Raw genomic sequence first — 57122 nt, 5'->3', positions numbered from 1 at the left:
GCGCAGAACTGGGCGCAGTACCCGAAGGCCGGCGACGGGGTCTCGCTGCCCCCCGTCGTCCCCGACGCCCTGGAACTCCTCAAGGCCCGCATCAACTTCGACCTCACCGGCAAGAACGCCGAGAAGCGGATGGTGTACGCGGGGATCGGTCTCAGTGTCGGGTGCGCCGTCCTCGGGGTACGCGCGGGCGGTGACTCCGTCGCTTTCACGGTTGCGGGCGTCCTGTGGGCCGCGATGATGGTCGTCCTCGGCGTCGGTCTCGTCGTCACGCGCAAGCGGAACGCCAAGTTCGCGGCGTTGCTGGGGGCGGCCGGGTTCGCGCCCGTGACGGAGGAGGGCGGGCGGGTGCGGTATCTGCCGCCGACGGCGGGGTACGCCGGCCGGCCCACCGGCCCGTACGGCCCCTACTCCCCGCACGCCGGTCAAGCTCCGCAGGCCCCGTTCCCGGGTCAGGCCCCGTACCCGGGTCAGGCGCCGTACGCGGGCCAGGTGCCGTATGGCGGTCAGGTTCCACAGGCCGCCCAGCAGCCCCCGTACGCCGGTCAGGCTCCCCAGGCCCCGCACGCGGGTCAGGCCCCCTACCCGGCTCAGGCTCCGCAGGCCCCGCACGCGGGCCAGGCCCCCTACCCGGCTCAGGCTCCGCAGGCCCCGTTCCCGGGTCAGGCCCTCTACGGCGGTCAGCCCCCGCAGGCCCCCGGCCCCTACGCTCAGCAGCCTCCGGTCCCCGCCCCGGGCGGGCCCGCCAACCCGTACGCCGCCCAGCCCGGACCCGTACCACCACAGTCGCAGCCGCAACCACCCCAGTAGGCCTCGGCCCAGCCCCGACGCGGCTGTCCCTCCCACACCTCCGCCAGCCCGAACGCCGCGAAGACCGTGGGGAGTCGGAAGGCCACCGTGTGACTCACCGCGCCGTGGTCCGCCGTGAAGACCTGGAGGGTGTGCAGGCGGTGGGTGTCGTCGCCGGGGGCGCGGACGTAGGCCGCCAGGGCGGGCTGGCCGTTCGCCGTGGTGGGGCGCAGGCGCCAGTCCGTGCCGCGCATCGCGAAGACGCGGGCGCCAGTCCGTGCCGGGCGACCTGGGTGCTCGTCCGCGATCCCGCCGACGCGACCTGGGCCGTCACCTCGTACCACAACGCGGCCGTCTGACGGACCCGGACGAGGGCGCCGTACGTCCTACGAGCCCGCCGTACGCCCTCATCCGTCCGGCGGGCGAGCACGCCGCACGAACCCGTCCGGCGGGCAGGCACGCCCTGCGGCCTCACCCGGTCCCCGGCCCGTCCTCACCGCCGGGTCCGGGGCCGGGTGAGAGCAACGTTCCCTTCAGGTCACTCACAGCCACAGCGCGGAAACGAGCCCTCCCTACCTTCGGGAAACAGCAGGCCAGTAAGCCCGGAGAACCAATGGAGGCGTGACATGACTGCCCCAGCCACGAGTACGGCCCCCGCGCGGGGCGGTCGCTGGATCGAGGAGTGGGACCCGGAGGACGAGGTCTTCTGGGCGGAGAAGGGCGAGAAGGTCGCCCGGCGCAACCTGCTCTTCTCCGTACTGTCCGAGCACATCGGGTTCTCCGTCTGGACCATGTGGTCGGTGCTGGTCCTGTTCATGGGACCCGAGTACGGGCTCACCCCGGCCGACAAGTTCCTGCTCACCTCGATGGTGACGCTGGTCGGCGCGGTGGTGCGGGTCCCCTACACCTTCGCCGTCGCGCTCTTCGGTGGCCGGAACTGGACGATCGTGTCCGCGGCTCTGCTGCTCGTGCCGACCGTCGCCGCGTTCGTGGTGATGGAGCCGGGCACCTCGTTCGACACGTTCCTCGTGGTGGGTCTGCTGGCCGGTGTCGGCGGCGGCAACTTCGCCTCCAGCATGACCAACATCAACGCCTTCTTCCCGCTGCGGAAGAAGGGCTGGGCGCTCGGCCTCAACGCGGGCGGCGGCAACATCGGCGTCCCCGTCATCCAGCTCGTGGCGCTCGCCATCATCGGGGCGAGCGGCGGGCCCCGGCTGCTCCTCGGGATCTACATCCCGCTCATCGTCGTGGCCGCCGTCCTCGCCGGCCTCTTCATGGACAACATCGCCTCCGTGAAGAACGACACCGGCGCCGCCCTGGACGCCGCGAAGGACGCGCACACCTGGATCATGTCGTTCCTCTACATCGGCACCTTCGGGTCGTTCATCGGCTACGCCTTCGCGTTCGGGCAGGTGCTCCAGGTCCAGTTCGGGCGTACCCCGCTCCAGGCCGCCTACCTCACCTTCATCGGCCCGCTGCTCGGTTCGCTGATCCGTCCCGTCGGCGGCCGGCTCGCCGACCGCTACGGCGGCGCCAGGATCACGCTCTGGAACTTCGTCGCCATGGCCGCGGCGACCGGCGTCCTGGTCTACGCCAGCAGTGAGAAGTCGCTGCCGCTCTTCGTCTCGGTCTTCGTGGTGCTCTTCGTGCTCAGCGGGCTCGGCAACGGGTCGACGTACAAGATGATCCCCGGCATCTTCCAGAGGAAGGCCCTGGAAGCGGGGCTCGAAGGGGAAGAGGCCGCCCGCCACGGACGGCGCCTGTCCGGCGCGGCCATGGGGCTCATCGGTGCCGTGGGCGCGCTCGGCGGTGTCGGCATCAACCTCGCCTTCCGCCAGTCGTTCCTCGACTCCGGATCCGGCACCGGCGCCTTCGTCACGTTCCTCGTCTTCTACGCGGCGGCCTTCGCGGTCACCTGGGTCGTATACCTTCGCCGCCCGGCCGCCCCGGCCCGGGCGAGCGCCACCGCCGAGGCGAAGGCCCAGCTCAGCTACGCCGAGGTGTGACGTAACACGCCCGACATCACCTTGATCCGAGCCTGTCACGGTCCGTTGACAGGCTCGGATCCGCCACGACGTACGACACAGCATTGACCCGTACGACGACTCGACGAGCGCGAGACGAGACCGCATGCACGACGAACAGCAGCGACCCGAGCACGGTCCACTCTCCGGATTCACCGTGGGGGTGACCGCCGCGCGCCGGGCCGACGAACTGGGCGCGCTGCTCCAGCGGCGCGGGGCCACCGTCGTGCACGCGCCGGCCCTGCGGATCGTGCCCCTCGCCGACGACGGCGAACTGCTCACCGCGACGAAGGAGTTGGTCGACAACGCGCCGGACGTGGTGGTGGCCACCACCGCCATCGGATTCCGCGGCTGGGTCGAGGCCGCCGACGGCTGGGGTCTGGGCGAGGAACTGCTGGAGCGGCTGCAGAGCGTGGAACTGCTCGCCCGTGGGCCCAAGGTCAAGGGCGCGGTCCGGGCCCAGGGGCTGACCGAGGAGTGGTCGCCGTCCTCCGAGTCGATGGCCGAGGTGCTCGACCGGCTGCTCGAGGAAGGGGTGGACGGCCGCCGTATCGCCGTACAGCTGCACGGGGAACCGCTGCCCGGATTCGTCGAGTCGCTGCGGGCCGCCGGTGCCGAGGTCGTCCTCGTGCCCGTGTACCGGTGGATGCCGCCGGAGGACATCGGCCCGGTCGACCGGCTGCTCGACGCGGCTCTCACCCGCGGCCTGGACGCGATCACCTTCACCAGTGCCCCCGCCGCGGCCTCCCTGCTGTCCAGGGCCGAGGAGCGGGGCCTGCGCGCGGAGTTCCTCGCCACGCTGCACCACGACGTCCTGCCCGCCTGCGTCGGCCCGGTCACCGCGCTGCCGTTGCAGGCCCTCGGCATCGACACCGTTCAGCCCGAACGCTTCCGGCTCGGGCCCCTCGTACAGCTCCTCTGCCAGGAACTGCCCGGCCGGGCGCGGGTGTTGCCCGTCGCCGGGCGCCAGGTGGAGATCCGGGGGCACGCCGTGCTGGTGGACGGGTCGCTGCGGCCCGTCCCGCCCGCCGGGATGTCGCTGCTGCGGGCCCTCGCGCGGCGGCCGGGCTGGGTGGTGGCGCGGGCCGAACTGCTGCGCGCGCTGCCGGGATCCGGCCGCGACGAGCACGCCGTGGAGACGGCGATGGCCCGGCTGCGTACGGCACTCGGCGCGCCCAAGCTGATCCAGACGGTCGTCAAGCGGGGCTACCGCCTCGCGCTCGACCCGGCCGCGGACGCCAAGTACGCCGACGCCTGAGGCCGCCGGTGCGGCGGCAGAGCGCGGGCGGGACGGGCGAGCGCGGGCTTCGACGGCAGCGGCGCCGTACGCGGGCGTCCACGGCGCGCTCCGGACCGCGCCCGGTGCGCTTCCGGTACGCATCCGGTACGGGACCGGTGCCGAGTCTTCCGGCGGGGCGCCGGGGGATGCACTGTAGGGGTACCACGGCAGGTGACCCCAAGGCGGTGACAGGCGCATGGCATCGGGCATGGCCACAGCCTCGTACGAGCTGCGGTTCGACTCCGGGCGGATCTGCCTGGACCTGACGGCGACCACCCATCCCGACGAACGCCTCGACTCGGCCGCCCGGTTGAGCGCCTGGGTCGTCGCCTCCGGGCTGGTACCCGCCGGCACCGCGCTGGCCGCCGTGGACGCCTCATGGCTGCTCGGCTTCCAGGAACTGCGCGGACATATCGCCCAGTTGGTACGCGGAGAGCTGGACGGGCGGCCCGCGGACGGCGCGCTAGCCCGCGTCAACGCCGTTGCCCTCGCGGCTCCGCCCGCCCCCTGGGCCGTCCGCGCGGCCGACGGATCACTGTGCCGGGGGCTGAATGCCCCGCCCCGCTGTGGTGAACTTCTTTCCCTGGTGGCCAGGGACGCCCTCGATCTGCTCACCGACCCGGACGCGCGTGCGAGTCTGAGACAGTGTGAGGGTGACAACTGCCCGATCGTCTATCTGGACACCTCGCGCGGCCGACGCCGCCGTTGGTGCTCCAGTGAGGTGTGCGGCAATCGGGAGCGAGTGGCCCGGCACCGGCGCCGGGCGGCTCTGGCGCGCGCCTGATCACATCCGTCGGTGATCTTCCAGTGACGTTAGGTGATCGGTATGCATTCTTTTCGCTGTCTACACATCTTCACCAGAAAAAATCCTGAACACTTTGAACACTCGCGTACCGGCACACGTACCCGGTGATGAGCGACCGACTGGGGGAACCCCCGGACACCGGAGGTAGGCGTGCGCAAGGATTCAGCCGTGGCTGATGAACACAGGCCAAGGGCCCGACATCGCATGTCTCAGCAGTCCTCGTCGACCGAACCCGACGAGGAGCTGATGCGTGCGTTGTACCGGGAACACGCGGGGCCCCTGCTGGCCTACGTGCTGCGCCTGGTTGCCGGAGACCGGCAACGCGCCGAGGACGTCGTGCAGGAAACACTCATCCGTGCCTGGAAGAACGCCGGCCAGCTCAATCGAGCGACCGGTTCGGTACGCCCCTGGCTGGTGACGGTTGCCCGACGCATCGTCATCGACGGCCACCGCAGTCGGCAGGCCCGGCCGCAGGAGGTCGACCCGTCGCCGCTGGAGGTCATCCCCGCGGAGGACGAGATCGACAAGGCGTTGTGGCTGATGACACTGTCGGACGCGCTGGACGACCTGACCCCTGCTCACAGGGAAGTACTGGTCGAAACATACTTCAAAGGGCGTACCGTCAATGAGGCGGCCGAAACGCTCGGCATTCCCAGCGGCACTGTGCGCTCACGGGTTTTCTACGCCCTGCGGTCGATGAAGCTTGCGCTTGAGGAGCGGGGGGTGACGGCATGAACACGTACGGGGGTTACGGAACAGGTGGTCCGGGAGCCATGCAAGGTCCACGAGGACAGCAAGGGTCCGGGGACAACATTCACGAGACTGTCGGCGCCTACGCGCTCGGCATCCTCGACGACGCCGAGGCGACGGCCTTCGAGGAGCACCTCGCCTCCTGCGAGTGGTGCGCCCAGCAGCTCGACGAGCTCGCCGGCATGGAACCGATGCTCGCGGCACTCGCCGACCTGCCCGCCTCGCAGGGCAGCCCGGCCATCGCGGAGTCCCTCTCGGCCCGCCCGAGCCCACGGCTCGCGGAGCGGCTGGTGGACGAGGTCTCGGCACGCCGTGCCCAGAAGCGCCGGCGCGGCATGTACCTGGTGGCGGCCGCGGCCGCGCTGATCATCGGCGGCCCGCTGACCGTCATGGCGGTCAACGGCGGCAACGGCACCGGAACGAACGTGCCGCAGGCGCACGCGACCAGCCCGGCCAAGGCCGCCTTCCAGATCATCACCGACAAGTCGTCGGCCACGGACCCGAAGACCAAGGTCAACGCCGTCGTCGCGATCGAGCCGAAGGACTGGGGCACCCACGCGGTCCTCCAGCTCAAGAACGTCACGGGCCCGGAGAAGTGCTCCCTGATCGCCGTCGGCAAGAACGGCGAGCGCGAGACGGTGACCTCCTGGTCGGTCCCGGAGTGGGGTTACGGCACTCCCAACGCCAAGACCGAGGAGGCCAAGCAGCCCCTCTACGTCCACGGCGGCGCGGCCTTCGAGCCGAACCAGATCGACCACTTCGAGGTCATGACCTTCAGTGGGAAGCGTCTCGTCGAGGTGAAGGCGTGAGTGGACTCCGGGCGCGGACGTAGCCCGGCGGGCCTCCCTTCGCGTACGGTTGACGGCTGCCCAGCACGTCAGAAGGGGGCGCCCGGTGGCCGCTCAGGCTCAGCAGGAAACCGCGCTCGGCTCGGTCCGTACATCCGTACAGAATGACTCCGTCAAGGACGACTCCGTACGGGACCAAGAGATCGCTGTCGAACAGGAACATCTGGACCGGGTCTACCGGCGCCTCGAGGAGAAGATCCACGAGGCCGAGTTCCTCATGCACGACGCCGCCCAGCGCGGTCACGTCGGCACACCGGGGGCGCTCGCCGAGCGAGACGCCCAGGTGTTCCGCGCGGGAATCCATCTCAACCGTCTCAACAACGAGTTCGAGGACTTCCTCTTCGGACGGATCGACCTGCTCCGCGGGAAGGACGGCGTGAAGGGGCCCGACGGTGCCTACACCGCCGTGGAACCCGCCGACGGCGCGGTCCGCGAGGACAACACCGCCGACATCGCGGAGACGCTCCACATCGGCCGTATCGGCGTCCTGGACGCCGAGTACGCGCCGCTGGTGATCGACTGGCGGGCGCCCGCCGCGGCCCCGTTCTACCGCTCCACCCCGGTCGACCCCGGCCGGGTCGTACGCCGCCGGGTCATCCGCTCCAAGGGCCGCAGGGTCCTCGGGGTCGAGGACGACCTGATGCGCCCGCAGGTGAAGGCCTCCCTCGACGGCCGTGAGCTGCCCGTCATCGGCGACGGCGCGCTCATGGCCGCGCTCGGGCAGGCCCGCAGCCACACCATGCGCGACATCGTGGCGTCCATCCAGGCCGAGCAGGACATGGTGATCCGCGCGCCCGCCGCGTCCGTGACCTATGTCGAGGGCGGCCCCGGCACCGGCAAGACCGCGGTGGCCCTGCACCGGGCCGCCTATCTCCTCTACCAGGACCGCCGCCGGTACGCGGGCGGCATCCTGATCGTCTCGCCGACCCCGCTGCTCGTCGCCTACACCGAGGGCGTCCTGCCCTCGCTCGGCGAGGAGGGGCAGGTCGCGATCCGCGCGATCGGCTCGCTCGTCGACGGCGTGGCCGCCACGCTGTACGACTCCCCGGCGGTGGCCCGTGCCAAGGGCTCGTACCGGATGCTGAGGGTGCTGCGGAAGGCGGCGCGCGGGGCGCTGGAGGCACCGGTCGGCGTCTCCAGGGGGAATTCCGGCCAGCTCGCCCTCGGGGAGCCGGACGAGGCCCCCGCGGGTCCCCCCACCCGGCTGCGGGTCGTCGCCTTCGGGCGCCGTATCGAGCTGGAGTCCGCCGAGCTGGACCGCATCAAGAACAACGCGCTCGGCGGGACCGCGCCGGTCAACCTGCTGCGGCCGCGTGCCCGCAGACTGCTGCTCGACGCGCTGTGGGCGCGGTCGGGTGCCGGGACCCGGCACTCGGACCCGGCGCTGTCCGCCGAGCTGCGGTCCTCGTTCGACGAGGACGTCACCTCCGAGGACAGTTTCCTGGCGTTCCTGGACGCCTGGTGGCCGGAGCTGACCCCGCGCGGGGTGCTGGCCGCCATGGCCGACGAACGGCGCCTCGGGCGCTGGGCGCGCCGGATCCTCAACCCCGGTGAGGTCCGCCGGGTGGCCCGCTCGCTCAAGCGGGACGGGTTCTCCGTGCACGACGTGGCGATGCTCGACGAGCTGGAGGCGATCGTCGGGGCACCCGCCCGGCCCAGGAAGCGCCGCGATCCGGACCCGCTGGACCACCTCACCGGTCTCGAGGAGCTCATGCCCCACCGCGAGGAGACGCAGCGCGAGCGCGCCGAGCGGCTGGCCCTGGAGCGGACCGAGTACGCGCACGTCATCGTCGACGAGGCACAGGACCTCACGCCCATGCAGTGGCGGATGGTCGGCCGGCGCGGCCGCCACGCCACCTGGACGGTCGTGGGCGACCCCGCCCAGTCCTCGTGGTCCGACCCCGACGAGGCGGCGGAGGCCCGTGACGAGGCGCTCGGCACCCGCCCCCGGCGCCGCTTCACGCTCACCGTCAACTACCGCAACCCGGCCGAGATCGCCGAGCTGGCCGCCAAGGTCCTCGCCCTCGCCATGCCGGGCTCCGAGTCGCCGTCCGCCGTACGGTCCACGGGCGTCGAGCCCCGGTTCGCCGTCGTACGGGACTCCCTCGCGCAGACCGTGCGCGCCGAGGCCGCCCATCTCCTCGACCGGGTCGACGGCACCGTGGGCGTCGTCGTCGCCATGAACCGGCGCGAGGAGGCCGCCCGCTGGCTCGCCGGGCTCGGGGACCGCGTGGTGGCCCTGGGAAGCCTGGAGGCCAAGGGCCTGGAGTACGACGCGACGGTGGTCGTGTCGCCCGCCGAGATCGCCGACGAGTCGCCCGCCGGACTGCGTGTCCTGTACGTCGCCCTGACCCGGGCCACGCAGCAGCTCACCGTCGTCTCCAGCGACCGCGACGTACCCGACGCGAACGGGGTCCCCGACCTCCTGCGGGACTGACGTGCTCCGCGTCACCCGCCCGGAGCACGGGCACCCGCCCCCGTCGGCCCCGCTTCCCGTCCCGGCCGAAAAGAACTCCCGGGACGGGAATTGCTCTACGGGAATCCTTTGTTACCTTTGACGTGACACCGGCCCGATCCAAGCCCCCGGGCCCAACCTTCGTCGCTACGAGCGACCACTTGCCGCGAGGCGAGCATGGCGGGTCGGTGTCATTGACCGTCGTCCTTCACCGAAGGACCTGAAGAGGCCCACGTCACCCCGTGACGTGGGCCTCTTTCGTCACCCGGACCGCTCTCACCGGGCGGACCCCATCTCTCGTAGAGTGGAATCGGCTTTCCGGAGATGCGACCTCTGGTGAACAAAACGTCCGCAATCCGGGGCGACTACCGCGTACTCAGGGGTAGGTGCGACGATCGGACGGCACAAGCAGTGACTCGGTGAAAGCAGAGGAAGTCGGCCATGGCAACGGCGCCCAGCGTCTCCTACTCGATGACGGTCCGGCTGGAGGTGCCCGCGAGCGGAACCGCGGTCTCCCAGCTCACCACGGCCGTGGAGTCCCACGGAGGCTCGGTGACCGGCCTCGACGTGACCGCCTCCGGCCACGAGAAGCTCCGGATCGACGTCACCATCGCGGCGACCTCCACCTCGCACGCCGACGAGATCGTCGAGCAGCTCCGGCACATCGAGGGCGTGACCCTCGGCAAGGTCTCCGACCGTACGTTCCTCATGCACCTCGGCGGCAAGATCGAGATGCAGTCCAAGCACCCGATCCGCAACCGTGACGACCTCTCCATGATCTACACCCCGGGTGTGGCCCGGGTGTGCATGGCGATCGCCGAGAACCCCGAGGACGCCCGCCGCCTCACCATCAAGCGCAATTCCGTTGCGGTCGTGACGGACGGCTCCGCGGTGCTGGGCCTCGGCAACATCGGCCCGATGGCCGCGCTGCCCGTCATGGAGGGCAAGGCGGCCCTCTTCAAGCGCTTCGCCGGTATCGACGCCTGGCCGCTGTGCCTGGACACCCAGGACACCGACGCGATCGTCGAGATCGTCAAGGCGATCGCCCCCGGCTTCGCGGGCATCAACCTGGAGGACATCTCCGCGCCGCGCTGTTTCGAGATCGAGGCCCGGCTGCGCGAGGCCCTCGACATCCCCGTCTTCCACGACGACCAGCACGGCACGGCCATCGTCGTCCTCGCCGCCCTGACCAACGCACTTCGCGTCGCGGGCAAGGCGATCGGCGACATCCGGGTCGTCATGTCGGGTGCGGGAGCGGCCGGTACGGCCATCCTCAAGCTGCTGATCGCCGCGGGTGTGAAGCACGCCGTCGTCGCCGACATCCACGGTGTCGTGCACGCGGACCGCGCCGACCTCGTCGACGCCGCCGCGGACTCGCCGCTGCGCTGGATCGCCGACAACACCAACCTCGAAGGCCTCACGGGCACGTTGAAGGAGGCCGTGCGCGACGCCGACGTGTTCATCGGTGTCTCGGCCCCGAACGTGATCGACGGCGCCGACGTGGCCTCGATGGCGGAGAACGCCATCGTGTTCGCGCTCGCGAACCCCGACCCCGAGGTCGACCCGGCAATCGCCCGTCAGACGGCGGCAGTTGTGGCCACGGGCCGCTCCGACTTCCCCAACCAGATCAACAACGTGCTGGTGTTCCCGGGCGTCTTCCGTGGCCTCCTGGACGCCCAGTCGCGTACCGTCAACACGGACATGATGCTGGCCGCCGCGGCCGCGCTCGCGAGCGTGGTGACCGAGGACGAGCTCAACCCGAACTACATCATCCCCAGCGTCTTCAACGACAAGGTCGCGGGCGCGGTCGCCGGAGCGGTGCGTGACGCGGCGAAGGCGGCGGGGGCGGCCGACGCGGCCAACACGAGCGTGTAGCACGGGCCGAGTCGGGCCGCGCGCCCGTGTCGTACACGGCGATGTCCCGTCTGTGACGGGCGCCACGACCGCCCGGTACCCGGCGCGTCGCGGAACGCGGGGCCCGTGGCCGCCTCTAGGGTGGCGGCCAGGTTCAGGCCTCGCAGGGGCCTCTTCGTGTGACCCCCAAGGGTGTTCGTGTGACTCCCAGGGGTGCCGGATTGGCTTTCCCGCCGCAGGTGGGGGCAGGATGCGTCTTCGGGCGCGACGGTCTGGCCACGGACCCGGGTCCGGGAGCCGACCGAGGACCCTGGCAGCATCGGCTTCACTGTGCCCGATATGCGGCTCCGCCGCCTGGCACGCCTCAACAGCAAGAAGAACACGGGAGTAACAACATGAACCGCAGTGAGCTGGTGGCCGCGCTGGCCGACCGCGCCGAGGTGACCCGCAAGGACGCCGACGCCGTTCTGGCCGCTTTCGCCGAGACCGTCGGCGAGATCGTCGCCAAGGGCGACGAGAAGGTGACCATCCCCGGCTTCCTGACCTTCGAGCGCACCCACCGTGCCGCTCGCACCGCGCGCAACCCGCAGACCGGCGACCCGATCCAGATCCCGGCCGGCTTCAGCGTGAAGGTCTCCGCGGGCAGCAAGCTCAAGGAAGCCGCCAAGGGCAACTAGTCCTGGCGCCGGTACGTTCCCCGCGGACGCGGGACGCGGGACGCGTACAAGGCCGGCAACGTCAATGGGGCGGCCCCTTTCAGGGGGGCCGCCCCATCGTCGTAGGCGGATCGGTCCGCCGCGTCCTAGCCCAGCGCCTTGCCCGGCAGTTCGACCTTCGCGCCGAGCTCGACGAGCTTCTCCATGAAGTTCTCGTAGCCGCGGTTGATGAGCTCGATGCCGTGGACGCGGGACGTGCCCTGCGCCGCCAGCGCCGCGATCAGGTACGAGAAGCCGCCGCGCAGGTCGGGGATGACCAGGTCGGCGCCCTGGAGCTTCGTCGGGCCCGAAACGACCGCGGAGTGCAGGAAGTTGCGCTGGCCGAAGCGGCAGACGGAGCCGCCGAGGCACTCGCGGTAGAGCTGGATGTGCGCGCCCATCTGGTTCAGCGCGGACGTGAAGCCCAGCCGGGACTCGTACACCGTCTCGTGGATGATCGACAGGCCGGTGGCCTGCGTCAGGGCCACGACCAGCGGCTGCTGCCAGTCGGTCTGGAAGCCGGGGTGGACGTCCGTCTCCAGGGCGATGGACTTGAGCTGCGAGCCCGGGTGCCAGAAGCGGATGCCCTCGTCGTCGATCTCGAAGGCACCGCCCACCTTGCGGTAGGTGTTCAGGAACGTCATCATCGACCGCTGCTGGGCGCCGCGGACGTAGATGTTGCCCTCGGTCGCCAGCGCCGCGGAAGCCCAGGAGGCGGCCTCCAGGCGGTCCGGGAGCGCCGCGTGGGTGTAACCGCCGAGCGAGTCCACACCGGTGATGCGGATCGTCCGGTCGGTGTCCATCGCGATGATGGCGCCCATCTTCTGAAGGACGCAGATCAGGTCCTCGATCTCCGGCTCCACGGCCGCGTTCGAGAGCTCCGTGACACCCTCCGCGAGGACCGCGGTCAGCAGCACCTGCTCGGTCGCGCCCACGGACGGGTACGGAAGCTGGATCTTGGTGCCGCGCAGCCGCTGCGGGGCCTCCAGGTACTGGCCGTCCTCCCGCTTCTCGATCTTCGCGCCGAACTGCCGCAGCACCTCGAAGTGGAAGTCGATCGGCCGGCCGCCGATGTCGCAGCCGCCGAGGCCCGGGATGAACGCGTGGCCCAGCCGGTGCAGCAGCGGGCCGCAGAAGAGGATCGGGATGCGCGACGAGCCCGCGTGGGCGTCGATGTCGGCGACGTTCGCGCTCTCGACGTGCGAGGGATCGAGGATCAGCTCACCGGGCTCCTCACCCGGGCGGACGGTCACACCGTGCAACTGCAGCAGCCCGCGTACGACACGGACGTCGCGGATGTCGGGGACATTGCGCAGCCGGCTCGGCCCGCTGCCCAGCAGGGCGGCGACCATGGCCTTCGGCACGAGGTTCTTCGCACCGCGGACACGGATCTCGCCCTCAAGCGGGGTTCCGCCATGGACAAGCAGGACATCGTCGTTGACGGTCATGTATCTCGCGTTCCGATGAGTTGGGCAGGTGTGGGTCGTCGGCAGGCCGGTCGTACGGGAGCCGAACAGCAAGGGTAATGGCCGCCCGCCCCGGCGTAGTAAGCCCGAGGAGGACTCAGCTCGGTCATAGCTTGGCCACAACACGAGCCGTTCCGCGCCGGGCACACGGGGTCACCGTCGCGGGTGTGCGCGGGCAACGCTTCGTTGCGCCCTGAGCTGCATTCACTCCCGTACGCGCATTGGCTCCCCACATGAAGGGAATGTGCGGGATCATGTCTGGCATGACCGAGGTGTCCTCGCTCACAGGGCGGCTGCTCGTGGCCACGCCCGCCCTGGCGGACCCGAACTTCGACCGCGCGGTGGTGCTGCTCCTCGACCACGACGAGGAGGGCTCCCTCGGTGTCGTCCTCAACCGCCCGACCCCGGTGGGTGTCGGCGACATCCTGGAGAACTGGGCCGGTCTGGCCGGGGAACCGGGTGTCGTCTTCCAGGGCGGCCCCGTCTCGCTGGACTCCGCGCTGGGGGTGGCGGTCATCCCGGGCGGCATGGCGGGGGAGCGCGCGCCCCTCGGCTGGCGGCGGGTGCACGGCGCGATCGGTCTGGTCGACCTGGAGGCCCCGCCCGAGCTTCTGGCCTCGGCCCTCGGCTCCCTGCGCATCTTCGCCGGGTACGCGGGCTGGGGACCGGGCCAGCTGGAGAACGAACTGGTCGACGGCGCCTGGTACGTCGTCGAGTCCGAGCCCGGGGACGTCTCCTCCCCGTCGCCGGAGCGCCTGTGGCGCGAGGTCCTGCGCCGTCAGCGCAGCGAACTGGCGATGGTCGCGACCTACCCCGACGACCCCTCCCTCAACTGACCGGCGCACCGGCCCCGAGCCGTGCGCCCAAGGCGCGCGACCCTTCTCTCAACTGATGGGTGCGAGCCCCAGTACCCTTGGCTTCATGAGCACTCTTGAGCCTGAGACCCAGCCCCAGCGAGGCACGGGGACGGGGACCCTCGTAGAGCCGACGCCGCAGGTGTCGCACGGTGACGGGGACCACGAGCGCTTCGCCCATTACGTCCAGAAGGACAAGATCATGGCGAGCGCGCTGGACGGCACGCCCGTGGTGGCGCTGTGCGGCAAGGTGTGGGTGCCGGGCCGCGACCCGAAGAAGTACCCCGTGTGTCCCATGTGCAAGGAGATCTTCGAGTCCATGGGCGCCGGCGGCGACCAGGGCAAGGGCGGCGACAAGAAGTAGCGCCGGGACTCCGCCCCCGGCGCGGTACACGCCGCGCAGACCGACCACGGCCGCGACGCCCCCGGCGAGGGGCGCCGCGGCCGTGTCGTGTCCGGCTCCGGCTCCGGGTTCCGGGAATGTGCCGCGGGTGGGGGCGGCCGTGCCGTGTCCGGGGTGGGGCTGCGTCGTGTCCGGGCGGGCGGTTTTTCACAGTGTCCCGTGATCACAGAGTGGTGTAGACCTCTTGTGAGCGGGGCCCCGAACTCCTTAGCCTCCGGAGTGTTGTGCGATGCGAAACCGTCATTGCGCGCACTGCAACGCGCTCCGGAGGACACCGATGAAGTCCAGTGCCCCCTCACCGTCGTGGCCGGGACGGTGACCACCTTCCCGTCCGCCGGCCCGCGCCGCCCTCCCGCGGGCCGGCGGCGCGGGGTCCGCCGCGTCCCCGCCCCGGAGACCGCGGCCCCGCGGGTCTTTCCCGCGTGCCACGCGTCACGGCGTCACGGGGTGGCGGGAATTCGCCCGCCAGTTCTTCGGACGGCTTCTCGCTGCGGCCTGCGTCGCGTTCGGCCCCGCGCTCGGCGGATTCATTCCGGCGGCCGTGCGGGAATCATTCCGCCGCCGATTTCGGGCCACCTCGCCGATCATGTTCCCGGCTGCCCGGACGAGGTCCGCCGAGGTTCCGGCGGACCTGGCTTCCGCTTCCCGCGGGACTTCGGCCGGCCGAACGCGACGAGTTCGAGGACCCTGCCGTGCGCGGCCCGCCCGCGGCCCTTCGCGACCCCGATGCCACGCGGTTTCACCGAGGCCGTCGCGGATGCGCGGAAGGCGGCCGTGAACCCGGCGGAGCGCGCCGCACACGATTTCCCCGGCGGCTCCCTTTCGTGGCCGCCTTCCCCTGTCTCACGGCCGCCGGGACGTTTTCCGGCGCACGCCGGCGGCGAAGGGTTCGCCTTCCCCGGTCCCTTCTCCCCGGCGCCGTCGCGCGCGGCCCGAGGGGATGCCCTCACCCGCCGGGCGCGAGCCGGAGAGCCCGACCGGACGGTATGGCGGCCGTCTCCGATCTTCTTCGTGCGCGAACCCCGGAGACCCGTCTCCGGCCCCTGTGGCGGAAATGGACTGAAGGACGGATGGACATGATGGATACGGGCCTGATTCCCGCGCCCCTCGTCGTCGACGGCGCCGCGCACGGGCGGTTCGCACTGGACGCGGACACCGTCCTGTGGGCCGCGCCCGGCACGGACAGCACCGGACGCTGGCTCGGCTCGACGCTCGGCGCCGCACTCGCACTGCCCCTGCGACCTGGGCCGCAGGACGCCCCGCGCGCCGTACGCCTCCTCCTCGACAGCACCCTGGGGCCGGAGGCGTACCGGCTCGCCGTCGGCGGCGACGGTGTCGAGATCCGCGGCGGCGACGCGGCCGGGGTCTTCTGGGGCGCCCAGACACTGCGTCAGCTGCTCGGTCCCGACGCTTTCCGCCGGGCCCCGGTCCATCCGCGGACGGCGTACGAAATCGAGCACGGCACCATCGAGGACGCGCCCCGATTCCGCTGGCGCGGTCTGATGCTCGACGTCGCCCGGCACTTCATGCCCAAGGAAGGCGTCCTGCGCTACCTCGATCTGCTGGCCGCGCACAAACTCAACGTCTTCCACTTCCATCTCACCGACGATCAAGGGTGGCGTGTTCAGATCAATCGCTACCCGAAGCTGACGGAGATCGGTTCCTGGCGGGCCCGCACCAAATTCGGCCACCGGGCCTCGCCGTTGTGGGAGGAGAAGCCGCACGGAGGCTTCTACACCCAGGACGACATCCGGGAGATCGTCGCGTACGCGGCCGAGCGGCATATCGCCGTCGTCCCCGAAATCGACATCCCCGGCCACTCGCAGGCGGCCATCGCCGCGTATCCGGAACTGGGCAACACCGACGTCATCGACACGACCTCCCTGACCGTCTGGGACGACTGGGGCGTCTCCAAAAACGTACTCGCTCCCACCGACAACACCCTGCGCTTCTACGAGGGGGTCTTCGAGGAACTCCTCGACCTGTTCCCGGCGGACCCCGCCCGCTTCCCGGAGTTCTCCGGTTTCTTCCACATCGGGGGCGACGAGTGCGCCAAGGACCAGTGGAAGCAGTCGCCCACGGCACAGGCGCGCATCGGGGAACTCGGGCTCGCCGACGAGGACGGGCTGCAGGCCTGGTTCATCCGGCACTTCGACAACTGGCTGTCCGCGCGAGGACGTCGGCTGATCGGCTGGGACGAGATCCTGGAGGGCGGTCTCGCGCCGGGCGCCGCGGTGTCGTCGTGGCGCGGCTACCAGGGCGGCGTCACGGCCGCGCGCGCGGGCCACGACGTGGTCATGTGCCCCGAGCAGCACGTCTACCTGGACTACCGTCAGGCCGCGGGCGAGGACGAACCGGTGCCGATCGCCTATGTGCGCACCCTGGAGGACGTCTACCGCTTCGAGCCCGTTCCGCCGCAGCTCACCGAGGCGGAGTCGCGGCACGTGCTGGGCACGCAGGCCAACCTGTGGACCGAGGTGATGGAGGACCGCACGCGCGTGGACTACCAGGCGTTCCCGAGGCTCGCCGCCTTCGCCGAGGTCGCCTGGAGCCGTCTGCCGGCCCCCGCGGAACGGGACTTCGCCGCCTTCGAGCGGCGGATGAACGCCCACTACGGGCGGCTCGACGCCCTCGGCGTGGCCTACCGCGCACCCTCGGGTCCGCGGCCGTGGCAGCGGCGGCCGGGGGTGCTCGGACGCCCGATCGAGGGTCCGCCCCCGAAGGTGTGAGACCGCTCACGGTCGCCCGGCTCCCTCCGCGGTGCCCCGGAGCCTTTGCACCGCAAGGAAAAAAGGCCCCCAAGGGCCACCGAAGAGTGATAATCGGCTCCCACCGGTGATGCCGTGCGAAAACAGGCCACATCCCTGGTGAGACGGGCGAATGCCTCCTAGCGGACCCCTGCGTCGAGGGCCCGGGAAGATGTGCCAGAGTTGCCACGTCCGCCCTGTCAGCACGTACCGTACGGCAGCACAGGTGGGACCAGGTGGGGCAGCGGGAAGGGGCAATCGGTTTGACCACGCACGCACCGCGGACGGCGCAGGCCGTGACGCTGCCCGTCTCGCTGGACGAGGCGGTGGCGGCACTGTCCGCCATGCCCACGGCCGTTCCGGTCGCGGGCGGCACGGACCTCATGGCCGCGGTCAACTCCGGGCAGCTCAGGCCGGCCGCGCTCGTCGGCCTCGGCCGGATCACCGAGATCCGCGGCTGGCAGTACCAGGACGGCCACGCGCTGCTCGGCGCGGGTCTCACGCACGCCCGCATGGGCCGCCCCGACTTCGCCGCGCTGATCCCGGCGCTCGCGGCCGCCGCGCGGGCGGCCGGACCGCCGCAGATCCGCAACGCGGGCACCCTCGGCGGCAACATCGCCACGGCCGCGCCCACGGGCGACGCCCTGCCCGTACTGGCCGCCCTCGAGGCCACGCTGATCATCGCGGGGCCGGGCGGAGCCCGCCGCGAGATCCCCGTGTCGCACCTGCTCGCCGGCGTGGACATGCTCCGCGGCGGAGAACTCATCGGCTATGTGCGCGTGCCGCTGCTGCACGCCCCCCAGGTCTTCCTGAAGGCCACCGGCCGCACCGGACCCGGGCGCGCCATCGCCTCCGTGGCGGTCGTCCTCGACCCGGCCCGGCGCGGCGTCCGCTGCGCCGTCGGCGCCATAGCGCCCATGCCGCTGCGACCGCTGGACGCCGAGGCCTGGGTGGCCCAGCTCATCGACTGGGACAACAACCGCGCGATCGTCCCGGAGGCGCTGACCGCGTTCGGCGAGTACGTGGCCGCGGCCTGCATCCCGGACCCCGTCCCCGCCGAGGACGGAACCTTCACACCGCTTCCGCCCGCCGTACTGCACCTGCGGCGCACCGTTGCCGCGCTGGCCCGACGAGCACTTGGAAGGGCACTGTCGTGACCGACGACCAGCACGAAGAGGGCGCGTCGCGCGGCCGGAGCCGCTGGGACCCGCTGCCCCAGGGCGATTACGACGACGGGGCCACCGCCTTCGTCAAACTCCCCGAGGGGGGCATCGAGGCCCTCCTCGCCGCCCGGGAACCGCTCGCCGCGCCCGGACACGGCTATGTGCCCCCGCAGATCAACGTGACCCCCGCCCCGCCCGCGGCGGCGGACCCGGACACCGGCGGAACCTGGGCCGGCCAGGGCCGCGACACGCAGTGGCCGGATCCCGACGCCGCGCAGCCGCGGGGCGGCGCCCACGACGACCGGTTCACGTACCACCCCGGGTCCACCGGGCAGTGGCAGTTCGACGACGGCGCGGGACAGGGCCTGCCGCAGGGCCCCGGACACGACGTGACCGGGCAGTGGTCCATCCCCCTGGCCGCAGGCGACCTCCCGGACGAATCGGGCGAGTTCACCACGTCGGCGCTCGTCGAGCAGTGGGGCGGCACACCGCCCCCCACGCTCCCCGGCGGCGCGGCCGCGCCCTGGGCCGGCGAGATCGGGCAGCCCTGGACCGCCGACCCGCGCGAAGCGGCCGCTGAGGCCCTCGCCGGGCCCGCGGGGCAGTCGGGGGCCGAATCGCCCGCGCGGGCCGCCCAGGGGCCCGCACAGTCCGCCCATGAGGCCACCGAGTTCGCCGCCGGCCCCGGTCCGGTGACCGCGGGGACACACGGGGTGGCCGAGCCGGATCCGGCGCACGAGGCCGCCGTGACGGACGACGAGACACCGGACGAGGACCTCCCGGCCCCGGCCGGACACGACGATCACCCCCTCGCCTCCTACGTCCTGCGCGTCAACGGCGCCGACCGGCCGGTCACGGACGCCTGGGTCGGCGAGTCGCTGCTCTACGTACTGCGCGAGCGGCTCGGCCTCGCGGGCGCCAAGGACGGCTGCTCGCAGGGCGAGTGCGGCGCCTGCAACGTCCAGGTGGACGGCCGGCTCGTGGCGTCCTGCCTGGTGCCCGGAGTCACCGCCGCCGGCAGCGAGGTGCGCACCGTCGAGGGCCTGGCCGCCGACGGACAGTCCTCCGACGTCCAGCGGGCGCTGGCCAAGTGCGGTGCCGTGCAGTGCGGCTTCTGCGTCCCGGGCATGGCGATGACCCTGCACGACCTGCTGGAGGGCAACCCCGCGCCGACCGAGCTGGAGACCCGCCAGGCCCTGTGCGGCAACCTGTGCCGCTGCTCCGGCTACCGCGGTGTCCTGGACGCCGTGCGCGAGGTCGTCGCCGAACGCGAGGCGCACTCCGCCGCCGCGGCCGAGGCCGCCCCCGAGACGGACGCGGCCCGCATCCCGCACCAGGCCGGACCCGGTGCCGGCGGCATCCACCCGTCCGCGTACGAGGACGGCGCCGCCTACGGTTCACCGGCACAGCACGAACAGCCGTACGGCCAGGACGGAGGCCAGGCGTGACCAACCAAGCCGCGACCGCGACACCGGCGGCGCCCGAGACGGGCCCCGAGCCCCTGCCGCACGGGCTGGGCGTCTCGCTGCCCGCCGCCGACGACCGCGCCAAGACCGAGGGCACGTTCCCCTACGCCGCCGACCTGTGGGCCGAGGGCCTGCTGTGGGCCGCCGTGCTCCGCTCGCCGCACCCGCACGCCCGCATCGTGTCCATCGACACCAGCCACGCGCGCGAGATGCCCGGCGTACGCGCCGTCATCACCCACGAGGACGTGCCCGGCACCCCGCTGCACGGCCGCGGCAGAGCCGACCGTCCGGTGTTCGCCTCCGACGTCGTACGCCACCACGGTGAGCCCATCGCGGCCGTCGCCGCCGACCACCCGGACACCGCGCGGATGGCCGCCGCCGCCGTCATCGTCGAGTACGAGGTCCTCGACCCGGTCACCGACCCGGAGTACGCCTTCGAGGCCGAACCGCTGCACCCCGACGGCAACCTGATCCGGCACATCCCGCTGCGCCACGGCGACCCGGACGCCGTCGGCGAGGTCGTCGTCGAGGGCCAGTACCGCATCGGCCGCCAGGACCCCGCCCCCATCGGCGCCGAGGCCGGACTCGCCGTGCCCCGCCCCGACGGCGGCGTCGAGCTCTACATCGCCTCCACCGACCCGCACAGCGACCGCGACGCGGCCGCCGCCTGCTACGGCCTCGAACCCGCGCGCGTGAAGGTCGTCGTCACGGGTGTCCCCGGAGCCACCGCCGACCGCGAGGACCAGGGCTTCCAGCTCGCGCTCGGCCTGCTCGCCCTGGCAACCGGCTGCCCGGTGAAACTCACCGCCACGCGCGAGGAGTCCTTCCTCGGCCACTCCCACCGGCACCCGACCCTGCTGCGCTACCGGCACCACGCCGACGCCGAGGGCAACCTGGTCAAGGTCGAGGCGCAGATCCTGCTCGACGCGGGCGCCTACGCCGACACCTCCGGCGAGTCGCTGGCCGCCGCGGTCTCCTTCGCCTGCGGCCCGTACGTCGTCCCGAACGCCTTCATCGAGGGCTGGGCCGTCCGCACCAACAACCCGCCCTCGGGCCATGTGCGCGGCGAGGGCGCCCTCCAGGTCTGCGCCGCCTACGAGGCCCAGATGGACAAGCTGGCGAAGAAGCTCGGCGTCGACCCCGCCGAACTGCGCCTGCGCAACGCCATGGCCACCGGCGACGTCCTGCCGACCGGCCAGACGGTGACCTGCCCGGCGCCCGTCGCCGAACTGCTCCAGGCCGTACGCGACTACCCGCTGCCGGCCCTCCCCAAGGACACGCCCGAGGACGAGTGGCTGCTGCCCGGCGGCCCCGAGGGCGCGGGCGAACCCGGTGCCGTGCGCCGCGGTGTCGGCTACGGACTCGGCATGGTGCACATGCTCGGCGCCGAGGGCGCCGACGAGGTCTCGACGGCCACCGTGAAGGTCCACGACGGCGTCGCCACCGTGCTCTGCGCGGCCGTGGAGACCGGCCAGGGCTTCACCACACTGGCCCGCCAGATCGTCCAGGAGACCCTCGGCATCGACGAGGTGCACGTGGCCCCGGTCGACACCGACCAGCCGCCGGCCGGTCCGAGCTGCCGGGGCCGGCACACCTGGGTGTCCGGCGGAGCGGTGGAGCGCGCGGCCAAGATGGTCCGCACGCAGTTGCTCCAGCCCCTGGCGCACAAGTTCGGCATGTCCACCGAACTGCTCCAGATCACCGACGGCAAGATCACGTCGTACGACGGGGTCCTGTCGACCACGGTCACCGAGGCGATGGACGGCAAGGAGCTGTGGGCGACCGCGCAGTGCCGCCCGCATCCGACCGAACCGCTGGACGAGGCCGGCCAGGGCGACGCCTTCGTGGGCCTCGCCTTCTGCGCCATCCGCGCGGTGGTCGACGTCGACATCGAGCTGGGCTCGGTACGGGTCGTGGAGCTGGCGCTCGCCCAGGACGTCGGCCGGATCCTCAACCCGGCACAGCTCAGGGCCCGCATCGAGGCGGGCGTCACCCAGGGTGTGGGCGCCGCGCTGACCGAGAACCTGCGGACCAACCGCGGCCTGGTCCGCCACCCCGACCTCACCGGCTACGCCCTGCCGACCGCTCTGGACACGCCCGAGATCCGCATCGTCAAGCTGGTCGAGGAGCGCGACGTCGTCGCCCCCTTCGGCGCCAAGGCGGTCAGCGCGGTGCCGGTCGTGACCTCGCCGGCGGCCATCGCCTCCGCCGTACGGGCGGCCACCGGCCGGCCCGTCAACCGTCTGCCGATCCGCCCGCAGGCGGCCGTGGTGACGGCCTCGTGACCGAGCGGGAGGAGCCGTCCGGCGAACCCTCGCCGGACGGCTCCGCCCCGCCGCTCCTCCCCGGCGCCGAGACCGGGCAGCCGCGGTACGAACCCCCGCCCAGCGTGGGGAAACTGCTGGTCTGGGTGCTGCTGTTCGTGCTGGCGGCCGTGGTCGTCGTCCTGGGCGGCGTCTACCTCACCTGACGCCCGCCGGCACCTGAGCGGACGGTTCCGCATCCGCGCACGGCCCCTTCCGGCGCGTCCCTGGCGTTGTCAGTGGGGCGGCGTATCGTTCTGGCTCGATGGGGAACTGCCGTGGAACCACCGGCCGTTCCCTCCCGGGGGAAGCACGGAGCGTTCACATGCGCGGGGGAGCCATGAGTACGACTGACACCGAGGTCGGCGGCGCGATCACGCTGACCGGCGACGAGCTGGATCCGTTCGTCACGCACCCGGGCACCCGGGACCGGCTCACCGGTCCCGGACTGCCCCCGGGCGGCGCGCTGCTCGCCTTCGGCGCCCTGCGCGAGCACGGCCTGCGCACGGTCGCCGACCTGGCGGGCGACGCCGACAAGCTCGCCGGGGAACTGCGCGACCAGCTCGTCATCGGGGCGCTGCGCAGCCTCGACCGGGACCTGGAGTCGATCGTGCTGGACGGGACGACGGGCGAGGTCTCCTCGGCGTACGTCCGGCCGAACCCCGTCCACCTGGACCTCTCGCCCCTGGCTCCCTCCCTGGACGCCCTGCTGCGCTTCGCGGCGGCCACCGAGGAACTGACCCTGTCCCGCGGCCGCTCCGGCCCGTTCGGCCCGAAGGCGGTCGCGCAGGTGTCGGACCGGCTGAGCGCCGTCTTCGAGAGCACCACCGGTGAGGACGTGCCGCCGTACTGGCGGATGGCCGCCCTGATCCGCCCGCTCGCCCGGATCGCCGGACCCGGTGACGGGCTCGTCCTCGGCCTGCCGAAACGGCTGCTGGACGAGGAGTTCGGCGCGGGCGTGATCATGCGCTTCGAGGACGTCGACTTCCCGCCCGCCCTGACGCACGAGCCGACCCGCCGCTTCCTGCGGGAGTCGGGCCTGCCCGAGGACGGATTCCTCTTCCAGCTCGACACCGAGATGCCGCTTCCGGCCCTCACCGAGTACTACGCGGACGAGCGCCCCGAGGAGTTCCCGGCCGGCCTGCTCCCGGCCGCCGCCGACCGCCTGATACGCCTCGGCCGCCTCCTGGAGGACACGAGCCTGGTGGTGGACGGCGCCACGGGCGCCGTGCTCGCCTGGAGCGAGCCGGACCTGACCCTGCGCCCGCTGAACGCGGACATCTCCACGCTGGCCTTCACCCTCTGGCTCCTGCACCGCGAGAGGTCCGTGGACGCGGCCCACCACCTCAGCGACTCCTACGAGCAGCTCGCCGCCACCCTGACCCAGACGCTCGCCACCGTCGATCCCGGCGCCTGCGACCGCACACCGGCCCACCCGGGCGACGACGGCCGCCGCCACTGGCCGGAGATATTCGAGGACCGGTCGGTCGGCATGCTGTACGCGTAGCGGCCCCGGCGGGCCCGACCGCTGACGGAAACGGCCGCACCGAAGCAGAAACGGCCGCCCCGGAACGGGACGGCCGACCTCTGCATGGAGACCGTGGCGGGATTCGAACCCACGTAACTCGAGTTGCAGTCGAGCCCCTGAACCACTCGGGCACACGGTCGTTCTCAGGTGCGGCACGGCTCACTCGTTCCGAACCTGATGGGAAGACCGTAGGCGGGGTGCCGGAAGGGGCTCAAGGGTTCCGGGGTGGCTGCAACGCGACTGCCACACGCCGTTCACGAACGCGGCGCGAGCCGCCGGGAACAGGCCGCGGGACGGCCCGGGGGAGTGGTCCTAGGTCCAAAGGACTGCTTGATCACCGCCCACCGACAGGAGTCAAGGACAGGTGCGCACCTTACGCTGACCGGCATGACAGCAGTGGAAGTGAGCGAGGTCGCGACGGTTTCGCCCGACGGCGACGGCGACGGCGGGGTCGGCGGGGTGCTCAGCCGGGCCCACCGGGCGCTCACCGTCGGGATCGTGTCCGTGGTGCTGGTCATCGCGTTCGAGGCGACGGCCGTGGGCACGGCGATGCCCGTCGCCGCGCGGGACCTCGACGGGGTCGCCCTGTACGCGTTCGCGTTCTCGGGCTACTTCACGACGAGCCTGTTCGGGATGGTGTTCGCCGGGCAGCTGTCCGACCGCGACGGGCCGCTGACCTCGCTGGCCTCGGGCATCGGCGCGTTCGCGGCGGGACTGCTGCTGTCCGGGACGGCCGGCGGGATGTGGATGTTCATCCTCGGGCGGGCCGTCCAGGGACTGGGCGGCGGTCTCGTCATCGTCGCGCTGTACGTCGTGGTCGGGCGGGCCTACCCGCAGCGGCTGCGGCCCGCGATCATGGCCGCGTTCGCGGCGGCCTGGGTGGTGCCGTCCGTGGTCGGACCGCTCGCCGCGGGCGCGGTCACCGAGCACCTCGGCTGGCGCTGGGTGTTCATCGGGATCCCGGCGCTGGTCGGTGTTCCGCTCGCGCTCGCGCTGCCGCAGATACGGCGGCGGGCGTCAGGGCCCGCCCGGGCGGGCGACCGCGCGCCGCTGGACCGGCGGCGCATCCGGCTGGCGTTCGGGATCGCGCTGGGCGCGGGGCTGCTCCAGTACGCGGCCCAGGATCTGCGCCCGCTCTCCCTCGTACCCGCCGCGGCCGGTGCCGCGCTGCTCGTCCCGGCCGTGCGCGGGCTGCTGCCCCGCGGCACCTGCCGGGCGGCCCGCGGGCTGCCCTCCGTGGTGCTGCTGCGCGGGGTCTCCGCCGGTGGCTTCATCGCCGCCGAGTCCTTCGTGCCGCTGATGCTGGTCACCCAGAGGGGACTGTCGCCGACGCTCGCCGGGCTCTCGCTCGCGGCCGGCGGCGGGACCTGGGCGCTGGGTTCCTGGGTGCAGGCGCGGCCGCGCGTGGAGCCGTACCGGGACCGGCTGATGTTTCTCGGCATGCTGCTGGTGGCCGCGGCCGTCGCCGCCGCGCCGAGCGTGCTGATCCCCGCCGTGCCGGTGTGGACCGTCGCCGTCGCCTGGGGGTTCGGCTGCTTCGGCATGGGCCTGGTGCTCGCCTCGACCAGCGTGCTGCTGCTCCAGCTCTCGGCCCCCGAGGAGGCCGGCGCCAACTCGGCCGCCCTTCAGATCTCCGACGCCCTGTCCAACGTGCTGCTGCTCGCCCTCGGCGGAGCCGCCTTCGCGGCCCTGGGCGGCGGCGCGGTCGCCGACGCGGCCGGCGTCGCGGCATCCGGCGCCCACCCCTCCCACCCGGCCGCCTTCGCCGTGGTGTTCCTGCCGATGGCAGGGGTGGCGCTGCTGGGGGCATGGGTGACGACCCGGCTGCGGGAACGATAAGTGGTACTGCTTTGACCCCACTTCCGGTACCGTCGTGGTATGGCTATGAACCTTCGTCTGCGCGACGACCAGCAGGAGGCGCTCAAGCTGCGAGCCGAGGAAGAGGGGCGCAGCATGCACGCCATCGTGCTTCAGGCGATCGACCGGTATCTGGAGCAGGACGCGGACCGGGCCACGGTCCGCCGCCTGGGGGCCAAGTACGCGACGGGCCAGGCCGACCTGCTGCGGAGGCTGGGGGAGTAGATGAAGTACCTCACGGTCCAGGAGGCCCTGGACCTCGCGGAACTGGCGTGCGGGGAGCGGACGCCGGTTGCCGTGCGTGACCTGGGTCTGCTCAGCTCGGCACTGCACCGTCCGCAGTCGCAGATGTTCGGCGTCGAGGCGTACACCGACCTCTTCGAGAAGGCTGCGGCGCTGTTCCAGTCGCTTGCCTCGAACCATCCCCTGGTGGACGGCAACAAGCGCATGGCGTGGATGTGCACCGTCGTCTTCCTCGACTTCAACGGCACCGGGATGCTCGGTGTCGACCAGGACGAGGCGTACAAGCTCGTCATCGAGGTGGCGGCCGGACATCTGGCGGATGTGGCCCTCGTCGCATCGCACTTGAGGGCGTTGCACGAGGCGATGTGACCTCAGTCCCATCCACCGGTGCCCCGGCCTTGTCCGCACCTCGTCGTGAGTCGGGCGCCGGTAGGGTGGCCCGGTTGTCATACGTAGCCGAGCCGCCCGCCCGCCTCCCGTCACGCCACATCTGACGCGCCGCGCGCGGACCCGGACGCTCCCAATCGACACCCAGACCGGAGACCGTGACTACCACCGCCGCCAGCGCCTCCACGCACACCCACCACCTCTCGCCCGCGTTCCCCGGACGAGCCCCCTGGGGTACCGCCAACAAGCTGCGTGCCTGGCAGCAGGGGGCCATGGAGAGGTACATCCAGGAGCAGCCGCGCGACTTCCTCGCCGTAGCCACCCCCGGCGCCGGCAAGACGACGTTCGCCCTGACCCTCGCCTCCTGGCTGCTGCACCACCACGTCGTGCAGCAGGTGACCGTCGTCGCGCCGACCGAGCATCTGAAGAAGCAGTGGGCCGAGGCGGCCGCGCGGGTGGGGATCAAGCTCGATCCCGAGTACAGCGCCGGACCCCTCAGCAAGGAGTACCACGGCGTCGCCGTGACGTACGCCGGTGTCGGTGTGCGGCCGATGCTGCACCGCAACCGCTCCGAGCAGCGCAAGACCCTCGTCATCCTCGACGAGATCCACCACGCCGGAGACAGCAAGTCGTGGGGCGAGGCCTGCCTGGAGGCGTTCGAGCCCGCCACCCGCCGGCTCGCGCTCACCGGTACGCCCTTCAGGTCCGACACCAACCCCATCCCCTTCGTGACGTACGAAGAGGGGAGGGACGGGATCCGGCGCTCGTCGGCCGACTACACGTACGGCTACGGCAACGCCCTGGCCGACCACGTCGTGCGGCCCGTCATCTTCCTCTCCTACAGCGGCAACATGCGCTGGCGCACCAAGGCGGGCGACGAGATCGCCGCCCGGCTCGGCGAGCCGATGACCAAGGACGCCATCAGCCAGGCCTGGCGCACCGCGCTCGACCCGCGCGGCGAGTGGATGCCGAGCGTGCTGCGCGCCGCCGACCAGCGCCTCACCGAGGTGCGCAAGGGCATCCCGGACGCCGGGGCGCTCGTCATCGCCTCGGACCAGGACTCCGCGCGCGCGTACGCCAAGCTGATCCGCGAGATCACCGGCACCAAGGCGACCCTCGTGCTCTCCGACGACACCGGAGCCTCGAAGCGGATCGACGACTTCGCGGCGAGCGAGGACCGGTGGATGGTCGCCGTCCGCATGGTGTCCGAGGGCGTCGACGTGCCCCGCCTGGCCGTCGGCGTGTACGCCACCACCATCTCGACCCCCCTCTTCTTCGCCCAGGCCGTCGGCCGTTTCGTACGGTCCCGCAGGCGCGGCGAGACGGCTTCGGTGTTCCTGCCGACCGTCCCCGACCTCCTCACCTTCGCCAACGAGATGGAGGTCGAGCGCGACCACGCCCTCGACAAGCCCAAGAAGGAGGGCGAGGAGGACCCGTACGCCGAGTCCGAGCAGGAGATGGAGGAGGCGAACAAGGAGCAGGACGAGGACACCGGCGAGCAGGAGCAGTTCTCCTTCGAGGCGCTGGAGTCCGAGGCCGTCTTCGACCGGGTCCTCTACGACGGCGCCGAGTTCGGCATGCAGGCCCACCCGGGAAGCGCGGAGGAGCAGGACTACCTCGGCATCCCCGGGCTCCTCGAACCCGACCAGGTCCAGCTCCTGCTCCAGAAGCGGCAGGCCCGGCAGATCGCGCACAGCCGCAAGAAGCCGGCCGAGGAGGCGGACCTCCTCGAACTTCCCGCCGAGCGCCGCCCCGTCGTCTCCCACAAGGAGATGCTGGAACTGCGCAAGCAGCTCAACACCATGGTCGGCGCGTACGTCCACCAGAGCGGCAAGCCGCACGGCGTGATCCACACCGAGCTGCGCCGCGTCTGCGGCGGTCCGCCGAGCGCGGAGGCCACGGCCGGACAGCTCCGGCAGCGGATCGCCAAGGTCCAGGAGTGGGCCACCCGGATGCGGTGACGTCCGCGCGACGGAGCGTACGGACGCGGTGGTGCCGGAGGGGAACCGGGGAGCGGGCCCGGGGCGTCCCACCGTCGGGACGAGGGGGTGAGCCGATCGCCTCCGCGGCCGGCGGCGGTATGCGGAACCCGTGCGGCGGGCCGCTGAAGCCGTACCGAGGGGGCGTGCCGTGTTCGGACGGGCGCGCGCCGTGGCCCGTGCGCTGTGTATACGAGCGGTGTACGCCGCGTCGCGCGCGCCCCGCGTTCCAGGACAAACGGAATCACTTCGCACCGACGGATGCCCGGATTCTGGACGGAGGCTTCCGCTCAGCGGACCTGCTCGCTACTGTCCGGCTACGCACACGCCCCGTGGCAGCGCCGCCGCGGAGCGCAGCCGTGAAGCGACCGCGGCCCGGGAACAGCCCGGGGCGCCTGCCGACCGGCGGCCCTCTGAAGCGCGTCGCCGACGGGACTCGGTGCCGCATCCGCCGTACGAAGGCCGTCGACCTCACCACTAAGGAGTGGGCGTCGTGACCGCGGAGACCTCTCAGACGCTCGACCGGGGACTGCGGGTCCTCAAGCTGCTCGCCGACACCGATCACGGGCTGACCGTCACCGAGCTCTCGAACAAGCTGGGCGTCAACCGGACCGTGGTGTACCGGCTGCTCGCCACACTGGAGCAGCACGCCCTCGTACGCCGTGATCTGGGCGGCCGTGCCCGGGTCGGACTCGGCGTGCTGCGCCTGGGCCGCCAGGTGCATCCGCTGGTCCGGGAGGCCGCGTTGCCCGCGCTGCGGGCGCTGGCCGAGGACATAGGCGCGACGGCTCATCTGACCCTGGTCGACGGGACGGAGGCGCTCGCCGTCGCGGTCGTCGAGCCGACATGGACGGACTATCACGTCGCCTACCGCGCCGGTTTCCGGCACGCCCTGGACCGGGGGGCCGCGGGCCGCGCGATCCTCGCCGCCCGGCAGGCGCCGGTGGGGGAGCCCGGATACACGCTCACCCATGGAGAGCTGGAGGCCGGAGCGTGCGGGGCCGCGGCGCCACTGGTGGGGGTGACGGGGGTCGAGGGCAGCGTGGGCGTGGTCATGCTGGCGGACGCCGTACCGGAGCGGGTCGGCCCGCGCGTGGTCGACGCGGCCCGTGAGGTGGCGGACGCCCTGCGCTGACCGGGCCCAGGTGGTCGCTCAGGACACGGACCGAAGCCCCGACGGGCCCCGAACCCTTGTGCGGACCCGGTCCGTGACCCCGGGCCCGGGGTCCTGCACGGAGGCCGTGGGACCTGTACGGAGGTTCCGCCGGGTGGTGACGTTAGATTGACCCCGTGCTCTCTCGCCTCACGCGCCCCCAAGCCGTCGCCGTCTGCGCCTTCCCCGTCGTGGCCCTGCTCGCCACGGCGGTGTTCGCGCCGCTGCCGTTCTCCCTGGCGCAGCCCGGTCTGACGGCGAACGTCCTCGGCGAGAACAAGGGCGAGCCGGTGATCACCATCAGCGGGGCGCCCACCCGGAACACCAGCGGACAGCTGCGGATGACGACGATCGAGGCCACCGGCCCGGACGCGAGCGTCTCCCTCGGTGACGTGCTCAGCGCCTGGTTCGCCACGGACAAGGCCGTGATGCCCCGCGACTCGGTGTACCCGAGCGGTGGCAGCGTCAAGGAGATCGAGCAGCACAACGCGAACGAGATGAAGGAGTCCCAGGACAGCGCCACCGAGGCGGCCCTGGGGTATCTGCACGAGAAGGGCGACGTGAAGGTCACGCTCAAGCTCGCCGACGTCGGCGGACCGAGCGCCGGACTGCTCTTCTCGCTCGGGATCGTCGACAAGCTGGACGGCGACGGCAGCGGCGGCGACCTCACGGGCGGCCGGGTCGTCGCGGGTACGGGGACGATAGACCCCGACGGCAAGGTCGGCGCGGTCGGTGGCGTCAGCCTCAAGACGCAGGCGGCCCGCCGTGACGGCGCGACCGTGTTCCTGGTTCCGAAGGCGGAGTGCTCGGACGCGAAGGCGGAACTGCCGAAGGGGCTCCGGCTGATCCCGGTGACCGACCTCGACGGAGCGGTGAACGCCCTGGTGGCCCTGGAGAGGAACAAGGGCTCGGTCCCGAGCTGCTGAGGCCTCCCGGCCGGGGAGGGCGGCCGGCCGACACGGGCCCGCCGGGTCAGTCCTGCTTGACGAAGCCCTCCTGTGTCATCCAGTCCAGCGCCACCTCGTGCGGGTCCTGGCCCTGGACGTCCACCTTCGCGTTCAGGTCCTGTGCCACCGTGTTGTCCAGCTTCTTCGTGACCGGCTCGATGACCTCGGCGATCTGCGGATACTTCTTCAGGGCCTTGGAGTTGATGACGGGCGCGGCGTTGTAGTTGGGGAAGAACTTCTTGTCGTCCTTCATCACCACCAGGTTCATCGACTTGATGCGCCCGTCGGTGGTGAACACCTCCCCGTACGTGCAACTCCCCTTCTGCACCTGGGTGTAGATGATCCCGGTGTCCATCTGCGTGATGTTCTTCGCGGGGATGTCCATCCCGTACGCCTTCTCCATGCCCGGCAGTCCGTCGGCCCGGTTGGCGAACTCGCTCTCCACGCACAGGGTGACGGCGCCCGGGTCCGATTTCGACAGCGCGGCCACCTCGGACAGCGTCGTGGTGCCGTACTTCTTGAAGTTGGCCTGGTTCATGGCGAGCGCGTAGGTGTTGTTGAGGGCGGACGGCGGCAGCCAGGTGACCCCGTTCTTCGGGTCGGCGTCGTGCACGGCCTGCCACTGCTTCTGCGGGTCCGGGATCGGCTCGCTGTTGCCGAGATAGGTGATCCACGCGGTGCCCGTGTACTCGTACATGGCGTCCGCGTCACCGTTCTTGATGGCCTCGCGCGCGCCGATCGACCCCTGGATTCCGGTGCGGTCGATCACCTTCGCGCCCGCCCCCTGGAACGCGATGCCCATGATCGCGCCGAGGATCAGCTGCTCGGTGAACTCCTTCGACGCCACCGTGAGGGTGGCGCCCTTCAGCGGCTCACCCTGCCCGATGGACCCGGGCTCGAGATTGTCGGTCATGGGGGAGCCGCTGGTCAGCCCGCACGCGGACGCCAGAACGAGGACGGCGGCCAGGGCCGCGTGGGCGCGCGCCCCTCTCATGTCCCCACCTCCAGCCCGCGCGGCCTCAGCAGCAGTTCCGCCAGCGACGCCAGCCAGTCGACAAGCAGCGCGAGGGCGACGGTGAGGATGGCGCCGAGGACGAGGACCGGCATGCGCTGGGTGGTGATGCCCGTGGTGATCAGGACGCCGAGGCCACCGCCTCCGCCGAACGTGGCGAGGGTCGCGGTGCCCACGTTCAGGACGAGCGCCGTACGGACGCCGGCGAGGATCAGCGGTACGGCCAGCGGCAGTTCCACCCGGGTGAGCACGCCCGGCGGTGACATGCCGATGCCGCGCGCCGCCTCCAGCAGGGTCGGGTCGTTGGCCTTCAGCCCGGCGATCGTGTTGGACAGGACCGGCAGGATCGCGTAGATCGTGATGCCGATCAGGGCCGACTTCTCGCCGGTGCCGAGCCAGATCACGAGCAGGGCCAGCAGGCCGATCGCCGGGGTCGCCTGCCCCATGTTGGCGACCGTCATCGCGATCGGCGTCAGCTTCCTGAAGGCCTTGCGGGTCAGCAGGATGCCCAGCGGAATGGCGATGATCAGCACGAAGAACGTGGAGATCACCGTCAGCTGGATGTGCTGCCACAGGGCCTTGGACACCTGGCCGTTGGACAGGGCGTTCTTGGAGATCGCGTCGAGGTCGGCCTGCTGGAACCAGATCCAGGTGGCCAGCAGCAGGGCGATCAGTACGGCGGGCAGGAAGGTCAGCTTCTGCCAGCTGATCCGCCGCCCCGGGGGCGCGTGCGGCGGATCAGCCTCCCGCTCGCCCGTGCCGTCCCCCTCGCTGTCGTCTCGGAAGGCCACCCCCTTGACCTCGTGCTCGCCCTCGGGACGCCGGGCCGCGGGCGGCGTGCTCACGCTTTCGCCCCCTCGCCGTCGACGCCCTCCTGCTCGAACTGTGTCTGATGGGCGCGCGCCTCCTCCAGTTCGTGCTGGTGCTCCAGCGCCTCCAGCCGGTCGGCCTCCAGGAGTTCGTGCACGGAGTTCATCAGGGTCTCCATGTCGACCACCCCGGTGTACTCGCCGCGCCGCCCGGTCACCGGAACCCGGCCCGAGTTGTCCGTGAGCACCGCCTCCAGGGCGTCCCGCAGGGTGGCGTCCCTGGTCACCGTGTCGTGCACCAGCGTGCCCGCCCGCGCGAGCGAGCCCTTGGCCCGCATCAGATCGCCGCGCCGCAGCCACTTGTAGGGGCGGCGCCGCCTGTCGAGCAGCAGGATCTCGTTCGTGCCGCTGGAACGGAGCTTGCCGAAGATCTCCTGGAGGGGATCGTCGACGGTGACCGTCGGACAGCCGCTGATCTCCACATCCCGTACGCGGCTGAGGTTGAGCCGCTTCAGCGCGGCGCCCGCGCCCACGAACCCCGACACGAAGTCGTCGGCCGGGTTGGTGAGGATCGCCTCCGGGGTGTCGAACTGCGCGATGTGCGAGTGCTCGCGCAGCACCGCGATCCGGTCGCCCAGCTTGATGGCCTCGTCGAAGTCGTGCGTCACGAAGACGATCGTCTTGTGCAGCTCGTGCTGGAGCCGGATCAGCTCGTCCTGGAGATGGTCGCGGGTGATCGGGTCCACCGCTCCGAACGGCTCGTCCATGAGCAGGACGGGCGGGTCCGCGGCCAGCGCCCGCGCCACCCCCACGCGCTGCTGCTGACCGCCGGAGAGCCCGCGCGGATAGCGGCCCTGGAACTCGCCCGGGTCGAGCCCGACCAGGTCCAGCATCTCCTCGACCCGCGCCTTGATCCGGGCCTTCGGCCAGCCGGTCATCTTCGGCACGAGCGCGATGTTCTGGGCGACCGTCATGTGCGGGAAGAGGCCGGACGACTGGATGGCGTACCCGACCTTGCGGCGCAGCTTCACCGGGTCCATGTCGGTGACGTCCTCGCCGCCGATCCGGATGCGGCCGCCGCTCGGCTCGATCAGCCGGTTGATCATCTTCAGGGTGGTCGACTTGCCGCAGCCGGACGGGCCGACGAAGACGACGAGCTCCCCCGCCTTGATCTCCATGTTGACGCTGTCGACGGCGGCGTCGCGGCTGCCGGGGTAGCGCTTGGTGAGGTTCTCCAGCTCGATGGTGGCGCCCGTGGTGGACGAGGTGCTCCCGCGCGCGCCGCCGCCGTCCTCGCCGTCCGGCGCACCGGCGGGGCCCCCGGCGTCCGCGGGGCCCTCCGAGGTCTCTGCGGTCTCAGGCACGGATCCCCCTCGGGATGGTCAGCCGGCCGAGCAGGACGTAGGCGGCGTCGAAGAGCAGCGCGAGGATGATGATCCCGACCGTGCCCGCGAGCACCTGGTTGAGCGCGTTCTTGCTGCCCAGCGAGCTGATGCCGCGGAAGATCTCGTTGCCGAGGCCGGGCCCGGAGGCGTAGGCCGCGATGGCCGCGATGCCCATCAGCATCTGGGTGGAGATCCGGATACCGGTCAGGATCGGAGGCCAGGCCAGCGGCAGTTCGACCCGTATCAGGCGCGACGTCCGCGACATGCCGATACCCCTGGCCGCGTCCACCAGCGAGGGATCGACACCGCGCAGGCCGACGATCGAGTTGCGCACGATCGGCAGCAGCCCGTACAGCGTCAGGGCGATCACGGTCGGCGGGACGCCGAGGCCCACGATCGGGATCAGCAGACCGATCATGGCCAGCGAGGGAATGGTCAGAATGGCGGACGTCGTCGTGGTGGCGAGGTTGCCCGCCCAGTCGCTGCGGTAGGTGACGACGCCGGTCAGTACGCCGATGACGGTCGCCACGACCATGCACTGGAAGACCGCGCTGGCGTGTTGGTAGGCGTCCGTGAGGAGCTGTTCGTGGCGGCTGCCCAGGTACTGCCAGAAGTTCACGCCATCACCCCGCTCCTCGGTTCAGCGCTCGGCCGCCGCCTGTTCCACGAGCGGGATGATCCGCAGTGGGACCGGGTTCTCCATGACGATGGCCGTGGACGCCCGGACGATGCCATCAAAACCGACAACCCGGTCGATCACCCGTTGGAGATCGGCGTTCGAACGGGCCACCAGCCGGCACAGCATGTCCCCGCTGCCGGTCGTCGTGTGCAGCTCCAGCACCTCGGGCACGGTCGTCAAGTGGGCGCGTACGTCCGCCCCTTGACCCTGCCGGATCTGGAGCGTGGCGAACGCCGTGACCGGATAGCCGAGCGCCGCCGGGTCGACCTGCGGACCGAAGCCCCGGATGACTCCGTTCGACTGAAGACGGTCCAGCCGGGCCTGCACCGTCCCCCGTGCGACCCCCAGCCGCCGCGACATCTCCAGGACCCCGATACGCGGCTCCTTCGCCAGCAGCAACAGCAGCCGCCCGTCCAGATGATCGATCGCCATGCGGGCCTCCGAGATGGTCATCATGTACAGAAAGCCCGCTGGTCCGGGTCTTTCACTGCACACATTGTTCAGTCGACAGGCGAACTATTGCGCACCTTGCGGAACGGAGGGAGCCTGCGGCCATGACGCAGACCACACACCACACTCCCGACACCGCCCGGCAGGCCGATCCCTTCCCGGTCAAGGGAATGGACGCGGTCGTCTTCGCCGTCGGCAACGCCAAGCAGGCCGCCCACTACTACTCCACGGCCTTCGGCATGCGGCTCGTCGCGTACTCCGGACCGGAGAACGGCAGCCGCGAGACGGCGTCGTACGTCCTCGAGAACGGCTCGGCGCGCTTCGTGTTCACCTCGGTGATCAAGCCCGCCACCACCTGGGGCCACTTCCTGGCCGAACACGTGGCCGAGCACGGCGACGGCGTCGTCGACCTGGCCATCGAGGTCCCCGACGCGCGCGCCGCCCACGCGTACGCCGTCGAGCACGGCGCCCGCTCGATCGCCGAGCCGTACGAGATGAAGGACGAGAACGGCACGGTCGTCCTCGCCGTCATCGCGACGTACGGCAAGACCCGCCACACGCTCATCGAGCGGTCCGGCTACGACGGCCCCTACCTGCCCGGGTACGTGGCCGCCGCCCCGATCGTCGAGCCGCCCGCCAAGCGCACCTTCCAGGCCATCGACCACTGCGTCGGCAACGTCGAGCTCGGCCGGATGAACGAGTGGGTCGCCTTCTACAACAAGGTCATGGGCTTCACGAACATGAAGGAGTTCGTGGGCGACGACATCGCGACCGAGTACAGCGCGCTGATGTCGAAGGTCGTCGCCGACGGCACGCTCAAGGTCAAGTTCCCGATCAACGAGCCCGCCATCGCCAAGAAGAAGTCCCAGATCGACGAGTACCTGGAGTTCTACGGCGGCGCGGGTGTCCAGCACATCGCGCTGAACACGAACGACATCGTCGCGACCGTGCGGGCCATGCGCGCGGCCGGTGTCCAGTTCCTCGACACCCCCGACTCCTACTACGACACGCTCGGCGAGTGGGCCGGCGACACCCGCGTCCCCGTCGACACCCTGCGCGAGCTGAAGATCCTCGTCGACCGCGACGAGGACGGCTATCTGCTCCAGATCTTCACCAAGCCGGTCCAGGACCGTCCGACCGTCTTCTTCGAGATGATCGAGCGGCACGGCTCGATGGGCTTCGGCAAGGGCAACTTCAAGGCCCTCTTCGAGGCGATCGAGCGCGAGCAGGAGAAGCGCGGCAACCTCTGAGGCCTCGGACGGGCCTTCCTCGAAGGCCCGTCGGGTCCATGTGTCCGGGGGACGCCGCATCGGCGTCCCCCGGACACGTTTTTCGTACCGGTGCTCTTCGTGCCGGTGCTCTTGATACCGGTGCTTTTCATGCGGGTGTTCAGCGCGCCGGGGCCTGCCCCGGGGCGGCCGGCGGCGCCTCCGTGTCCTCGTCCCCCGACTCCTCCGCCGGGCCCCCGGCAGGCGGCTCGCCCAGCGCGGTCAGCGCCTCCCGGGCCGCGGGCACCAGCAGCGGCGAGAAGTAGGGATTGATCCGCAACGCCTCGGTGAGGTGACGGCGGGCCGGACCGGACAGCCCCAGATCACGCTCGATCTGCCCCCGGTGGTACGCGTACAGCGCGCTGCGCACACCGCCCCCGTGCTCCTTGTCCGTGGCCCGCACGGCGAAGCCGAGCGCCTCCTGGTCGTCCCCGGCGTGGTGCAGCGCCCAGCCCAGCGCGTCCGCCACCGCGATGCCCGGCCGCCGCTGCCACGCGGCGCGCAGCTCCTTCACCGCGGCCCGCGGGTCGCCGTGATCCGCCTCGAAGAGCCCGAGGACCGGCTCGTCGTCCACACCCGCGGCACCGTCCCGCCGCACCAGGTCCCGCAGCAGGCCGTACTGCGCGCGCGCCTCCGTGCCGCGCCCGAGCTTGTCGTACAGCTCACCCAGCTCCAGCGCGTAACGCAGCACGGGCCGCTCGGCGAGCGCCGCCCGGTACGCGCGCAGCGCCTGAGGCACGCGCCCCAGCGCCGCCAGCGCGCGCCCCTGCCCGGCCAGGGCGTCGTACGCGTCGGCGTCGGTGCTCACCGCGGCCCGGTAGTGATCCAGGGACTCCTGGCGGTCGCCGCGTTCCCACGCCAGGTCTCCGCCCTGCGTGAGGAAGGCCGCCTGCTCGGACGGGGTGGCCGCGCCCGCCGCCGCGTCCGAGATCGCCGCCGCCGCGTCCTCGCGCCGCCCACGGTCCCGGTACACGCGCGACGCGACGGCCTGCGCCGCCGGCCCGGACCGCAGGGCCAGCAGCTTGCCGAGAGCACGGTCCACGGCCTTGTAGTCACCGAGCCCGTTGTACGCGTCGATGAGCGCCGGGTACGTCGTCCACCGCTTCGGCGCCGCCTTCGAGGCGGCCTCGCCCCACCGCTTCGCGGCCCGGAAGTCGCCCCGCGCGCCCGCGAGGGAGGCGAGCCCCTCCAGCGCCGCCGCGTTGTCCGCGGGCCGCAGCCTCAGCGAGGTGCGCAGCGCGTTCTCGGCCTTCGGGTAGAACGCGTCCGCCGCCGTCCGCCGCGCCCGCTCCGTGTACGCGACACCCAGCACGGCCCACGACACGTCGTCGCGCGGACGGGCCCGCACCCGGGACTCGCGGTCGTCGATGAGCGCGCCGAGATCGGACAGCGCCGCGGGCGCCCCGGCTCCCACCGCGCTCACCGCCCGCGCCGCCGCACCCGGGGCAGGCCGCGGTGCCCCGCCCCAGCCCGCCGAGGGCAGCAGCACCAGCACACCGCCGAGCACGGCACAGCCGGCGGCCGCCGCGATCAGCGGACGCCGGCCGAGCGGGGAGCGGCGCGCGCCGGAGAGCTCCTCGGACCGCGCGCCGACGGGCTCCTCGGTCCCCGGACCGCCGGGCACCGGGTGCCCGGATCCGGGCGGCACCGGCTGTCGCTCTTCGATCTCCATGCCGTTCACTGTGCGTCAATACGAAGACCGCGCCCCGGCACACGAAGCCTCGCGCGAATGGGGTTCACACCGATGGCCCCGGGTGCGACCCTGTGATCATGAGCCGTATCGAAGCCCCGCGCGATGAGGACACGGCAGGGACCGGCAGCCTCCTCGACCGTCTGCTGAGCGGTCTGCCGGCCGAGGCCGTCCTCACCGACCCGGACGTCACGGCCTCCTACGCCAACGACATGGCGAGCTTCTGCGAGGCGGGCACACCCGCCGTGGTCGTCCTGCCGCGCACGGTCGGGCAGGTCCAGCACGTCATGCGCGTCGCGACCGAACTGCGCGTCCCCGTCGTCCCGCAGGGCGCCCGCACCGGCCTGTCCGGAGCGGCCAACGCCACCGACGGCTGTGTGGTGCTGTCCTTGGTGAGGATGGACCGCATCCTGGAGATCAACCCCGTCGACCGCATCGCCGTCGTCGAGCCCGGTGTCGTCAACGCCACGCTCTCCCGCGCCGTGGGCGAAGTCGGCCTGTACTACCCGCCGGACCCCTCCAGCTGGGAGATGTGCACCATCGGCGGCAACATCGGCACGGCCTCCGGCGGCCTGTGCTGTGTGAAGTACGGGGTGACGGCCGAGTACGTCCTCGGCCTGGACGTCGTCCTCGCCGACGGGCGGCTGATGTCCACCGGGCGCAGAACCGCCAAGGGCGTCGCCGGCTACGACCTCACCCGCCTGTTCGTGGGCTCCGAGGGATCGCTCGGCATCGTCGTACGCGCCGTGCTCGCGCTGAAGCCGCAGCCACCCCAACAGCTCGTCCTCGCGGCCGAGTTCGGGTCGGCGCGGGCCGCCTGCGACGCCGTCTGCAAGATCATGGAGGGCGGGCATGTCCCGTCCCTGCTCGAACTGATGGACCGTACGACCGTCAAGGCCGTCAACGACCTCGCGCACATGGGCCTCCCGGAGACCACCGAGGCGCTGCTGCTCGCCGCCTTCGACACCCACGACCCGGCGGCCGACCTCGCCCTGGTGGGCGCCCTCTGCGAGGCCGCCGGCGCGACCCAGGTGGTCCCCGCCGAGGACGCGGCCGAATCCGAACTCCTGCTCCAGGCGCGGCGGTTGTCGCTCACCGCGCTCGAAGCGGTCAAGGGCACCACGATGATCGACGACGTGTGCGTGCCGCGCTCCCGGCTCGGCGACATGCTCGACGGCATCGAACGCGTCGCCGAGAAGTACGCCCTGACCATCGGCGTCTGCGCGCACGCGGGCGACGGCAACACGCACCCCACCGTCTGCTTCGACGCGACCGATCCCGACGAGTCCCGGCGCGCCCGCGAGTCCTTCGACGAGATCATGGCCCTCGGCCTGGAACTCGGCGGCACGATCACCGGTGAGCACGGCGTGGGCGTGCTGAAGAAGGAGTGGCTGGCCCGCGAGATCGGCCCGGTGGGTGTGGAGATGCAGCGGGCGATCAAGGCGGCGTTCGACCCGCTGGGCCTCCTGAACCCGGACAAACTGTTCTGAGACTCTGAGACGGCCCGGACAAGCTGTTCCGAGATCCGAGATCCGAGATCCGAGATCCGGGATCCGGGACCGGTCCGCCGTCGGCCCGTCAGGACCGCTCACCGTCCGCCGACTCGTCCGAGGGCCACGGATCGCGCAGCCACAGATCGTCGGGGGACGGCGTTCCCGTCCGGTCGGGCGGGGCCGGCAGCCCCGGGGACGGCGTGAGCAGCTCGGCCAGACCGGCGTCGATGCCGAGCTGCCCGGTCTCGGTGCCCGGAGGGACCGCCCTGAGGGTGCGCTCCAGCCAGGCGGTGATCTGCGCGGCGGGCGCTTCGAGCAGCGCGTCGCCGTCCGGCGAGCTCAGCGCCATCAGGACGACGCTGCGGCCGCCGACCTTCGTCGGCCACACCCGTACGTCGCCGTGACCGCAGGGCCGGAACACCCCCTCGACGAGCAGCTCACGGGCGAATGTCCAGTTGACGGGATGATCGGAGCCGACGTGGAAGGTGATGCGGACGGCGTACGGGTCGTCGGCGCGGTACCTCAGACGCGCCGGGACCGGGATGCTGTGTTCGGGCGACAGGACGAGATGAAGCTCCAGCTCGCGTTCCACCACGGTGTGCATGTCGATGCGCTTCCTTTCGTCGTACGGGCTCCTGCGGAAGGGCCCGTACGAGTGGAGAGCGCCTCGCGCCGCGACCATTACGCGGGTTCGGAGAATTCTTTCGGGCCCGCTTCGGCCCCCTTCGGGCACACGGCGAACAGCCTCGGACGTCCGGCCGCAAGACGGGGAAGGAACCTTGCCCGAAAGGAGTGGGTACGGCGGGACGGGCCGTGAGGCGTGCGCCGGTCTGGTAGATGTGGACCTCCCACACGACCCCCGAGCAGATACGGGACGACGGACATGAGCGCCCCAACCCCGGCCCCCGGTGACGACAAGCCCCGCGAAGGCTATTACCCGGACCCCTCCATCCCCGGATACGTCCGGTACTGGAACGGCGCCGCCTGGGTGCCGGGCACGAGCCGCCCGGCGCCGTCGGGAGGCGAGGCGCTCCCCCCGCCGGCCGCCGTGCGTTCCGCGCATGTGCCCGCTCCCGCGTCCTCCCCCGAGTCCACGTCCTCCCGCGGGCGGACGGGCACCCCCGCAGCAGCGGAGGAGACGGGTCCGCACTTCTTCGACGAGGACCCGCAGCCCCACCACCCCGCCCCCGCCGAGCCCCAGCAATCCGCCCCCGCCGAGTCCCAGCACGGCAGCCGGCCCGAACCCGCCGCCTCGTGGGGCGCCGACCGCTCCCGGCAGTCCGGCTTCGGCGGCGACCAGGACCGCCGGGTGTCCTGGGGCGCGGCCAAGGGCTCCGACCCGCGTGCCGCGGGACCCGCCGACGCGGTGAGCCGGCCCGACGGGGCCTCGGCGCGCACGGACGGCACGACGACGATTCCGCCCGCCTCCGACTCCGACTCCGGCGCCGCCTCCCGGCTCCCGGCCGCGGGTTCCGTGGTCTTCCGCCGTCCCACCGGTCCTGTGCCGTCCGCGGGGCAGGACGGCGCGGAAGGCGCGGGCGCCACGAGCCGTACGGGCGAGGCGAGTCCGGGCGGAGCCGACGGCCGGATCGGGCCGGGGACAGGGGCCGCCCCGGGTACGGCGCCGTCCGGCGCCGGACACCTCACGGCCACTCCGGGAACATCGGCCCCTGTGCCCGCCGCGGGTGACACGGCGTTCCGTGCGCCCTCCCCGCGTACGGAGCGGCAGGGCGGGGGCACGGGTTCGGCGGACGCGCCGGGCGTGTCCACCGCGTCCGGCCCGTCGACCGCACCCGCCGCGACCGGCCGCCCGACGGCCGCACCTGGCCCCTCCGCGCCGGCCGGAGACGGCTTCGGAGCCTGGCCGGCCGCCGCCGCGCAGGCATCGGAGGCGGAGGCCGCACCCGCACCCGCCCCGGCACCCGCCCCGGCACCGGCTCCCGCCCCCGCCGTCCCCCAACAGCCCGGTGGCACCACCCCCGGGGCCTCCGGGGCCGGTGGCGGTCAGCCCTCCTGGGCCCAGCAGGTGCACCAGCTCGCGGGTGACCCGGCCGAGGACGGACAGCGCGTCCCGCCGTGGAAGCCGCCGGTCGACGATGTGTTCCAGGCGGCCGCGCGCCGGCAGGCGTCGGCCCGCCCGGCCGGGCTCGGCAGAAGGCTGGCCGCCCGGCTGATGGACACGATCGTCATCGCCGGTGTCACCGCGGCGGCCGCCGTGCCGCTGGGCACCAGGGCGGCCGACCACATCGAGGAGAAGATCGACGCGGCCAAGCAGTCGGGCGAGAAGGTCACCGTCTGGCTCCTCGACGGCACGACCGCGTCCTGCCTCGGCGCCGTCCTCGCCGTACTGCTCGTCTTCGGCGTCCTCTACGAGGTCCTGCCCACCGTCAGATGGGGCCGCACCCTCGGCAAGAAGCTGTGCGGCATCGAGGTGCGCGACATCGAGGGTCACGAACCGCCGGCCTTCGGACGGGCCCTGGTCCGCTGGCTCGTCCTCAGCGTGCCGTGCCTGCTGGTCGTCGGTCTCGCGGGTGTCGTGTGGTGCCTGTTCGACAAGCCCTGGAGCCAGGGCTGGCACGACAAGGCGGCGCACACCTTCGTTGCGGGGCCGGCCCGCTAGTCCCGTCCCCCGGACGGCCCTTCGCCGGATGCGGAGCCGGGGGGTTCGCGGTCGACTCGGGCCATGAGCAGCGAACCGCCGCCCCCGGCCCCCGGCGGGCCACCGGACGACGACCCGTTCAGAAAGCAGCCCCCGCCCGGTGAGGGAACGGGTTCCCCGTACGACCCGCCGCCTCCGTCCGGCGATCGGACCCCGCCCTACGGCAGCGAGCCGCCCCCGTTCGGCGGCGGCCCCTACGGCGAGGGCGGCGGACCGCCCCCGGGAGCCGGAGACCCGTACGGCGGTGGCGGCCCCTACGGCGGCGACCCGCTCGCCGGCATGCCGCCGCTCGCGGACAGCGGCAAGCGGGTGCTGGCCAGGATCCTGGACATGATCCTGGTGGGCGTCGTGGTGTGGCTGGTGTCCTGGGCGTTCGGGGTCACCGAGTACAACATGGACTCGAACAAGATCGAGTACGGCAAGTCGCTCGGGCAGTCCGTGGTGGCCGCGGTGCTCTACGTGTCGTACGACACCGTGATGATCAGCAAGACGGGCCAGACCCTCGGCAAGCGGCTGTTCAACCACCGGGTCGCCAACCTCGACAACGGCTCGACACCCTCCGTGCAGACGTCCCTGGTCCGCGCCCTGGTGCTGTGGATTCCGTTCGCGTTCTGCTGCGCCTGCATCTGGACGGCGATCGCGGGCGGCTGGAGCTTCTTCGACAAGCCCTACAAGCAGGGCCTGCACGACAAGGCGGCCAAGACGGTGGTGGTCGACACCGGCTGACGGCCGGTGGACGGCACCGCGGTACGGGACGGTGGCCGGACGACGGGTCGGGCGGCGAGTGCGCACACCGGAACGGCGGGTCCGTGGTTCACGGGCCCGCCGTTCCGGTACGAGGCCGGAGCGTCCGGGGTGCCGGCGGCCCGCCGGGGAACCGGGGAGCGCGGGCTCGTGTACGCGGCTTCAGGGCCCCGCGGGTTCGCGCACCGGCTCGGGCGCCGAGGACGCCGACACGGACGCCGACAAGGACACGGGCACGGACGCGGTCTCGCGCCGCGCCGGAACCCGCTCGCGCACGACGGCCGCTGTCGCGGACGGCGAGGGCTTCGGCATCGGGACGGTCATGGCCACCAGCAGTCCGAGAGCGAGCGCCGAGAGGGTGATCAGCACGATCCCCAGACTCGAACTCGTCTGTGACAGCAGCAGCATGGCGAGAGTGGAGAAGATCACGGTGCAGGAACCGTAGGCGAGCTGTGCGGCGGTCGGACGAGGCATGGCAATCGTGTCCTCGGATGGGGGTTCTCCCCCCGGTGCCTCTCGCGATGGGGGAGGGTGCGGATAGATGTCGGGGGTGAGACAACGGTGTCGACGTGGCTGTCCGCCGGCTTCCGACGCTTCGCCAATCGACTCTATTCGCCTGCATGCCCGAGTGGAACGTCCGGTAAGCGTGACCTTACCCACGGTGCCGGTGCACAGGGGGCGCACGGAGTCACCGGGCCCATCAAGTAGGCCTGAAAGCGCGCCGGTTGGCAGGTTTCGGAGCCGTCCGGATACCGAACGGGGGCTCCGCATAATGCACTTGCCAGGTTCAAGTCAAGATCTGTTTTTTCTTTCGTAACTCCGGTCAAATGTCGTCACTTGAATCGCGCAGACGCTCGCGGACCTCCATGACCCGGAACCCCCTCCGCGTGAACGTGCGCGGGGGAGGACATCAAGTGACCAACAGACCATGGACGTTCAGAGCAGCAGCGGTGGGCGTCGCCCTCGCGGCGGCCACCGCCACGTTCTCGACGTACGCCGTGGCGCAGGCCGACTCGGCCGCCGCTTCACCGGTCGTGGACCGCCACGACCCGCAGCCGGTCAGGAACACGGTCGATCACGACCTCGACGGCCCGCTGAGCAAGACCCAGAACGCCCAGCGCCAGGAGGCGCTGAACCAGGTGATATCCGGCGACGCCAAGGTACAGAAGCGCAACGGCTCGCAGGTCGTCCAGCTGAAGTCCAAGAAGGGCGACAGCAAGTACGTCGAGCTCGGCCGCGAGAAGACCGACAAGATCTTCACGATTCTTGTCGAGTTCGGCGACCAGACGGACCCCAAGTTCGGCGGCACCGCCGGTCCCGCGCACAACACGATCGCCGCGCCGGACCGCAAGAAGGACAACAGCACGGCCTGGCAGGCGGATTACAACCAGAAGCACTTCCAGGACCTCTACTTCGGCACCGGCAAGAACGTCGAGTCGATGAAGAAGTTCTACGAGACGCAGTCCTCGGGCCGCTACTCGGTCGACGGCGAGGTCGCCGACTGGGTCAAGGTGCCCTACAACGAGGCCCGTTACGGCAACAACGCCTGCGGAAGCACGAACTGCCCGAGCGTGTGGAACGTCGTCAAGGACGGCGTCACCGCCTGGGTCGCCCAGCAGAAGGCGGCCGGCCGGACCGACGCGGCCATCAAGGCGGACCTGACCCAGTTCGACCAGTGGGACCGCTACGACTTCGACGGCGACGGCAACTTCAACGAGCCCGACGGCTACATCGACCACTTCCAGATCGTGCACGCCGGTGAGGACGAGTCCGCGGGCGGCGGTGTTCAGGGCAAGGACGCCATCTGGGCGCACCGCTGGTACGCGTTCGGCACCGACGCGGGCGCCACGGGTCCGGGCGACAACAAGCTCGGCGGCGCCCAGATCGGCGACACCGGCATCTGGGTCGGCGACTACACCATCCAGCCGGAGAACGGCGGACTCGGCGTCTTCGCCCACGAGTACGGCCACGACCTCGGTCTGCCGGACCACTACGACACCGCCGGCGGCGACAACTCCACCGGCTTCTGGACCCTGATGTCCTCGGGCTCCTGGCTCGGCACCGGCAAGCAGTCCATCGGTGACCTGCCCGGCGACTTCAACGCCTGGGACAAGCTCCAGCTCGGCTGGCTGAACTACGACACCGCCAAGGCCGGCAAGCAGTCCACGCACAAGCTGGGCGTCGCCGAGTACAACACCTTCGACAAGCAGGCGCTCGTCGTCTCCCTGCCGGAGAAGGCGGTCACGACCACGGTCGTCAACCCGGCGCAGGGCTCGTCCCAGTGGTGGAGCGGCAGTGGTGACAACCTGAAGAACACGCTGACCCGGTCCGTGGACCTCACGGGCAAGTCGTCGGCGAAGCTGACCCTCGACGGCTGGTACGACATCGAGGCGAACTACGACTACCTCTACACCGAGGTCTCGACCGACGGCGGCGCCAACTGGACCGCTCTCGACGGCACGGTGGACGGCGCCGCCATCCCGCGTGACGGCAGCGACAAGCCCGCCCTCACCGGCACCATCGACGCGTACGCGAAGCTGGCGTACCCGCTCGACGCCTACGCGGGCAAGAAGATCGACGTCCGCTTCCGCTACCAGAGCGACGGCGGCGTGGCACTGAAGGGCTTCGCGGCCGACGAGATCAGCGTCACCGCCGACGGCACCGCGCTCTTCTCGGACAACGCCGAGTCGGCCGACGCCGCTTGGACCGCCGCAGGCTTCTCCCGCATCGGCGCCTCGTTCACCAAGGACTACGCGCAGTACTACCTCGCGGAGAACCGCCAGTACGTCTCGTACGACAAGACCCTCAAGGTCGGCCCGTACAACTTCGGCTTCTCGACGACCCGTCCGGACTGGGTGGAGCACTACCCGTACCAGACCGGCCTGTTGATCTGGAAGTGGGACACCTCGCAGGCTGACAACAACACCAGCCAGCACCCGGGCGTCGGCCTCGCGCTTCCGGTCGACTCGCACCCCAAGGCTCTGTGGTGGGACAACGGCACGCTGATGCGCAACCGCATCCAGGCCTACGACTCGCCGTTCAGCCTGAACCGCACGGGTGGTCTCACGCTGCACAGCGCGGACGTCGCCACGAAGATCCCGTCGTCGAAGGGGGTGTCGGTCTTCAACGACCACACCAGCGACTACTACGACAACCGGAACCCGACCGGCGGTGTCAAGATCACTGACACCAACACCAAGATCGAGATCGTCAAGCAGGCCAAGGATGGCTCGACGATCTCCCTCAAGGTCGGCCCCGCGGTGAAGTAACAGTATTTCCGCAGGTCAGAAGCGTATCGGCGGCAACCCCTGGCGGGTTGCCGCCGATCGTGTTTAGGTGCGTCCTGTGCCTGGCTTATTGACACCGACATCGAAACCGACGCGCACGGGGGTATGACCGAATGGCCGCAGGAGGTTTCTGCAGACTGCCCAACGGCAGCGTCGTCGTGGCGCTGAACCTGCCCAGTCCGGCGGGTGGGGCGGGCGGCTGCGTGCGCTTCCTGGTCGTCGCCCCGAACCGGGCCCGCGCTCTGACACGGCTGCGCAACCTGGGCATGCGCGCCGTCTACCTGCGGGGCAACGAGGCCCCGCCGACCCCCGACGAGATCACCGCGGTCCTGCACCACCCCGACGGGCTCATATGGCGCATGGCCCCCGAGACCGGCTGCACCGAGCTCAGCCAGGAGCTGTGGCACCCGGTCAGGACGCTGCTCAGACGCCCGGCACCACAGCCGTGACCGCGCGGAGGCGGGCGGAACGGGCCGACGCGTGACCCGGTGGCGCCCGGTGCGACTCGGTGTGACGCGTCGCGACTCGGTGTGACGTGGTGCCGCATCGCCGTGACTCGGTGTGACGCGTTGCGCATCGCCGTGACTCGTTGTGGCGGGTGCGGCGGACATGACGAGTGCGGCGGACGTGCCACGTTCGGCGGGTGCAGCGGGTGCAGCGGGTGCAGCGGGTGCAGCGGATGTGGCGGGTGCAGTGGACGTGGTGGATGCGGCGGGTGTGGCGGGCGTGCGGGTGCGGCGGCCGGACAGGTCCTAGACCACGGGCTTGCCGGTGAGCTCGACCCCGGCGGCGCGCAGCTCCTCCAGCGCCCGCTCTGTCGTCTCCTCCGCCACCCCGGCCGTCAGGTCCAGCAGGACGGTCGTGCGGAAGCCCTGCCGCGCCGCGTCCAGGGCGGTCGCCTTCACACAGTGGTCGGTCGCGATGCCGACCACGTCCACCTCGCCGATCCCGCGGGCGCGCAGCCAGTCGCCCAGGGCCAGCCCGTTCTCGTCGGCGCCCTCGAAGCCGCTGTACGCCGCCGCGTAGGCGCCCTTGTCGAAGACCGCGTCGATCGCGCCGGAGGCGACGGCCGGGGCGAAGTTCGGGTGGAAGCCCACCCCCTCGGTGCCGGCCACACAGTGCGCGGGCCAGGAGTGCACGTAGTCGGGGTTGTCGGCGAAGTGGCCGCCCGGAGCGATGTGCAGGTCGCGGGTGGCGACCACGTGCCGGTAGCCGGCGGGGGCCTGCCCGATCAGCTCCGTGACCGCGGCGGCCACATCGGCGCCCCCGGCCACGGCGAGGCTGCCTCCCTCGCAGAAGTCGTTCTGCACGTCTACGACGATCAAGGCGCGGCGCATGGGCTGTGTCCTTCGGCTATGGGGGGCGGCAGACAAGGGTGCGGGCCCGGCCGTTGAACTTCCGAGCCTAGAGAATTCCGGGGTCGTGCGGGAGGGGGTATTCGGCTTCGCGGGCCCGCGAAGGCCCGCTGCCGTTGCATTCCCGCTCACCGAGGGTTCATGCGCGGTGCCACCCCGGCAACACCCGCACCATCCGTCCCGGGTGTCTCAGAGGTATTCGGTGGGGATCACCGGCTCGCCGCGCGACAGCTGGGTCGCCGACAGCGGCAGCCGGGCGCGGGCCGCCGCGTGCCGGTCGCGTACGACGTCGAGCGGTTCGCGGGCCAGGACCTGTCCGCCCTTGACCAGCTGGACCAGGAGCTGTCGGTCGGCCAGCTCGGCGGGCACCGGCCCGACGCCGATCACCTCGGCCTCCGCGGCCCCCTGCCCGTCCAGCCGCCGCGCGGCCCACTTGCGGCCGCCGATGGACGTCTTGCCGCCCGTGGACCTCTTGGCCACCGGCTCCAGCGGTGCCTTCGGGTCGGCCGACTCGGCGCGGGCGACCAGTTTGTAGACCATCGAGCACGTCGGATGGCCGGATCCCGTCACGAGCTGGGTGCCGACGCCGTACGCGTCCACGGGGGCCGCCGCGAGCGAGGCGATGGCGTACTCGTCGAGGTCGGAGGTCACGACGATCTTCGTCTCGGTCGCGCCCAGCTCGTCGAGCTGCCGGCGCACCCGGTGGGCGACGAGCAGCAGGTCTCCGGAGTCGATGCGCACCGCGCCGAGTCCGGGCCCGGCGACCTCGACGGCCGTGCGGACCGCTTCGGCGACGTCGTAGGTGTCCACGAGCAGCGTGGTGCCGCGGCCCAGCGAGTCCACCTGGGCCCGGAAGGCGTCCCGCTCGTGGTCGTGCAGGAGGGTGAAGGCGTGCGCGGAGGTGCCCACGGTCGGGATGCCGTAGCGGAAACCGGCGGCCAGGTCGGAGGTGCTGGTGAACCCGCCGATGTACGCGGCCCGCGAGGCGGCCACCGCGGCCAGCTCGTGGGTGCGCCGGGCGCCCATCTCGATCAGCGGCCGGCTGCCCGCGGCGGAGGACATGCGGGAGGCGGCCGCCGCGATGGCGGAGTCGTGGTTGAGGATCGAGAGGATCACCGTCTCCAGGAGCACGCACTCGGCGAAGCTGCCCTCGACCCGCAGGAGGGGCGAGCCCGGAAAGTACGCCTCGCCCTCGGGGTAGCCCCAGATGTCCCCGCCGAAGCGGTAGGAGGCGAGCCACTCGACGGTCGGCTCGTCCACGATCCCGCGCTCGCGCAGAAAGCCGAGGACGTCCGGGCCGAACCGGAAGTTCTCGACGGCGTCGAGGACGCGTCCGGTGCCCGCGACGACTCCGTAGCGCCGTCCTTCGGGCAGCCGCCGGGTGAAGACCTCGAAGACCGAGCGCCGCTCGGCGGTCCCGGCCGCGAGCGCGGCCTGCAGCATCGTCAGCTCGTACTGGTCGGTGAAGAGCGCCGTAGAGGGAACTTCCACCGGCAGCCCAAGGTCCGCTGTGTTCATGGCGGCGATCGTACCCCCATTTCGTCAGTTTGACGATTTCTATCGGCCCGGCGATTCCCGGAGTGCCCGAGCACCTGTTCCGGGGGCCGTTTATGCGGGTGACCCCCTCTGGTGGGAGCATGGGCGATGTGACGGCTCCCGCACCTCTAGAGATCGAGAAGACCGAGTCGGCGGAGGAGGTCTTCGCCGTACCTGAGCCGGACGTCCCCTGGGTCACGATCGTCCACAACGACCCGGTCAACCTCATGAGCTATGTGACGTATGTCTTCCAGACGTACTTCGGCTACTCGAAGGACAAGGCCACCAAGCTGATGATGGACGTCCATCACAAGGGCCGGGCCGTCGTCTCCAGCGGCACGCGCGAGGAGATGGAGCGCGACGTGCAGGCCATGCACGGCTACGGTCTGTGGGCCACCCTTCAGCAGGACCGGAAGTAGCCGGCCCCCTGTCAACCGACCGCCCGCAGGACCGGAAGTAGCGAACTCACTCCATGCCCGGACACTTCGAACCGCTCCCCGGCGGCGGCGCGGCCGTCGCGCTCGACGAGGTCGAGATCTCCATCATCCGCTCCCTCGCCGTCCAGCTCCTGGAGCTCATCGGTCCGGGCCCCGCGGAGAACGCCTCCGCCGACCCGCTCGCCGAGCTGTTCGCCGAGGGCCCCAGCGAGCCGCCGAGCGACCCGGTGCTCAAGCGCCTGTTCCCCGACGCCTACAGCGGCCCCGGCGTCCAGGCCGACACGCCCGAGCAGGCCGAGGAGCAGCACGCCCACTCCGCCGAGTTCCGCCGTTTCACCGAGAACGACCTGCGCGCCGGCAAGCGCGAGAACGCCCTCGCGGTGGTCCGCTCGCTGGACGCGCTGACGCCCGGAGGCGACGGCGGAGCGGTCCTGGAGCTGACCACGGCACAGTCCGAGCAGTGGCTGCGCGCCCTGAACGACCTGCGTCTGGCCATCGGTTCGCGGCTCGACGTCGTCGACGAGGAGGACACCGACCTCCTCTACCGCCTCCCCGACGAGGACCCGCGCAAGCCGATGGTGATGGCGTACCTCTGGCTGGGCGGCCTGCAGGAGACCCTCGTCGCCACCCTTATGCCCTGATCCGTCGCGACCTGTCGCCGAGCACACGGGCCTGTGTGTTCGCTCAGAGGACGCTCAAATCCGGATAACGATCATGTCACCGTAACCGCGCCCTTTGGGGCGCGGTTCATCGTTTTGTCCGGTTCTTCCTGTGGTCTGCGCTACACGCGCCGCAACCGATCGACGCCGCCACCGTGATAAATCTTCACGACCGCCCGGCAGGACACCACCCATGTCCCGCCGGGTGCGCCACCGAGCCGGCGGACCGCCGGCCAGGCACAAGCTCCACCTGTCCGGGGGGATCGGAAGCCGATTCGAAGCCGAGGGACTGGCTCGTTCCGGTATGGAGAAAGGCGCACCAGACATGACCTCATCGCAGGTCGACAAGCAGTACGACGGCAGTGAGGCCGTGGGCGGCGACGCCCCCGAAGAGGGGTACGAGCGCGGGCTCGGCAGCCGCCAGGTCCAGATGATCGCGATCGGCGGCGCCATCGGCGTCGGCCTCTTCCTGGGAGCCGGGGCGAACATCGCCAAGGCCGGACCCAGCCTGATCATGATGTACGCCCTCGCGGGCGTGATCATCTTCTTCATCATGCGGGCGCTCGGCGAGCTCCTGCTCTACCGCCCGGTCTCGGGCTCCTTCGCGGAGTACTCCCGCGAGTTCCTCGGCCCGTTCTTCGGCTTCTTCACCGGCTGGACGTACTGGCTGATGTGGGTGGTCACCGGCATGGCCGAGCTCACGGCCGCCGCGATCTACGTCCACTACTGGTTCCCGGCGGTTCACCAATGGGTGACCGCGCTGGTCTTCCTGGTCGTCCTGTTCGTGGCGAACCTGATCTCGGTGAAGCTCTTCGGCGAGATCGAGTTCTGGTTCTCGATGGTCAAGGTCACCGCTCTGCTCGGCATGATCATCATCGGTATCGGCGTTCTGACCTTCGGCTTCAGCTCCGCCGGTGACACCGCCTCCGTCAGCAACCTCTGGCAGTTCGACGGCTTCTTCCCCAACGGCATCGGCTCGTCCCTGATGACCCTCCAGGGCGTCATGTTCGCCTACCTCGCCGTCGAGCTCGTCGGCGTCACCGCGGGTGAGTCCGAGGACCCCGAGAAGACCCTCCCGAAGGCCATCAACACCCTCCCGTGGCGCATCGCCCTCTTCTACGTCGGCGCCCTCACCGTCATCCTCTGCGTCGTGAAGTGGACGGAGTTCGCGCCCAAGGTGAGCCCCTTCGTCGAGGCCTTCGCGAAGATCGGCATCCCTGCCGGCGCGGGCATCGTCAACTTCGTGGTCCTCACCGCCGCCCTGTCCTCCTGCAACTCGGGCATGTACTCCACGGGCCGCATGCTGCGGAACCTCGCCGACAGCGGTGAGGCCCCGAAGGTCTTCAGCAAGCTGTCCTCCACCAAGACGCCCGCACTCGGCATCACCATCTCCGTGCTCTTCATGGGCATCGGCGTGATCCTCAACTACGTCGTCCCCGAGAAGGCCTTCGGCTACGTCACCTCGGTGGCCACCGCGGCCGGCATCTGGACCTGGCTGATGATCCTGGTCAGCCACATCCTCTACCGCCGCGCGGTCGACGCCGGCCGGCTCCCGGCCTCGTCCTTCCCCGCCCCCGGCGGCGCGAAGTGCAGCTACGTCGCGGTCGCGTTCCTGCTCTTCGTCACCGGCCTGATCGCCTACGACGCGGACTCCCGCATCTGCCTGTACGTGATGGCCGTCTGGGCCGCCGTACTGGCCGCCGGCTGGGCGATCCTCAAGGCGCGCAACCCCCAGGCCGCCGAACGCCGCGAGCCGGAACTCGAGAAGGTCGGCTGACCACGCCACGGATGTCCGGCCCCCGGGCCACCGCTCAGGACGTCCGGCATTCGGGCCGTCCCGTACCACGCCTCGGTACGGGACGGCCCTTCTGTCTATCCTGACCAGCATGCTGACCATCACCGAGGCCCTGTTCGACCAGATCGTCGCCCACGCACGCCAGGACCACCCCGACGAGGCGTGCGGCGTCGTCGCGGGACCCGCGGGCACCGGCCGCCCCGAGCGCTTCATCCCGATGCTCAACGCCGCGCGCTCGCCCACGTTCTACGAGTTCGACTCCGGCGATCTGCTCAAGCTCTACCGCGAGATGGACGACCGCGACGAGGAGCCCGTCGTCATCTACCACTCGCACACCGCGACCGAGGCCTACCCCTCCCGCACCGACCTCGCGTACGCGAACGAGCCCGGCGCGCACTACGTCCTGGTCTCCACGGCGGACACCGACGACGCCGGTCCCTTCCAGTTCCGCTCGTACCGGATCGTGGAGGGTGAGGTCACGGAGGAGGAGGTCAAGGTCGTGGAGAGCTACTGATCTCACCCATCGACCAAAAAGCGTCCGGAATGCGAGATCACACTCCGGGGCCGGTACCGGGAATCGATACGATGAGCCCATGGTTCTGAACGACGTGAGCGACAAGACGCCGGGCATGCTGCTCGTCGCGCGGCTGCACGTCGACCTGTGCAGGCTGCAGAGCGCCATCTGTACGCGCTGACCCGCCGCCGCGCACGGCCGGAGAGCCGCGGCTCCGCAACCGGCGCACCCCCTGCCCTGCCCGCGCTGCCGCGCGTCGTCCGACCTGACTTTCCTTCCGACAGGAGCCCGCAACCATGGCCATCGAGGTCCGCATCCCCACCATCCTCCGCACCTACACCGACGGCAAGAAGGCCGTCGAGGGCGGCGGGGCGACCCTTGCCGAGCTGTTCACCGACCTCGACACCCGTCACGCGGGCATCCGGGCCCGGATCGTGGACGGCGGCGAACTGCGCCGCTTCGTCAACGTCTACCTCAACGACGAGGACGTCCGCTTCCTCGACGGCATCAACACCAAGCTGACCGACGGCGACAGCATCACCATCCTGCCGGCCGTCGCCGGCGGCATGGTCTGATCGGACCCTGGCCACCCATGCGCTACGACTCCCCGCTCGCCGCGGTGGGCAACACCCCTCTGGTGCGCCTGCCGCGGCTGTCGCCGTCCGCGGACGTCCGTATCTGGGCGAAGCTGGAGGACCGCAACCCGACCGGCTCCGTCAAGGACCGGCCGGCCCTCCACATGATCGAGCAGGCGGAGAAGGACGGCCGTCTGACGCCGGGCTGCACGATCCTGGAGCCGACCAGCGGCAACACCGGCATCTCCCTGGCGATGGCGGCCAAGCTCAAGGGCTACCGCATGGTCTGCGTGATGCCCGAGAACACCTCACAGGAACGCCGTGACCTGCTCGGCATGTGGGGCGCCGAGATCATCCCCAGCCCGGCCGCCGGCGGCTCCAACACCGCCGTCCGCCTCGCCAAGGAACTCTCCGCGCAGCACCCGGACTGGGTGATGCTCTACCAGTACGGCAACCCGGACAACGCCGGCGCCCACTACGCCACGACGGGCCCCGAGATCCTCGCCGACCTCCCGTCCATCACCCACTTCGTGGCGGGACTCGGCACCACCGGCACCCTCATGGGCGTCGGCCGCTTCCTGCGCGAACACAAGCCGGACGTCAAGATCGTCGCCGCGGAGCCGCGCTACGACGACCTGGTCTACGGGCTCAGGAACCTGGACGAGGGCTTCGTACCGGAGCTGTACGACGCCTCCGTCCTCACCACCCGCTTCTCCGTGGGCTCCGCGGACGCGGTCACCCGCACCCGGGAACTCCTCCAGCAGGAGGGCATCTTCGCGGGCGTCTCCACCGGAGCCGCGCTGCACGCAGCGATCGGCGTCGGCAACAAGGCCGTCAAGGCCGGAGAGCCGGCCGACATCGCCTTCGTGGTCGCGGACGGCGGCTGGAAGTACCTGTCCACCGGCGTCTACACGGCGGCCACGACGGAAGAGGCCATCGAGACACTCCAGGGCCAGCTCTGGGCGTAGGGCCTGTCTGACAATTCCCGTCTGCCCGGCGACGCCATGCACGCCCTCTCGCCGCACCGGCCCCAGACCCGAGTACGTCCAGTACGCAGGTCTGGGGCCGGCACGCCGAGAGCACGCTCCCCCGAGCTCTCGGCTTCGCTCGAGCAGGGGGGACCCCCATGACGCCGCCGGGCCGCCCTTCGGGCGACGACGCGAATTGTCAGACAGGCCCTAGCCCGGACACGGCACCCGCCGTACCGGCCGCACCAGCCGCGACGAAGGGCGCGGGGACCGATCGACGGTCCCCGCGCCCTTCCGCGTTCTCGCGTTCTCCACCCGGGCGGGAGAGCGGCTCAGCGGGCCAGGTAACGGACCTGGTCCCACAGCACCGGATCCACCACACCGACCCGGCGCCGGAAGTCGCCCACCGGCACCTCGCGCAATTCGTCCGTCTCCAGGAAGCTCGGCCGCCCCTGAGTGTCACCCACGGTCCCCGGGGGCAGCGGGATCACCCCGGGCCGCTCGTCGTGGTACTTGCTGGTGATCTTCGCGACGGTCACCCGCTTCCCGCGCACCACCAGCACCAGACACGGCCGGTCCTTGGCCCCCGGCCCGTCCTCGTAGGGGACGTTCGCCCACCAGATCTCAGCCGCCCGCGGCGCCTGCCCCTCGCGCCGCGGTCCGCCCCGGCGCGGCCCGCCCCGGCCCGGCGGACGCGTCCGCCCGGCCGGCCGGCGCCCGCGGCGCCCCCAGCCGTCCACCAGCGTCACGACCAGCGCGAGCAGCACCACCGCCGCCAACGCGAGCCACCAGGACGTGTCCACAGCAAAGAAGGTACCGGCGCGCGCGTGACCGCGCCCGCCCTGGGACGACCCCGGTGTCCGACAGGCTGTCCGAACTGATCCAAACACCACTCCTCAGGTCCATCCGAACCGGTGACAGCACAGGTGAGTTCGCCCACAACGGCCCCTGGCGGAGGAGCGACCCGTCCTTTTGCGCCTTACGCTCGACGGACCGCACGACCCCCGTCCTCCCCGTTTCCAGCTGTTACCCGCCAGCGGAGGTTTCTGCTCTATGAAGCTCACCGTCGTCGGCTGCTCGGGGTCGTTCCCGTCCGCGGAATCGGCCTGCTCGAGCTACCTCCTAGAGGCCGACGGCTTCCGGCTGCTTCTCGACATGGGCAACGGTGCCCTGGGCGAGCTGCAGCGCCATTGCGGTCTCTACGACCTCGACGCGATCTTCCTGAGCCATCTGCACGCCGACCACTGCATCGACATGTGCGCCTACTTCGTCGCGCGCTACTACCGGCACGACGGCGGCCGCTGCGACCCGCTCCCGGTCTACGGCCCCGAAGGCACCGAGCACCGGCTCACCACGGCCTACGCCGACACCCCCAGCGCCTCGTCCATGAGCGAGGTCTTCGACTTCCACACGGTCAAGCCGTCCACGTTCGAGGTCGGCCCCTTCACCGTGCACACCGAACGGGTGGCGCACCCGGTGGAGGCGTACGGCATCCGGGTGGAGCACGGCGGACGCTCGTTGACGTACTCCGGTGACACGGGGGTGACCGAGGCCCTGGACGAACTCGCGCGCGACACGGACCTGTTCCTGTGCGAGGCCGCGTTCACCCACGGCAAGGAGAACATCCCCGGCCTCCACCTCAACGGTCTGGAGGCCGGCGAGACCGCCGCCCGCGCGGGCGTCCGCCGCCTCGTCCTCACCCACATCCCCCCGTGGACGGACGCCGACACCAACCTGACGGACGCCCGCTCGGCGTACCAGGGCCCGGTGGATCTGGCGGTACCGGGGGCGACGTACGAGATCTGACGGCTTCAGCGTGCACGAAGGCCCCCGGAACCAGGCGGTTCCGGGGGCCTTCGGCCGTAAGGAAGGACGACTCACGCCTTCGTGAGGTCCTCGACCTCCTCCTCGGGCTCACGGCCCGGGGTGGGGAGGTTGAACTTGGTGATCGCGAAGCGGAAGACCACGTAGTAGACCGCCGCGAAGACCAGACCGATCGGGATGATCATCCAGGGCTTGGTGGCCAGGTTCCAGTTGAGCGCGTAGTCGATGAAGCCCGCGGAGAACGTGAAGCCCGCGTGGACGCCGAGCGCCCAGGTGACCGCCAGGGCCAGGGCGGTCAGCACCGCGTGGATCACGTACAGGAGCGGGGCGATGAACATGAACGAGAACTCGATCGGCTCGGTCACACCCGTCACGAACGAGGTCAGCGCCAGCGAGATCATCATGCCCATCACGGCCTTGCGGCGCTCGGGGCGGGCGGAGTGCGCGATGGCGATCGCGGCGGCCGGCAGGCCGAACATCATGATGGGGAAGAAGCCCGACATGAACATTCCGGCGCTCGGGTCACCGGCGAAGAACCGGTTGAGGTCACCGTGGACGACCACGCCCGCGGAGTCCTTGAAGTCGCCGATCTGGAACCAGGACACGGCGTTCACGAACTGGTGCATGCCGACCGGGATGAGCGCGCGGTTGATGAGACCGAACAGGCCGGCGCCGACCGTGCCGAGACCGGTGATCCACTCGCCGAAGTTGGCGATGCCGTCACCGATCGGCTCCCACACCAGGCCGAAGAAGACGCCCATGGCGGTGCCGACGAAGGCCATGATGATCGGCACCAGGCGGCGGCCGTTGAAGAAGCCGAGCCAGTCCACCAGCTTCTTGCGGTGGTAGCGCTGCCACAGCACGGCGGACAGCAGGCCCATGATGATGCCGCCGAGGACACCGGGGTTGTTGTAGGTCGCCGCTATGTCCGCGCCCGCCTGGACCTTCGCCTCGGTGACGGGGAACGCCTTGAGGACGTTGCTGTAGACGAGGAAGCCGACCAGGGCCGCGAGCGCGGTGGAGCCGTCCGCCTTCTTGGCGAAGCCGATCGCCACACCGATACAGAACAGCATCGGCAGGTTGTCGAAGATCGCACCGCCCGCGGTGGCGAACACCTCCGTGACCTTGTCGGGCAGGTGCAGCTTCTGTGCGATGTCCGGTACTCCCAGTCGCAGCAGGATGCCCGCCGCCGGAAGCACGGCGATCGGCAGCTGCAGGCTGCGGCCGACCTTCTGCAGGCCCTGGAACAGGCCGGATCCCCGCTTCTTCGCGGGTGCCGCCGAGACGGTGGCGGTGCTCATAGTTCCTCCATGCGCCGGGCGCTGCCGGGGGACGGGAAAGGGTGTGACAGGGGTCGGCAGCGACCATGTGGTCTACACCACCAGTGGTGTAGACCTGTTTCTAGCACGGTGAAGGCCAGATAAGGAACCCACGAATTTTGTGGCCTGGGCCATAACAGGAAGAGACGATTCCGTTCATGGCGAAGGCCCCCGGACCGGCTGGTCCAGGGGCCTTTCGATGCACAGGGCTTGCGGCCCGGCGGGGAGCTAGGCCTTCGTCGTGTCCTCGACGTCCTCCTCCGGCTCCCGCCCCGGAGTCTTCAGATCGAACTTCGTGATCACGAACCGGAAGATCGCGTAGTACACCGCGCCGAAGCACAGCCCGATCGGAATGATCAGCCACGGCTTCGTCGCCAGGTTCCAGTTGATGACGTAGTCGATCAGACCCGCGGAGAAACTGAAGCCGTCGTGCACACCGAGCCCCCATGTCACCGCCATGGAAACGCCGGTGAGCACGGCGTGCGTCACGTAGAGCAGCGGCGCGATGAACATGAACGAGTACTCGATCGGCTCGGTGATGCCCGTGACGAACGACGTCAGCGCCACCGACAGCATCAGACCGCCGATCTCCTTGCGCCGATGCGGCTTCGCGGTGTGCGTCATCGCGAGCGCGGCCGCCGGCAGCGCGAACATCATGATCGGGAAGAAGCC

General features: G+C 71.2%; 52 protein-coding genes and 1 tRNA gene (2 of these 53 cut by a window edge). 38 read left to right on the top strand and 15 right to left on the bottom strand.

The features are described 5' to 3' along the window. From OG485_RS18105 to OG485_RS18060, 10 genes are all read left to right on the top strand, one after another. Nucleotides 1-807 carry the 3' portion of a hypothetical protein gene (locus OG485_RS18105; protein ID WP_328669383.1) on the top strand. The gene continues 222 nt to the left of window position 1, outside the view, so 807 of the gene's 1029 nt are visible here — the last part of the coding sequence; the start codon falls outside the window, past its left edge; it ends in the stop codon at nt 805-807. Between the two features lie 89 nt (nt 808-896). Next, nucleotides 897-1145 carry a hypothetical protein gene (locus OG485_RS18100; RefSeq protein ID WP_328669382.1) on the top strand — a complete coding sequence of 83 codons (249 nt, stop codon included), beginning with the start codon at nt 897-899 and terminating at the stop codon, nt 1143-1145. A gap of 267 nt (nt 1146-1412) precedes the next feature. Further along, nucleotides 1413-2792 carry a nitrate/nitrite transporter gene (locus tag OG485_RS18095; RefSeq protein ID WP_328669381.1) on the top strand — a complete coding sequence of 460 codons (1380 nt, stop codon included), beginning with the start codon at nt 1413-1415 and terminating at the stop codon, nt 2790-2792. Between the two features lie 124 nt (nt 2793-2916). After that, on the top strand, nt 2917-4068 hold the full coding sequence (locus OG485_RS18090) for a uroporphyrinogen-III synthase (RefSeq protein WP_328669380.1): 1152 nt from the start codon (nt 2917-2919) through the stop codon (nt 4066-4068). Between the two features lie 217 nt (nt 4069-4285). Continuing rightward, the gene (locus OG485_RS18085) at nt 4286-4873 is read left to right on the top strand and encodes a CGNR zinc finger domain-containing protein (RefSeq protein WP_328669379.1); all 588 of its coding nucleotides are present in this window, start codon (nt 4286-4288) and stop codon (nt 4871-4873) included. Between the two features lie 225 nt (nt 4874-5098). Further along, nucleotides 5099-5629, top strand: a complete 531-nt coding sequence (locus OG485_RS18080) for a sigma-70 family RNA polymerase sigma factor (protein ID WP_037619265.1) — start codon at nt 5099-5101, stop codon at nt 5627-5629. Between the two features lie 38 nt (nt 5630-5667). Beyond that, a complete protein-coding gene (locus OG485_RS18075) occupies nt 5668-6453 on the top strand; it encodes an anti-sigma factor family protein (RefSeq protein WP_328669378.1) in 786 nt (261 codons plus the stop codon). Between the two features lie 85 nt (nt 6454-6538). Then, entirely contained in the window at nt 6539-8929 is a 2391-nt protein-coding gene (locus tag OG485_RS18070; RefSeq protein ID WP_328669377.1) for a HelD family protein, read from the top strand. A gap of 459 nt (nt 8930-9388) precedes the next feature. Beyond that, nucleotides 9389-10822, top strand: coding sequence for an NAD-dependent malic enzyme (locus OG485_RS18065; RefSeq protein WP_328669376.1), 1434 nt, complete (start codon nt 9389-9391; stop codon nt 10820-10822). Between the two features lie 374 nt (nt 10823-11196). Beyond that, nucleotides 11197-11478 carry an HU family DNA-binding protein gene (locus OG485_RS18060; protein WP_037619258.1) on the top strand — a complete coding sequence of 94 codons (282 nt, stop codon included), beginning with the start codon at nt 11197-11199 and terminating at the stop codon, nt 11476-11478. Between the two features lie 125 nt (nt 11479-11603). On the opposite strand, the gene murA is transcribed toward OG485_RS18060, so the two are convergent. Further along, entirely contained in the window at nt 11604-12944 is a 1341-nt protein-coding gene (gene murA, locus OG485_RS18055) for a UDP-N-acetylglucosamine 1-carboxyvinyltransferase (RefSeq protein ID WP_261708947.1), read from the bottom strand. 281 nt (nt 12945-13225) lie between these two features. Between murA and OG485_RS18050 the strand changes: the two genes are divergently transcribed. The 8 genes from OG485_RS18050 (at nt 13226) to OG485_RS18015 (ending at nt 23405) form a co-directional block, all read left to right on the top strand. Further along, nucleotides 13226-13798: a YqgE/AlgH family protein gene (locus tag OG485_RS18050; RefSeq protein ID WP_328451933.1), complete on the top strand. Its 573-nt coding sequence runs from the start codon at nt 13226-13228 to the stop codon at nt 13796-13798. 85 nt (nt 13799-13883) lie between these two features. Next, nucleotides 13884-14180, top strand: coding sequence for a DUF3039 domain-containing protein (locus tag OG485_RS18045; protein WP_103554931.1), 297 nt, complete (start codon nt 13884-13886; stop codon nt 14178-14180). A gap of 1115 nt (nt 14181-15295) precedes the next feature. Further along, complete coding sequence (locus tag OG485_RS18040; RefSeq protein WP_443048719.1) at nt 15296-16948, top strand: beta-N-acetylhexosaminidase; 1653 nt, start codon at nt 15296-15298, stop codon at nt 16946-16948. A 281-nt stretch (nt 16949-17229) separates the two neighbouring features. After that, complete coding sequence (locus OG485_RS18035) at nt 17230-18123, top strand: FAD binding domain-containing protein (RefSeq protein ID WP_328669374.1); 894 nt, start codon at nt 17230-17232, stop codon at nt 18121-18123. Continuing rightward, on the top strand, nt 18120-19577 hold the full coding sequence (locus OG485_RS18030) for a 2Fe-2S iron-sulfur cluster-binding protein (RefSeq protein WP_328669373.1): 1458 nt from the start codon (nt 18120-18122) through the stop codon (nt 19575-19577). The genes OG485_RS18035 and OG485_RS18030 overlap by 4 nt, the downstream gene beginning before the upstream one ends. Then, entirely contained in the window at nt 19574-21880 is a 2307-nt protein-coding gene (locus OG485_RS18025; RefSeq protein WP_328669372.1) for a xanthine dehydrogenase family protein molybdopterin-binding subunit, read from the top strand. The genes OG485_RS18030 and OG485_RS18025 overlap by 4 nt, the downstream gene beginning before the upstream one ends. Beyond that, nucleotides 21877-22065: a hypothetical protein gene (locus OG485_RS18020; RefSeq protein ID WP_326787479.1), complete on the top strand. Its 189-nt coding sequence runs from the start codon at nt 21877-21879 to the stop codon at nt 22063-22065. Before OG485_RS18025 ends, OG485_RS18020 begins: the two co-directional genes overlap by 4 nt. Before the next feature lie 173 nt (nt 22066-22238). Continuing rightward, nucleotides 22239-23405 (top strand): SUKH-4 family immunity protein, encoded by a 1167-nt coding sequence (locus OG485_RS18015; RefSeq protein ID WP_328669371.1) that lies wholly within the window; start codon nt 22239-22241, stop codon nt 23403-23405. 85 nt (nt 23406-23490) lie between these two features. Here OG485_RS18015 and OG485_RS18010 read toward each other — a convergent pair. Then, a tRNA-Cys gene (locus tag OG485_RS18010) sits at nt 23491-23565 on the bottom strand. Between the two features lie 248 nt (nt 23566-23813). Between OG485_RS18010 and OG485_RS18005 the strand changes: the two genes are divergently transcribed. The 6 genes from OG485_RS18005 to OG485_RS17980 all read left to right on the top strand — a co-directional run bounded on the left by OG485_RS18005 (nt 23814) and on the right by OG485_RS17980 (nt 29971). After that, on the top strand, nt 23814-25265 hold the full coding sequence (locus tag OG485_RS18005) for an MFS transporter (RefSeq protein ID WP_328669370.1): 1452 nt from the start codon (nt 23814-23816) through the stop codon (nt 25263-25265). Nucleotides 25266-25310: 45 nt separating this feature from the next. Continuing rightward, complete coding sequence (locus OG485_RS18000) at nt 25311-25508, top strand: CopG family transcriptional regulator (protein ID WP_328674528.1); 198 nt, start codon at nt 25311-25313, stop codon at nt 25506-25508. After that, nucleotides 25509-25895: a type II toxin-antitoxin system death-on-curing family toxin gene (locus OG485_RS17995; RefSeq protein WP_328669369.1), complete on the top strand. Its 387-nt coding sequence runs from the start codon at nt 25509-25511 to the stop codon at nt 25893-25895. Between the two features lie 176 nt (nt 25896-26071). Beyond that, the gene (locus OG485_RS17990) at nt 26072-27874 is read left to right on the top strand and encodes a DEAD/DEAH box helicase (protein ID WP_328669368.1); all 1803 of its coding nucleotides are present in this window, start codon (nt 26072-26074) and stop codon (nt 27872-27874) included. A gap of 511 nt (nt 27875-28385) precedes the next feature. Further along, a complete protein-coding gene (locus OG485_RS17985) occupies nt 28386-29027 on the top strand; it encodes an IclR family transcriptional regulator (protein WP_326787483.1) in 642 nt (213 codons plus the stop codon). A gap of 155 nt (nt 29028-29182) precedes the next feature. Continuing rightward, nucleotides 29183-29971, top strand: a complete 789-nt coding sequence (locus OG485_RS17980) for a YlbL family protein (protein ID WP_328669367.1) — start codon at nt 29183-29185, stop codon at nt 29969-29971. Nucleotides 29972-30017: 46 nt separating this feature from the next. Here the strand turns inward: OG485_RS17980 and OG485_RS17975 are convergent, their stop codons facing one another. From OG485_RS17975 to OG485_RS17955, 5 genes are read right to left on the bottom strand one after another with little or no spacing between them, the layout of a single operon-like run. Beyond that, nucleotides 30018-30986: a glycine betaine ABC transporter substrate-binding protein gene (locus tag OG485_RS17975; RefSeq protein ID WP_328669366.1), complete on the bottom strand. Its 969-nt coding sequence runs from the start codon at nt 30984-30986 to the stop codon at nt 30018-30020. After that, nucleotides 30983-31849, bottom strand: a complete 867-nt coding sequence (locus OG485_RS17970; protein WP_328669365.1) for an ABC transporter permease — start codon at nt 31847-31849, stop codon at nt 30983-30985. Before OG485_RS17970 ends, OG485_RS17975 begins: the two co-directional genes overlap by 4 nt. Then, on the bottom strand, nt 31846-33177 hold the full coding sequence (locus tag OG485_RS17965; RefSeq protein ID WP_328669364.1) for a betaine/proline/choline family ABC transporter ATP-binding protein: 1332 nt from the start codon (nt 33175-33177) through the stop codon (nt 31846-31848). The genes OG485_RS17970 and OG485_RS17965 overlap by 4 nt, the downstream gene beginning before the upstream one ends. Next, entirely contained in the window at nt 33170-33817 is a 648-nt protein-coding gene (locus OG485_RS17960) for an ABC transporter permease (RefSeq protein ID WP_328669363.1), read from the bottom strand. The genes OG485_RS17965 and OG485_RS17960 overlap by 8 nt, the downstream gene beginning before the upstream one ends. A 21-nt stretch (nt 33818-33838) precedes the next feature. After that, on the bottom strand, nt 33839-34309 hold the full coding sequence (locus tag OG485_RS17955) for an Lrp/AsnC family transcriptional regulator (protein ID WP_328669362.1): 471 nt from the start codon (nt 34307-34309) through the stop codon (nt 33839-33841). A gap of 122 nt (nt 34310-34431) precedes the next feature. On the opposite strand from OG485_RS17955, the gene hppD reads away from it, so the two are divergent. After that, complete coding sequence (gene hppD / locus OG485_RS17950) at nt 34432-35577, top strand: 4-hydroxyphenylpyruvate dioxygenase (protein WP_328669361.1); 1146 nt, start codon at nt 34432-34434, stop codon at nt 35575-35577. A 139-nt stretch (nt 35578-35716) separates the two neighbouring features. On the opposite strand, the gene OG485_RS17945 is transcribed toward hppD, so the two are convergent. After that, nucleotides 35717-37267: a tetratricopeptide repeat protein gene (locus OG485_RS17945; RefSeq protein WP_328669360.1), complete on the bottom strand. Its 1551-nt coding sequence runs from the start codon at nt 37265-37267 to the stop codon at nt 35717-35719. Nucleotides 37268-37359: 92 nt separating this feature from the next. On the opposite strand from OG485_RS17945, the gene OG485_RS17940 reads away from it, so the two are divergent. Beyond that, nucleotides 37360-38775 (top strand): FAD-binding oxidoreductase, encoded by a 1416-nt coding sequence (locus tag OG485_RS17940; RefSeq protein WP_328669359.1) that lies wholly within the window; start codon nt 37360-37362, stop codon nt 38773-38775. An 88-nt stretch (nt 38776-38863) separates the two neighbouring features. Here OG485_RS17940 and OG485_RS17935 read toward each other — a convergent pair whose 3' ends face one another. After that, complete coding sequence (locus OG485_RS17935) at nt 38864-39382, bottom strand: SsgA family sporulation/cell division regulator (RefSeq protein WP_328669358.1); 519 nt, start codon at nt 39380-39382, stop codon at nt 38864-38866. A gap of 279 nt (nt 39383-39661) precedes the next feature. On the opposite strand from OG485_RS17935, the gene OG485_RS17930 reads away from it, so the two are divergent. Both OG485_RS17930 and OG485_RS17925 read left to right on the top strand, forming a co-directional pair. After that, nucleotides 39662-41398 (top strand): RDD family protein, encoded by a 1737-nt coding sequence (locus tag OG485_RS17930; RefSeq protein WP_328669357.1) that lies wholly within the window; start codon nt 39662-39664, stop codon nt 41396-41398. 63 nt (nt 41399-41461) lie between these two features. Continuing rightward, on the top strand, nt 41462-42163 hold the full coding sequence (locus OG485_RS17925) for an RDD family protein (RefSeq protein WP_328669356.1): 702 nt from the start codon (nt 41462-41464) through the stop codon (nt 42161-42163). Between the two features lie 180 nt (nt 42164-42343). Here OG485_RS17925 and OG485_RS17920 read toward each other — a convergent pair whose 3' ends face one another. Next, the gene (locus OG485_RS17920) at nt 42344-42655 is read right to left on the bottom strand and encodes a hypothetical protein (RefSeq protein WP_328669355.1); all 312 of its coding nucleotides are present in this window, start codon (nt 42653-42655) and stop codon (nt 42344-42346) included. 440 nt (nt 42656-43095) lie between these two features. On the opposite strand from OG485_RS17920, the gene OG485_RS17915 reads away from it, so the two are divergent. Together OG485_RS17915 and OG485_RS17910 are read left to right on the top strand one after the other, a co-directional pair. Next, nucleotides 43096-45450, top strand: coding sequence for an immune inhibitor A domain-containing protein (locus OG485_RS17915; RefSeq protein ID WP_328669354.1), 2355 nt, complete (start codon nt 43096-43098; stop codon nt 45448-45450). Between the two features lie 131 nt (nt 45451-45581). Then, nucleotides 45582-45917, top strand: a complete 336-nt coding sequence (locus OG485_RS17910; protein ID WP_328451988.1) for a hypothetical protein — start codon at nt 45582-45584, stop codon at nt 45915-45917. Nucleotides 45918-46220: 303 nt separating this feature from the next. Here the strand turns inward: OG485_RS17910 and OG485_RS17905 are convergent, their stop codons facing one another. Then, the gene (locus tag OG485_RS17905; RefSeq protein ID WP_328669353.1) at nt 46221-46805 is read right to left on the bottom strand and encodes an isochorismatase family protein; all 585 of its coding nucleotides are present in this window, start codon (nt 46803-46805) and stop codon (nt 46221-46223) included. 207 nt (nt 46806-47012) lie between these two features. Beyond that, nucleotides 47013-48341: a nicotinate phosphoribosyltransferase gene (locus OG485_RS17900; protein WP_328669352.1), complete on the bottom strand. Its 1329-nt coding sequence runs from the start codon at nt 48339-48341 to the stop codon at nt 47013-47015. Between the two features lie 119 nt (nt 48342-48460). On the opposite strand from OG485_RS17900, the gene clpS reads away from it, so the two are divergent. The 7 genes from clpS to OG485_RS17865 all read left to right on the top strand — a co-directional run bounded on the left by clpS (nt 48461) and on the right by OG485_RS17865 (nt 53307). After that, nucleotides 48461-48778 (top strand): ATP-dependent Clp protease adapter ClpS, encoded by a 318-nt coding sequence (gene clpS, locus OG485_RS17895; protein WP_037619207.1) that lies wholly within the window; start codon nt 48461-48463, stop codon nt 48776-48778. 53 nt (nt 48779-48831) lie between these two features. Next, nucleotides 48832-49437 carry a DUF2017 domain-containing protein gene (locus tag OG485_RS17890; RefSeq protein ID WP_328669351.1) on the top strand — a complete coding sequence of 202 codons (606 nt, stop codon included), beginning with the start codon at nt 48832-48834 and terminating at the stop codon, nt 49435-49437. Nucleotides 49438-49780: 343 nt separating this feature from the next. Continuing rightward, nucleotides 49781-51232, top strand: coding sequence for an amino acid permease (locus tag OG485_RS17885; protein WP_328669350.1), 1452 nt, complete (start codon nt 49781-49783; stop codon nt 51230-51232). Between the two features lie 109 nt (nt 51233-51341). Next, entirely contained in the window at nt 51342-51764 is a 423-nt protein-coding gene (locus tag OG485_RS17880; RefSeq protein ID WP_328555299.1) for a M67 family metallopeptidase, read from the top strand. Nucleotides 51765-51843: 79 nt separating this feature from the next. Continuing rightward, on the top strand, nt 51844-51945 hold the full coding sequence (locus tag OG485_RS17875; RefSeq protein ID WP_326787503.1) for a putative leader peptide: 102 nt from the start codon (nt 51844-51846) through the stop codon (nt 51943-51945). A 115-nt stretch (nt 51946-52060) separates the two neighbouring features. Next, nucleotides 52061-52339, top strand: coding sequence for a MoaD/ThiS family protein (locus OG485_RS17870; RefSeq protein WP_328669349.1), 279 nt, complete (start codon nt 52061-52063; stop codon nt 52337-52339). A 17-nt stretch (nt 52340-52356) separates the two neighbouring features. After that, on the top strand, nt 52357-53307 hold the full coding sequence (locus tag OG485_RS17865) for a PLP-dependent cysteine synthase family protein (protein ID WP_328669348.1): 951 nt from the start codon (nt 52357-52359) through the stop codon (nt 53305-53307). Nucleotides 53308-53639: 332 nt separating this feature from the next. Here OG485_RS17865 and OG485_RS17860 read toward each other — a convergent pair whose 3' ends face one another. After that, entirely contained in the window at nt 53640-54110 is a 471-nt protein-coding gene (locus OG485_RS17860; protein WP_326787506.1) for a type II toxin-antitoxin system PemK/MazF family toxin, read from the bottom strand. Between the two features lie 250 nt (nt 54111-54360). Here OG485_RS17860 and OG485_RS17855 point away from each other — a divergent pair, with 250 nt between their 5' ends. Continuing rightward, a complete protein-coding gene (locus tag OG485_RS17855) occupies nt 54361-55113 on the top strand; it encodes an MBL fold metallo-hydrolase (protein ID WP_328669347.1) in 753 nt (250 codons plus the stop codon). Nucleotides 55114-55184: 71 nt separating this feature from the next. On the opposite strand, the gene OG485_RS17850 is transcribed toward OG485_RS17855, so the two are convergent. Next, nucleotides 55185-56432 carry a PTS transporter subunit EIIC gene (locus tag OG485_RS17850; protein WP_328669346.1) on the bottom strand — a complete coding sequence of 416 codons (1248 nt, stop codon included), beginning with the start codon at nt 56430-56432 and terminating at the stop codon, nt 55185-55187. 246 nt (nt 56433-56678) lie between these two features. Then, nucleotides 56679-57122 carry the 3' end of a PTS transporter subunit EIIC gene (locus tag OG485_RS17845; protein WP_328674526.1) on the bottom strand. It continues 843 nt past the right edge of the window, so the window shows 444 of its 1287 coding nt (coding positions 844-1287); its start codon lies off the right edge, out of view; it ends in the stop codon at nt 56679-56681.

The organism is Streptomyces sp. NBC_00328 (assembly GCF_036139655.1).
In the GTDB taxonomy this organism is placed as follows: domain Bacteria; phylum Actinomycetota; class Actinomycetes; order Streptomycetales; family Streptomycetaceae; genus Streptomyces.
The sequence above is the reverse complement of the archived record's forward strand: the minus strand, read 5'-3'. Positions and strand labels throughout refer to the sequence as shown.

Coding starts and splice junctions, on each gene's coding strand:
- OG485_RS17870 (WP_328669349.1), top strand. CDS start 52,061: ATGGCCATCGAGGTCCGCATCCCCACCATCCTCCGCACCTACACCGAC.
- OG485_RS18000 (WP_328674528.1), top strand. CDS start 25,311: ATGAACCTTCGTCTGCGCGACGACCAGCAGGAGGCGCTCAAGCTGCGA.
- OG485_RS17930 (WP_328669357.1), top strand. CDS start 39,662: ATGAGCGCCCCAACCCCGGCCCCCGGTGACGACAAGCCCCGCGAAGGC.
- OG485_RS17945 (WP_328669360.1), bottom strand. CDS start 37,267: ATGGAGATCGAAGAGCGACAGCCGGTGCCGCCCGGATCCGGGCACCCG.
- OG485_RS18045 (WP_103554931.1), top strand. CDS start 13,884: ATGAGCACTCTTGAGCCTGAGACCCAGCCCCAGCGAGGCACGGGGACG.
- OG485_RS18015 (WP_328669371.1), top strand. CDS start 22,239: ATGAGTACGACTGACACCGAGGTCGGCGGCGCGATCACGCTGACCGGC.
- OG485_RS17850 (WP_328669346.1), bottom strand. CDS start 56,432: ATGAGCACCGCCACCGTCTCGGCGGCACCCGCGAAGAAGCGGGGATCC.
- OG485_RS17885 (WP_328669350.1), top strand. CDS start 49,781: ATGACCTCATCGCAGGTCGACAAGCAGTACGACGGCAGTGAGGCCGTG.
- OG485_RS18090 (WP_328669380.1), top strand. CDS start 2,917: ATGCACGACGAACAGCAGCGACCCGAGCACGGTCCACTCTCCGGATTC.
- OG485_RS17920 (WP_328669355.1), bottom strand. CDS start 42,655: ATGCCTCGTCCGACCGCCGCACAGCTCGCCTACGGTTCCTGCACCGTG.
- OG485_RS17880 (WP_328555299.1), top strand. CDS start 51,342: ATGCTGACCATCACCGAGGCCCTGTTCGACCAGATCGTCGCCCACGCA.
- clpS (WP_037619207.1), top strand. CDS start 48,461: ATGGGCGATGTGACGGCTCCCGCACCTCTAGAGATCGAGAAGACCGAG.
- OG485_RS17955 (WP_328669362.1), bottom strand. CDS start 34,309: ATGGCGATCGATCATCTGGACGGGCGGCTGCTGTTGCTGCTGGCGAAG.
- hppD (WP_328669361.1), top strand. CDS start 34,432: ATGACGCAGACCACACACCACACTCCCGACACCGCCCGGCAGGCCGAT.
- OG485_RS18065 (WP_328669376.1), top strand. CDS start 9,389: ATGGCAACGGCGCCCAGCGTCTCCTACTCGATGACGGTCCGGCTGGAG.
- OG485_RS17890 (WP_328669351.1), top strand. CDS start 48,832: ATGCCCGGACACTTCGAACCGCTCCCCGGCGGCGGCGCGGCCGTCGCG.
- murA (WP_261708947.1), bottom strand. CDS start 12,944: ATGACCGTCAACGACGATGTCCTGCTTGTCCATGGCGGAACCCCGCTT.
- OG485_RS18085 (WP_328669379.1), top strand. CDS start 4,286: ATGGCATCGGGCATGGCCACAGCCTCGTACGAGCTGCGGTTCGACTCC.
- OG485_RS17995 (WP_328669369.1), top strand. CDS start 25,509: ATGAAGTACCTCACGGTCCAGGAGGCCCTGGACCTCGCGGAACTGGCG.
- OG485_RS17910 (WP_328451988.1), top strand. CDS start 45,582: ATGGCCGCAGGAGGTTTCTGCAGACTGCCCAACGGCAGCGTCGTCGTG.
- OG485_RS18080 (WP_037619265.1), top strand. CDS start 5,099: ATGTCTCAGCAGTCCTCGTCGACCGAACCCGACGAGGAGCTGATGCGT.
- OG485_RS17875 (WP_326787503.1), top strand. CDS start 51,844: ATGGTTCTGAACGACGTGAGCGACAAGACGCCGGGCATGCTGCTCGTC.
- OG485_RS17905 (WP_328669353.1), bottom strand. CDS start 46,805: ATGCGCCGCGCCTTGATCGTCGTAGACGTGCAGAACGACTTCTGCGAG.
- OG485_RS18050 (WP_328451933.1), top strand. CDS start 13,226: ATGACCGAGGTGTCCTCGCTCACAGGGCGGCTGCTCGTGGCCACGCCC.
- OG485_RS17935 (WP_328669358.1), bottom strand. CDS start 39,382: ATGCACACCGTGGTGGAACGCGAGCTGGAGCTTCATCTCGTCCTGTCG.
- OG485_RS18095 (WP_328669381.1), top strand. CDS start 1,413: ATGACTGCCCCAGCCACGAGTACGGCCCCCGCGCGGGGCGGTCGCTGG.
- OG485_RS18075 (WP_328669378.1), top strand. CDS start 5,668: ATGCAAGGTCCACGAGGACAGCAAGGGTCCGGGGACAACATTCACGAG.
- OG485_RS18040 (WP_443048719.1), top strand. CDS start 15,296: ATGATGGATACGGGCCTGATTCCCGCGCCCCTCGTCGTCGACGGCGCC.
- OG485_RS18005 (WP_328669370.1), top strand. CDS start 23,814: ATGACAGCAGTGGAAGTGAGCGAGGTCGCGACGGTTTCGCCCGACGGC.
- OG485_RS17855 (WP_328669347.1), top strand. CDS start 54,361: ATGAAGCTCACCGTCGTCGGCTGCTCGGGGTCGTTCCCGTCCGCGGAA.
- OG485_RS17900 (WP_328669352.1), bottom strand. CDS start 48,341: ATGAACACAGCGGACCTTGGGCTGCCGGTGGAAGTTCCCTCTACGGCG.
- OG485_RS17925 (WP_328669356.1), top strand. CDS start 41,462: ATGAGCAGCGAACCGCCGCCCCCGGCCCCCGGCGGGCCACCGGACGAC.
- OG485_RS17975 (WP_328669366.1), bottom strand. CDS start 30,986: ATGAGAGGGGCGCGCGCCCACGCGGCCCTGGCCGCCGTCCTCGTTCTG.
- OG485_RS17865 (WP_328669348.1), top strand. CDS start 52,357: ATGCGCTACGACTCCCCGCTCGCCGCGGTGGGCAACACCCCTCTGGTG.
- OG485_RS18060 (WP_037619258.1), top strand. CDS start 11,197: ATGAACCGCAGTGAGCTGGTGGCCGCGCTGGCCGACCGCGCCGAGGTG.